This window comes from uncultured Kluyvera sp. (assembly GCF_902485085.1).
In the GTDB taxonomy this organism is placed as follows: domain Bacteria; phylum Pseudomonadota; class Gammaproteobacteria; order Enterobacterales; family Enterobacteriaceae; genus Kluyvera; species Kluyvera ascorbata.
This window is the reverse complement of sequence record NZ_CABTJS010000011.1, coordinates 1-52,414: the sequence shown is the minus strand read 5'-3', so window position 1 is coordinate 52,414 and position 52,414 is coordinate 1. Positions and strand designations below refer to the sequence as shown.

Sequence of the window (52,414 nt, the reverse complement as noted above, 5' to 3'; positions counted from 1 at the left end):
CCTTCATCGCGTCGCTGGGATGGAAAGGTCCCTGAATATGAGTGGCCTGAGGGGGCACGGCTGTACAGGGTGATGTCGAAAGGAGTAATACACATCGGTAAGGAAGTGTTCCTGAGCGAGGCGCTGCTGGGAGAATACATCATGCTGGAAGAAAAAGATGATGGCGTTGAGGCCATCATCTTTAACGGAATAACGCTTGCTTACTATGACCGGAAAAGCCGTAGTATTATCCGGATAGACTAGGAAAGTGTTACCTATGTTCCCGGTCTGAAGTGTTACCTATGTATCCGGTCGTACACCCTCTCCCCTGTGGGGAGAGGGTTAGGGTGAGGGGGTTAATCGCGCTACTTAACAAGCTGTTTCGTGATTTCCAGCAGTTGACGCACATCCGCCGGACGCGTATTCCCGCTCGCCTTATCAATAATCGAGCTATAGATATGGGGGATAATTTTGCTAACTCCAGCATCCAGCGCAATTTTCAGGATTTCGCCGTAGTTGTCGAGGTCAATACCGCCGGTTGGCTCCAGCCAGAAATCATGGCGTGCGCAGGCTTCAGCTACCGCAACAAACTCATCGCGATGCTTCAGACCGCCCATCGGGAAGTATTTAATCGAGCTGCCACCCATATCTTTCAGCAGAGCAATCGCCGTTTCCAGCGGCACAATGCCGTCTGGCGCGTTGCTGGAGAGCGGACCGGTGGAGATTTTGACCATGCCGACGGTGCCGGTTGGCGACACCAGGCCGTTGACCACGGTTTCGTTCTGACCCAGCAGCGCGCGGCTGGTTGCCACGCCGGTGAAGACCTGGTTAACGTGCTGCGGCTGCACCTGGCGGGAGATTTCGCTGACCATCGCCGACTGGTTCGGGTCGCCCGCGCCCAGGCCTACAGACAGTGCGTTATCAATCAGTTTCGCGTATTCACGCATATCGGCCACCGCGCTGGCGATGTCCGGATAGTTTTTGGAGAGCACACCCACCAGCACATGACCTTCCGCCGCTTCGTAAATCTCGCTGGCGTTCTGCTTGCTGCCTGCCAGAACGTTCAGGCAAACGCGGTCACGGTAAAAGTTTGGGGTCAGTTTCATGCTTTTTTCTCCTGGTTTAAGACTTCAGCAATACGGCGGGAGACAATCTCCAGCTGCTGTGCATCCACGCTGCGGACATCGGCTTCAATAATGCCTTCGTTGGCCTTGTAACCGCGGAAGTAAATGGCGTATTCGCCCTGCTTCAGCGCCGCCACCAGGTCACCGGTGTGCACGCCGGTCACGGCTTCATCAAATTTAATCTCGGCGCGTGCAATGTCACGGCCTGCGCTGTCCCACACCACGCGAGCGGTCACACCGTTGAGCGTATTCAGCGCTTCGATGAACGGTGTCATCTTCGCCACCATCTCTTCGCCGCTCTCTTTGGTCGCCGTCAGGTAATGTTCAATGGCGCAGGTGAGGCCAAGAATGCCCTCTTTGCCCACCTTCATAGCGCGGCCAATACCGTTCGACTGACGCTTAACCCACTCAACGTACTGGGTTTTACCGATAACCAGCCCGCTGGTTGGCCCTTCAATGGCCTTCGCACCGCTGTAGATAACCAGATCCGCGCCCGCACGGTAGTAGGCCTGTAGATCCTCTTCCGCCGCCGCATCGACGATCAGCGGCAGATTATGACTGCGTGCCACCGCCGCGGCCTGTGCCACGTCGAGCATGCTTTTCTGCACGCAGTGGTGAGATTTGATGTAAAGAATCGCTGCGGTACACGGAGTAATCGCCGCCGCTAGCTGATCGGCAGAACATTCGTTGGCGTAGCCTGCTTCCACCAGCTTACCGCCGCCCAACGCTACCATGGTGCCGACCGGAGCGCCGAAGTTGACGTTGTGGCCTTTCGGCAGCACGATTTCGTTGTTTTCAATTGGGGTAACGTGCAGGTTTTCCAGTAGCCAGTCGCTGTCTTTTACCAGCACCGCCGCCACCGACTGCGCAATCCCGGCGGAGGCGCAGGAGACGACGGTCGCCCCTTCTACGTCCAGCAGCTTCGCAATGTAGGCGCCGGTTTTATTCACCAGATCTTTCATCTCGAAGTACTGGTTCATACCCGCCATCGCGGCTTCTACCACTTCCGGACGCGGCGTAGAGACGCCAAGAATCGTCATACGGCCTGAGGTGTTAATCACCTGTTTTAAATCGTATTTCTCAAAAATCGAAGGCATTTTCCGCACTCCCTTGTTCGGTCAGATAGCCCTTGCCCGCGCGAATCGCGGCAAGCGGCAGCAAAATTTTGTCAGCCTGAAGGCTCTCTTTTTCGGCATCGACCAGTACCGTTGGGGTCTGGGCCACGGTAAACAGCGTCAGGTCCGCGTCATAGCCCACCGCCAGACGACCTTTGTGCGTCAGGCGTAACCCCTCGGCGGCGTTCGCCGTGACGCAGTCAATGACCTGCGGCAGCGACATACCAATGGCGAGGAATTTCGACATCACCAGCGCCAGCGAGCGCACCGGGCCGTCGATGCGGTTACGACAGTAGATATCGGAGCTGATGGTGTGCGGCAGAATGCCCATCGCAATCGCCCGGCGGGCCACTTCAAAGCTAAAGCTCGCGGTGCCGTGGCCGACGTCGAGACGTACGCCGCGTTTTAAGGCCCGCACGATGGAGCCGCGCAGTTCGCCTTCCGGCGTCAGAATACGGTTCGGTTTACCGTTGTAGCAGTGGGTGATGATGTCGCCAGAGCTCAACAGCTCGGCAATTTCATCAAGGTTTGGTGGGTTGTTGCCAATGTGCACCATCATCGGCAGGTCGCCGTTTTCTTTCTGAATGGATTTGCCCCGCTCCAGCGGCGTAATGCCGTTTTCGCCGACCACGCTGCTGCTCATGCGCGCTTTCAGACCGACGATAAAGTCCGGATGGCGCGCCACCGCCTGCTTCACCGCTTCCGCATCGATATTGGCCATATTGGCCAGTTCGTTCTGGGCAATCAGTCCGACGCGGGAAATGTTGAGCAGCGCATAGACGTCGGTTGCCGCTTTGCGGGTCAACTGGTAGAAATCATCCACGTCATCGGCACCTGTGCTGCCAGCATCAATCACGGTGGTGACACCGGTGGCGATACCGACGCTATCCGGTTCGTCGTGGTAAATCGGGGAATTCGGGTAGCAGTGGACGTGAGAATCAATCCAGCCCGCGCTGGCGTAGTATTTGCCATCAAGGTCGATGGTTTTAAGGGCAGGCGCGCTAATCTCGCCCAGCGCCGCGATTGAACCGTCCTTCATGGCGATATCAGTCAGGGTATCGTCGACGAGGCGCGCACGGCGCAGGAGTAAATCAAACATATCTCTCTCCTGTTAAGGCGGGCGCTAAAGCGCCCGCAAGGTTTAGCTAATCGCGACCGGGAAGATAGAGCCCAGCAGCATCGCGCCCAGAATGGCGCCGCCGGTAATCGGCTTCTGCCAGACATAGAAAATCAGCGCGCCAATCAGCGAGCCCACGCCGATAGGAATCGAAGCGGTCATGGCGCTGAGGATAATCAACGGGCCAAGGAAGCGGCCGGAGGCGTTACCCGCGCCCATCATCACGTCGGCCCCGTAGGTGGAGTCACTCTGGTTGATGGTGAACTTACGCGCCAGAATGATGATGTAGCCAATCGCCAGACCAATCACCAGCCCGGTAATCAGGGAGGCGATAAAGTTGGTCACCGGGAACATGATGCCCGCGCCCAACAGCAGCGCCGGAACGCCGAGGCCTACGCCCGTTTGAATCGCGCCGCCGATGTCGAGAATCCCCACCAGCGAACCTTCGATGATACGGGCGAACAGGAAGCTCGCGCCGAACGCCGCCACCGCGCCGTAAGCCCCGGTATCAATCCCGGCTTTCAGCATCGCCACGAAGGCCACTTCGTTGAAGGCGCCAATGCCGTAGAGGTAGTACATATGCGTCCCGGCGAACACGCCGGAAGAGAGCAGGCCAACGAAGATCGGGAACGACCAGTCGGCATACCAAAAACCTTTATTTTGTTCCATGTCAGGCTCCCGTTATTTGCCGCTGATTGAGCTGTGGATCAGATCCAGCCAGTTCGGTACGGTCAGGTGGAAGGATTCAATCATCTTCATGTCAAAGCCGCGGAAGAAGGCGCTCAGGACAAACAGCGCAACGATGGCGCCCATCATCACTTTAGTGACGCGATGCCAGCCGCTCTCTTCAACGCCTTTACCAATCAGAATACCCAGCACCAGGCCCGGTACGGCGTTACCCATAATCAGCTGCGCCGCGCCGCCGAAGATGGTGGCCCAGAAGCCTGATTTCTTACCGGCATCAATCGCCGCCAGCCAGAAAATAACCGGCATCACGGTGTTCACCAGCAGGTTGGCTGCCGGAACCAGCACCTTAACGGCAGTCACCTGCAGCGCTTGCGGTACGGAAGATGCCGTCAGGTTAAGGAAGGCCACTACGATCATGCCGATGATGCCGCAGGCAATCGCCATTTTGCGTGGATCATGCAGCGTCTCACCGACGTTGCGATTTTTCACCATCAGTGCCGCCGCGCCCCAGTTCGGGATAATGCGGTGGTCAACGTCCTGGGTGAAGGAACCTGCTGCGACGGAAGAAGCCCAGGCGTTAAAGAAGAAGCCGAGGCCAAAGGAGAAGTGGGAAGCCGGATCGCCTTCACAGGAGTTCAGCTCGCCCAACGTACGAAACGCCCCCATCCCCTGCGTGGTGGGCGCGTGAAACATGCGTGCCGCTCCGGCGCCCACGCCGACGCCAACCAGGCCGCCGATGATGAGCGATTTTATTAAAATTATCAGGAACATAGTCTGACCCTTTGGTGAAAATCAGGTTTGCGTGACGAAATCCACTTTATCGATATCGATGGCAGTCACGTTGACGGTCACGTCCAGCTCCACGCTGTACGCTCGTCGTTCACGGCGCAAAAAGAAGAATAAGAACGCCTCTTTTCGTACCGTTTCGCGCGCATGAACGACCTGCACATCCTGTGGCTCAATACGCAGTAAGATGCGCGATGATGTTTTCATCACCGCTGCCTGCACGTGGTTCAGAGCATCGGCGAACGCCCGTGTTTTGCTTTCGCCTTTGCCCGTGACCCTCACCGTGGTGGTGAATTGCTCTTTCATATCAAGCGCCGTACTTCTTCTTCCAGGCCTCTACCAGGCGTTCGCCCAGCTCTTCTTTGTCCATAAAGCCGAAGCCCAGCACGTTGCAGCCTTCGTTGATGGCGGTGACACCCTCTTCCACTGAACGCATGCCGTATTTCGCTTTGTAGCCATATTTGGTCTGCGCGGTGATAGCACCCGCGCCGCCGCTACCGCAGAAGGAGATACCGAAGGTCGCGTTCTCGGCCTTCATCATGTCGCCCAGCTTCATGTCGGCGGCGACTCCCGGTACCACAACTGCACGAGCACCGGCTTTTTCCGCGCCAGCGGCAACTTTTTGTCCTTTACCCAGGCGGTCGCCAATTACTACGGTGATCTGTTCCATTTGTTGCTCCTTACAGGTTGTCTTTTGCTACTTCGAAGTGAACGGAGAGCAGCCAGGCCTCTTCATCAGGCAGGTTGCCGAACTCCGCGACCACTTCGCGGGCAAGCATCATTGAATCGTCAGAAATCTCTTCAAACAGGCTTTCATCCACTTCCGGCAGCGGCTCGCCGCTGATAGACCGGTGGGCCATGGCCCGCACGTGGGAGGTCAGCATTTGCTCCTGCACGTCGTTAGGGGTGATACCGCGGCGGCGTAACAGTGCGAACACCTGCTGCAACATCTTGTCGGCCAGCCGTTCGGTCTGTAGCGCCTGCTCCCCTGCGTCGTGTATTACCGCTCCGTTATTCACTCGTGTTACCCCGCTAATGTCTCTGGGGATAAACCTAACGCCGGGGGGTGGGAGTTTGTAGCGAGTTGTTTTCCACTTCGAAGTGGAAAGGTAGACGGCTTGAGTGATCGGATTCACACATTCACCACGAAAATAACGATTTCGATATATTCGCGTGATGAATGTCACGTCTGTGGGACAAGGTCATTGGAAATGCGAATGGCAAAACGGAGGTGAAAAATGTGATATCGGTGAAGTTTTTCGGGGGAGAAAGACGGAAGGTGTCAGGCGACACCTTCCGGAGACAGGATTAGCGGAACTTCTTGTGGTTCTCGTTGCGGGTGGCTTTGAAATCTTCTGCAGCGGCCTGGGCTTCTTTAACTTTGCCCTCGTTCGCCAGCTTCATTGCACCGTCAATCTGACCAATCAGCGTATCCAGACCATGGCGATAGTCTTTCATTTCTGCGCTGTCTGCCGCTTTGCCTTCCAGCTTCGGCGGGGTCTCTTTTTTAGCGTCTTCAGCAGCGGTACGCATTTTCGTCAGTGCTGCTTTCAGTTCACCCGCGTCGGTGGTCTTCTGCACCACCTGCAGATTTTCCGCCAGGGTGTCCATATCTTCGCCCAGGTCAGCAAAGGCAGAAGCCGAACCCAGCGCCAGCGCGGAGACCGCCAGCATCGCTACCAGTTTTTTACGCATTGCTCACTTCCTTTTTATTATTTAAGCGAACGGGCGCAGCAGGATGCGCCCAATACGTGATTACTGTCCGGCGATTTTCATCTCCGGAAGCAGTACGGAACCACATTGAATATTACTGCGTGTCTCAATATCGTCGGCGATGGTGACCATATTGCGCCACATGTCTTTCAGATTGCCAGCGATGGTGATTTCACTCACCGGATACTGAATTTCGCCGTTCTCAACCCAGAAGCCGGATGCACCGCGAGAGTAGTCGCCGGTGATGCCGCTAACACCCTGCCCCATCAGTTCAGTCACGACAAGACCCGTGCCCATCTCTTTAAGCAACTTTTCAAAACTTAGGCCGCGACCGGCAATACGCCAGTTGTGGATGCCGCCCGCGTGGCCGGTGCTCTTCAGGCCCAGTTTACGCGCGGAGTAGTTGGTCAGCAGCCACTGAGTCAGCACACCGTCTTTGATGATGTCGCGACGCTCGGTGCGCACGCCTTCGCCGTCAAACGGCGTGGAGGCCAGCCCTTTCAGCAGATGCGGATGCTCTTCAATAGTCAGCCATTCAGGCAGAATTTGCTTGCCGAGAGAGTCCAGCAGGAAGGTCGATTTACGATAAACCGAACCACCAGCAATCGCGTCGACCAGATGGCCGAACAGCCCGGTCGCCACTTCATTAGCGAAAATTACCGGCGCTTTCATGGTGGAGAGCTTGCGCGGCTCCAGGCGAGACAAGGTGCGGCGCGCGCACTCTTCACCGACCCATTCCGGTGACTTCAGGTCACCCAGCGCACGGCCGATGGTATAGGCGTAGTCACGCTCCATGTCGCCGTTCACTTCGGCAATCACGCAGCTTGAAAGGGAGTGACGGGTTGAGCAGTAGCTTTGCAACATACCGTGACTGTTGCCGAAGACTTTAATACCGTAGTGGCTGTTGAAGCTGCCGCCTTCGGTGTTGGTAATACGTTTGTCAGCCTTCAGGGAAGCCTGCTCAGCGCGGGCCGCCATTTCGATGGCTTCATCCGGGGAGACTTCCGCCGGGTGAAACAGGTCAAGATCCGGGGCGTCAAAGGCCAGCAGCTCTTTGTCTGCTACGCCAGCGCAGGGGTCCGGCGAGGTGTAGCGCGCGATGTCCAGCGCCGCCTGCACGGTACGGGCGATAGCATCCGGGCTCAGGTCGGTGGACGATGCGCTGCCTTTACGGTTTTGGTGATAAACGGTGATCCCCAGCGCCCCGTCGCTATTGAATTCGACGTTTTCGACTTCACCATAACGGGTGCTTACGCCGATACCGGTGGTCTTGCTGACCGCCACTTCCGCGCCGTCTGATTGACTGGCTGCCAGCTCCAGCGCCGTAGAGACCGCTTTTTCCAGCGCAATACGTTGTTGTGCAACTTGTGTGATCACTTTCATCGTCTAAGCCATAATCTGAGGTAAAGTTAAATGAAGTCTAACAGAGAACCCTTTCTCAGTATGCGCTCAAGCTGTTAGTATTAGCCTCTTTTTTAAGGAGCCTGAAATGACAAAGCAGCCCGAAGACTGGCTCGACGACGTCCCCGGTGATGATATCGAGGACGAAGATGATGAAATTATCTGGGTCAGCAAGAGTGAAATTAAGCGTGATGCCGAAGAGCTGAAAAAGCTTGGGGCAGAGCTGGTTGACCTAGGTAAAAATGCCCTGGATAAAATCCCGCTGGACGCCGACCTGCGCGCCGCCATTGAGCTGGCGCAGCGTATCAAGATGGAAGGCCGCCGCCGCCAGCTGCAGCTAATTGGTAAAATGCTGCGTCAGCGCGACGTAGAACCTTTCCGTCAGGCGCTGGATAAGCTAAAAAACCGCCACAACCAGCAGGTTGTTGTTTTCCATAAACTGGAGCAACTGCGTGACCGCATGGTTGACGGTAGCGATGAAGCCATCGAAGAAGTGATGAACCTGTGGCCTGACGCCGACCGTCAGCAGCTGCGTTCGCTGGTGCGTAACGCCAGGAAAGAAAAAGCGGGCAACAAGCCGCCAAAATCTTCCCGCCAGATTTTCCAGTATCTGCGCGAACTGACTGAAAACCAGGATTAAGCCTCTGTAAAATGCCCTGTTTTCAGGGCATTTTTATGACGACTAAAATAAATATTTAAAAATCTATTTCCACTATGAATTATCACAGCCTTAATATCATAAAATAATATAGTATTCACTATTCCTTGATCACAGCTAAATTGATCTTATTCATTTTCAATGTTAATCTCGCCAAAAACCAGCAATGAATAAAGGATGATTTATGGCGAATAATGAGTTCAGTGAAAAATGGCGCGATCGATTTAAATTTTTCAATCAACATGGGCTACCCGGAATGGACTCTTACCGAGCGGCGCTCGGCCAACTAAGTTTCTCGAGGAGAACGCGAATTCATTGCAATGGATATGCCTTTATATTTGGATTCTTGTATTTTTGTATTCTTGGTCTTTGGAAAAAAGGGCTCGTGTTATTTATCACAGCTATAGTTGTTAATTTACTGATCAGTCTCATTGAAGGGTTAATGAATGTGAATCTTAACGTTCTCGATAAACTTATGAATTTCGTTTATATGTATATATGCAGCACTTCTGCAAATACCGCATACTATCTTAGGGCGGTGAAAGGTATCGACAGCTGGAATCCCCTGCAAGGGCTGACCAGAAAAAGCATCAATACGTTATCGCGGCGATAACGTTCAAAGAACGTGGTAGGGTATGTGCCGTCATACCCTACCGCATTTTAGCTAAGAGTACGACTGAAGATAAACAGTTCAGCAATAAGGATCGGGGACGACACAATAAATATGAAAAATGATCTCACCCGATAACCAGACGAACATATTCCCGCCAGACTCATAATAGAACTAATTGATAGAAACACAATGGCGAGTAAGAAAAGGATGCTATAAACAGCGCCAATATATACACCTATCCCATATGTATGGGAAATAATTTGCAATATAAATGTAAGAATAGAAAAAATAATAGCCAATAACGTTAAGATAAATGCAATTGCAATCATTTCAAGTTTATTATCTTTAATAGACACTCGTTCAGGATATGAATACATAAAACCTCCATGTAAAAATACAATGTGGCACAAGACCTCTTATATTGTAAAGATGAAATCAGTACGGGAAATTTCATGGAGGATATTAATATAATACCCAATCTGCATTACGGCATGCCTTTATTTCATCTGGATAATCACATCACGCCATCACAACCCGGCACAAATCATGGTTGAAACGCTGGTACTGCGCCTCGTCAATCGGCTGCGGATAGCTCAGCACGATCAGCTCGTGATCGGCGATACCCGCATGATAAGTCGGGTGGGCATGCGGCCACGGGTTGGCGAAGAATCCCATGCTTTCATAGAAGCGCAGACGCTTGTGGGCAATGTCGGTGGTCAGCGGGTCGATTTCCAGAATGGTTTTCGGCGCACGTTCGAGGATCTGTCCTAGCAGACGTTTACCGTAGCCCTGGGAGCGTAGGCTACTGTCGACCGCCAGATGTTCAATGTAGACGTAGCCGTCAAACGCCCAGCATCCGCTCATGCCAATAAACTGCTCACCGTCGAACCACGCTTCCAGCGCGTAGTGCGGGGAGTTGAGTGCTCGCTGTTTAGCGGGGAGTTCGCGCTGTTCGTGCCAGGGGAAGGCTTGAGTGTATAGGGTGTCCAGCGGGGGGAATAGAACGGAGTCGGTTGAGGTGATTTTTTTGGCGGTGAGCATTTTGGGGTTCCGGGAAAAGGACTAGATCTAGCGGGTACCCCCTCACCCCGGCCCTCTCCCCAAAGGGGCGAGGGAGAAAACCAACCGTGCTAGCTGCTCGATCGGTCCCCTCTCCCCCGCGGGGAGAGGGTTAGGGTGAGGGGGGAAAACCCGCTCAGCGCAACATCAGCGAATTACTCCTGCTGCGCTTTCTTCGCCAGCCCATCGAGCAGCTTCTGATGAATGCCGCCGAAGCCGCCATTACTCATCACCAGAATATGGTCGCCAGGCTCGGCGCTCTTCACAATCATATCGGCCAGCGCGTCAACGTCAGCGCTCCAGTGTGCAGGCTGCACGCAGGCTTCCGCCACTTCCGCGACCTGCCACGGAATGTGCTGCGGCTGCAACAGGAACACTTCATCCGCGCGGCCCAGAGACGGCGCCAGGTCGTCTTTGCAGACGCCCATTTTCATGGTGTTCGAGCGTGGTTCCAGCACGGCAATAATTTTCGCGGTACCGCCGACTTTGCCGCGCAGCGCTTGCAGCGTCGCGAGGATAGCCGTTGGGTGATGCGCGAAGTCGTCGTAAACGCAAACGCCGTTAGCTTCGCCACGAAGCTCCAGGCGGCGACGGGCGTTGATAAAGCTGCCCAGCGCGTTGGCAGCATCGGCTGGGGTGACACCGACATGACGCGCGGCGGCAATCGCCATCAGCCCGTTATGCATATTGTGTTCGCCGACCAGGCCCCACTTCACTTCGCCGACTTTTTCACCGTCGAGCAGCACTTCCCACTCGGAGGCATCGGTATTGAGTTTCTTCGCCTGCCAATGGCCCTGTTCGCCCACCAGCTCCTGCTCGCTCCAGCAGCCCATCGCCATCACCTGTTTCAGGTTCGCGTCGTTTTCCGGCAGGATAATGCGACCCTGACCCGGAACGATGCGTACCAGGTGGTGGAACTGTTTCTGGATAGCTTTCAGATCGTCGAAGATGTCCGCGTGATCGAACTCAAGGTTGTTGAGGATCAGCGTACGCGGGCAGTAATGCACGAATTTAGAACGCTTATCGAAGAACGCGCAGTCGTATTCATCGGCTTCAATCACGAAGAACGAGCTGTCGCCCAGACGCGCGGAAACCTCGAAGTTACCCGGCACGCCGCCGATGACGAAGCCCGGCTTGTAGCCGCACTCTTCGAGGATCCAGGTCGCCATACCGGCGGTGGTGGTTTTGCCGTGGGTACCGGCAACCGCCACAACCCAGCGGTCGCGCAGCACGAAGTCGTGCAGCCACTGCGGGCCGGACATGTACGGAATGTTCTTCTCCAGCACCGCTTCTACGCACGGATTACCGCGCGTCATGGCGTTGCCGATGATCACCAGATCCGGCTGCGGGTCGAGCTGACTTGCGTCATATCCCTGAATTAAATCAATGCCTTGCTTTTCAAGCAGCGTGCTCATCGGGGGATACACATTGGCATCCGAACCCGTGACTTCATGACCCAGCGAACGAGCCAGCATCGCCAGACCGCCCATGAAGGTGCCACAAATACCCAAAATATGAATGCGCATACGTCACTATCCTTTTTTTATCTACCTCACATTTTACCCATATGTTTGCCGTCATAGAAATGCATTTAAGGATATTCCGTAGTTTGCTGGCGCGATTCACCTGTGCGAATTTTTTTTATTCTTTGTTAAGATTGTTGCAGTCGTTTTACTCAACATCCACTGTCAGGGAAAGTGTTATGAAAACGTTAGGTGAATTTATTGTCGAAAAGCAGCACGAGTTCTCTCATGCTACCGGTGAGCTCACTGCTTTGTTGTCGGCAATAAAGTTAGGTGCCAAGATCATCCACCGCGATATCAACAAGGCCGGCCTGGTCGATATCCTGGGTGCCAGCGGCGCAGAAAACGTACAGGGAGAAGTACAACAAAAGCTCGATTTGTTCGCAAACGAGAAGCTGAAAGCCGCGCTGCGCGCCCGTGACATCGTCGCTGGTATCGCCTCCGAAGAAGAAGACGAAATTGTCGTATTCGACGGCTGCGAACATGCGAAGTATGTAGTCCTGATGGACCCGCTGGATGGCTCATCTAATATCGACGTTAACGTCTCTGTCGGTACTATCTTCTCTATCTACCGCCGCGTTACCCCAGTAGGCACGCCTGTCACCGAAGAAGATTTCCTACAGCCGGGTAACCGTCAGGTGGCTGCGGGTTACGTGGTTTACGGTTCCTCCACCATGCTGGTGTACACCACCGGCTGCGGTGTGCATGCCTTTACCTACGACCCGTCGCTGGGCGTGTTCTGTCTGTGCCAGGAGCGTATGCGCTTCCCTCAGCGCGGTAGCACCTACTCCATCAACGAAGGTAACTACATCAAGTTCCCGAACGGGGTGAAGAAGTACATCAAGTTCTGCCAGGAAGAAGATAAGTCCACGCAGCGCCCGTACACCTCACGCTACATCGGTTCTCTGGTTGCCGATTTCCACCGCAACCTGCTGAAAGGCGGGATCTACCTGTACCCAAGCACCGCCAGCCACCCGGAAGGGAAGCTGCGTCTGCTGTATGAGTGCAACCCGATGGCGTTCCTCGCGGAACAGGCAGGCGGTAAAGCCAGCGATGGGAAAGAGCGTATTCTGGATATCGTGCCGGAAACGCTGCACCAGCGTCGTTCGTTCTTCGTGGGTAACGACCATATGGTGGAAGACGTTGAGCGTTTGATTCGCGAGTTCCCGGACGCGTAATTCGTCAGAAGTTGGGTGGCCCCTCACCCCGGCCCTCTCCCCAAAGGGGCGAGGGAGAAAACCGGACGGTCCCCTCTCCCCTATGGGGAGAGGGTTAGGGTGAGGGGAAACCTCGCTACGACACCTGCAACCGGAACGACGACATCGCGGCCACCAGAGCCTGCGACTGTTCTTCCAGCGAGCGGGTTGCCGCCGACGATTGCTGCACCAGCGCGGCGTTCTGCTGCGCCGTCTCATCCATCTGGCTCACCGCAATATTCACCTGCTCAATGCCGCGACTCTGCTCCTGCGACGCGCTGGCAATCTCGCGCATCAGCTTGGTCATGCGCATCACTTCGCTGGCAATCTCATCCATGGTTTCCCCCGCCTGCTGCGCAAGGTCACTGCCTTCGCTGACGTGGGTTTGTGAGGCAGAAATCAGCTGACGAATCTCTTTGGCGGCATCCGCACTGCGGCTTGCCAGATTACGCACTTCGCCAGCCACCACCGCGAACCCGCGCCCCTGCTCGCCCGCACGCGCCGCTTCCACCGAGGCGTTCAGTGCCAGAATGTTAGTCTGGAAGGCAATTCCGTCAATCACGCTGAGGATATCGGCGATGCGGTTGGCGCTGCCGGCAATATCCTGCATTTTTTCAATCACATAGCAGACCATTTCGCTGCCGCGATCGGCGGTATCGGACACCTCCTGCGCCAGCTTGTGCGCCTGGTCGGCGTTATCGGCGTTCTGCTTCACGGTGGCGGTGATCTCTTCCATGCTGGCGGCAGTTTGTTCAAGCGACGTCGCCGTCGACTCGGTGCGCTGCGCCAGATGGTTGTTGCCTGCCGTCAGTTCACGGCTGCCAACGTCAATCTGCGAGCTGGCATCGCGCACGCGCATCACCGAATTCATCATCGATTCACGCATGCCGGTAATCGCCACGTTCAGGCGCTTAATCTCCGCACTGCTCGCCTTCAGCGGTGAATGGGTTAAGTCCCCCGCCGCTACTTGCTCCAATTGACCAATCGCCGCCGCCAGCGGTTTAAGCAGCAGGTGGCGCAGTTGCAGCCAGCCCAGCGCCATCACGCCTGCGGTCAGGAGAATGGCGATAACCATCAGTACCAGCACGCGGTTTTTGGTGCTGTGCACCGCCGAGATTTCAATCTGGCCGCGAGACTCGCCCCAGTCCTGGAACGCGCGGATCGCATCGTCAAACTGGCGAGAGACCGGGATCATGGTCTTTTCCAGCAGATCGTAATAGCCGTCGACGTTTTGCTGATTCAGCGCCGCCAGCATTGGCACAATCCCCTGAGTATTGTAGGTCTCAAAGCTTTTCATTACGTTCGCCAACAGCTGCGCGCCGTCGGCGTCATCCATCGAGGAGTGACCCACGTCGGTAATAATCTTCTGCCCCTGGACAACTTCACCGTTGAGGACTTTTACCGCCCTGGTGGCATCATCGAGCATCCCGATTTCCATCAGGCGGACCGCCTGGCTGGCTTCATTACGCGCGCGTAATAACAGCGTGTAACCTTCGTTTAGCTGGGTTATCTGGTCGCTTTGCAGATGGTCAATGCGTTGCAGAGAAGTGGAGCTTTTGGTGAGGGCATAAATGCCGATGCCGCTGACTAAAACCAGCAGCAGGGTCATCACGGCGAGCAGGGACAGCAAGCCGGTACGGATAGAGAGCGTTTTTAGCATCATAGTGTTGTCCGGTAGCAGGGGTACTGTTTGGCGTAAAAATTTAGTATCGGCTGCTACCGGAAAAACATTAGTGTTTCAGGGTGTTAGTCCTTTGTTACTGCCGCGCTTACGCGGGTCACCGCCGCGTTCTGGCGGTTCTCCCACAGCACCGTCAGCGCGCGCTGGAGCGCAATGAAAATAAACAGCAGAATGCCGATGGCGATTTTCGTCCACCAGGAGCTCAGCGTGCCGTCGAAATTGATGTAGGTCTGAATCAGCCCCTGAATGCCAACACCGAACAGCGTGCCGAGCACTGTCCCGACGCCGCCGCTCAGCAGCGTACCGCCAATCACCACCGAAGCAATGGCATCCAGTTCTACCCCAACGCCTGCCAGCGCGTAGCCCGCCTGGGTATAGATGGAGAAGACGATACCGGCGAGCGTCGCCAGCCCGGTCGACAGCATATAGATGCGTACGATGGTGCTGCGGGTCGGAATCCCCATCAGGTTCGCCGAGGTGGCGTTACCGCCGATGGCATACACCTGATTGCCAAAGCGCGTGCGGTGAGCCAGAAAGATCCCCAGAATCACTACCAGCAGCATCAACAGCCCCATCGCGCTCAGGCGACCGCCGCCAGGAATGGTCCACGCCAGCCCGGAGAGGGTATCGTAGAGCGGATGATCGATAGGAATCGACTCCTCGGAAACCAGATAGCTGACGCCGCGCAGGAAGAACATCCCGGCCAGAGTGATGATAAACGCCGGGATCTTCAGAGCATCAATCAGCCAGCCCATAAAGGCGCCGAAGGCGCAGCCCATCGCCAACACCAGCGGGAATGCCACCAGCGGCGACAGCCCCCAGAAGCCAATCGCTTTCGCTAAGAAAACGCCGGTAAAGGCGATCACCGAACCGACGGAGAGATCGATACCGCCGGAGAGGATCACACAGGTCATCCCCACCGCCACAATGCCCAAAAAGGCGTTGTCGGTCAGAATGTTGCAAATCACCCGCGTCGAAGCGAAGCCGGGAAACTGGGTCAGGCAATAGAGATAGCCGAGGATGAACACGCCCAGGGTGATCATCAACGGTAAATTACGTTTTATCATCGCGGCGTACCCTTTTCAGCATCTGAATAAAGCGCGGCGACTGGACGATCAGCACGCACATCACCACCACCGCTTTCACTACCTGATTCAGTTCAGGCGGGAACCCGGAGAGCAAAATACCGGTGTTCATACCCTGAATAATCAGCGCGCCGACCACCGACAGCAGCAGGTTGAAGCGTCCGCCCATCAGCGAGCCGCCACCGATCACCACCGCCAGAATGGCGTCCAGCTCCAGCCATAGCCCGGCGTTGTTGGCATCGGCACCACGAATGTCTGCCGCCACAATGGTACCAGCAATGGCCGCGCAGACACCGCTCAGCACGTAGGCCAGCATCACGACGATGCGGGTATTTACCCCGGCGTTTTTCGCCGCGCGGATGTTAATCCCTACTGCTTCGATAAACATGCCGAGGGCGGTTTTACGCGCCAGCAGCCAAAAAATCACCAGCGTTACCAGCGCGATCATCACCGGCGTCGGGAACAGCAGAAACTTGCCGCTGCCAATCCACGCCAGCGACGGCGAGTCGAAGGTGACTATCTGCCCTGAGGTGATGAGCTGCGCCACGCCGCGTCCGGCCACCATCAAAATTAGCGTCGCCACAAAGGGCTGAATTTTGAGGATGGCGACCAGGATGCCGTTCCACAGCCCGGCCAGCACGCCGGAACCTAGCGCCGCCAGCAGTACCACCGACAGGCTATGCCCGGCCACGGTCATTGAAGCCGCGGTCGCCCCGGCAATCGCCATTACCGCACCCACAGAAAGATCGATCCCGCCGGTGGCAATCACCAGCGTCATGCCAATCGCCAGCAGCGCCACGGGCGCCGCGCGGTTGAGGATATCAATCGGGCTGCCGAACAGGCGGCCATCCTGTAGCGTTATCTGGAAAAAGTGCGGTGCGACAAGACTGTCGACCAGCAGCACCAGAATCAGCGCCGCAATTTGCGGCATGCCCGGCGGCCAGCGAAAACGTCGCGCGGGCTGGCCGGGTTGAGGAACGGATCGAGGCATCACGGTGTACTCCTTAGGCCGCAATAGCGTTCATGATGGCAGGGACGGAGAGCTTATCAAGCGGGATCTCCGCCACCTGTTGGCGATCGCGCATGATGATCACCCGGTCGGCGTAGCCCACCAGCTCTTCCAGTTCAGATGAGATAACCAGCAGCGCCAAACCATCCGCGCAGAGCGTTTCGATCAGGCGAATGATCTCCGCGTGGGCGCCCACGTCGATCCCACGGGTCGGTTCGTCGAGGATCAGGAACTGCGGGCGCGTCAGCAGCCAGCGGGAGAGCAGCACTTTCTGCTGGTTGCCGCCGGAGAGAAACTCCACCGGCTGCTCGGCGCTAGGGGTGCGGATCGCCAGCTGGCGGATAAAACGTTCGGCAATGTCGTTCTGCTCTTTACGCGGAATCGGCCGCAGCCAGCCGCGCTGCGCCTGCAGCGCGAGGATGATATTTTCCCGTACCGACGCGGCGGCAATAATGCCGTCAGTTTTGCGATCCTCCGGGCAGAAACCGATCCCAAGACAAGAGGCCTGATGCGGCGAGCGCAGGGTTTGCGGTTTGCCTTTGATCGTCGCCTGCCCGCTGTCGGCAGGATGAATACCGAAGATCACTTCGGCGGTTTCGGTACGACCCGATCCCAGGAGTCCTGCCAGGCCGACGATCTCGCCAGGGCGAATGTGCAGATCGAACGGGGCGATGGTGCCTTTTTTGCCGTAACCCTCAAACGAGGCGACCGGTTTATCGCTGAGTAACGTACGCCCGGCGCGCTGAAGCGCCTGATGCTCCAGCTCACGGCCGAGCATCATTTTGACCAGTTCTATCTGCGGCAGCTCGCGGGTTTCCCGGCAGCCAACGAACGATCCGTTGCGCAGTACGGTGATCCTGTCGCTGACCGCATAGACCTGATCGAGGAAGTGGGTGACGAAGATCAGGCTGACGCCCTGATCGCGCAGCTGGCGCATCAGGGTGAAGAGCATCTCCACTTCTTTGGTGTCGAGGCTGGCGGTAGGTTCGTCGAGGATCAGCACTTTTGCCGAGAGATCGATAGCCCGGCAGATAGCGACGATTTGCTGCATCGCGACAGAGAAGCGGTTTAACGGCTCGCGCACGTCGAGAGAGAAGCCATAAGAGGCCATCAGCGCGGTGGCGCGCTTTTCCATCTCTTTGCGCTGGATAAAACCAAAGCGTTTGGGTTCACGGCCAATAAACAGGTTATCCGCCACCGACATGTTCGGCAGCAGGTTCACTTCCTGGTAGACGGTACCAATGCCCAACTGCTGGGCATGGGCGGTATTTTTGGGATTGATTTGCTGGCCTTCCAGCCAGATGCTGCCGCTGTTGGCATGGTAGACGCCGGTCAGCGCTTTGATGAGCGTGGATTTTCCCGCGCCGTTTTCGCCGAGCAGCGCCATGATTTCACCGCGCCGCAGGCTGAAGTTGACGTTATCCAGCGCTTTCACGCCGGGAAAGTACTGGCAGAGCCCCTCGGTGCGGAGGATTTCCGGGTTGGTTTCAGTGGTCATGGTGCGCTCCCCCTCACCCAATACATTGTGCCTGACTTGCAACCCGCACCGCTCAGCTCCCTCTCCCTTTCAGGGAGAGGGTTGGGGTGAGGGTACCCGCCGCTTAATAGCCCATATTTTTCTTCTTCTCTAACTCTTCTTTCGCCGTATCCGGCAGATACAGCGTCGATTTGGTCAGCGTCACTTTTTCCGGCATGGTGCCGTCTTTCTTGAATTTCTCCAGCGCATCAAACGCCGGGCCGGCCATATTCGGGGTCAGTTCGACGCTGGCGTTCGCTTCACCGGCGATCATCGCTTTATAAATATCCGGTACGCCGTCAATCGAACCGGTCAGAATGTCTTTGCCCGGCTTCAGCCCAGCCTCTTTAATGGCCTGGATAGCACCGATCACCATGTCATCGTTATGGGCGTAAACCATGCAGATGTTCTTGCCGTTGTTCTCCGCCTTGATAAAGCTTTCCATGACCTCTTTGCCCTTACTGCGCGTAAAGTCGCCGGACTGGGAGCGGATAATTTTGATGTTGGACGCTTTAGAAATCGCGTCGGCGAAGCCTTTCTTACGGTCAATCGCCACGCTCGCCCCCACCGTCCCTTGCAGCTCAACGACGTTACACGGTTTGCCGTCGACGGTTTTAATCAGCCATTCACCAATCAGCTGGCCTTCCAGCACGTTGTTAGCGGTGACCGTGGTCATGTAGAGAGATTTGTCTTTGACATCAATGGAGCGGTCGAGCAGGAAGACCGGGATCTTGGCCTCTTTGGCTTCCTTCAGCACCGGTTCCCAGCCTGTCGCCACAACCGGTGCGATAAAGATGGCATCCACACCCTGAGCGATAAACGAACGCACCGCTTTAATCTGGTTTTCCTGCTTTTGCTGGCCGTCGGCAATCTTCAGGGTGATACCGCGTTTTTCCGCTTCCTGCTTCGCAACGTTGGTTTCCGCCGCGCGCCAGCCGGATTCAGATCCGACCTGCGAAAATCCCACCGTTAATGGAGCAGCCATGACCATAGACGACATGGCTGCGGAAACTGCTGTGACAAGAAGTAAGCGCTTCCACATAGAGATATCCTCGTAGGGTTATTGTTGGTCAAATATTCATCTGCGGAAAAACTATAGACAATAGGGTATGTAACGGAATGCGTTACATCACACTTCAAAAAAGTAAATTATTTGTTAATTAGCAGCGGGCGTCAGAGCACAGGAAGGAGTAGGTGTCGCGCACCCATTGATGGCAATCGATTTTGTGTTTTTTTTAACCGCATCACCGTCATTTTTTATCGTGATGTAAACGCTTTCATGATTTTATTCATGATGCGGCTGTGTTTATGGATTTTTCTGCTTTAAGAAGGCGCTGAAAAGGCCAGGTTCCAGGGAGAGAGACGTAAAACAGGTCAAGACTTTCCCGACGAGTTGGCTATAATACCGGGCACTAGTTTGCCATACATTCTAAAGGAAACAGACATGAGCTTACTCAACGTCCCTGCGGGTAAAGATCTGCCGGAAGATATCTACGTTGTCATCGAAATCCCAGCTAACGCAGATCCTATCAAATACGAAGTCGACAAAGAGAGCGGCGCGCTGTTCGTTGACCGTTTCATGTCCACCGCGATGTTCTATCCGTGCAACTACGGTTACATCAACCACACCCTGTCTCTGGACGGTGACCCGGTAGACGTTCTGGTCCCAACCCCGTACCCACTGGAGCCAGGTTCCGTCATTCGCTGCCGTCCAGTTGGCGTGCTGAAAATGACCGACGAATCCGGTGAAGATGCGAAACTGGTTGCGGTACCGCACACCAAGCTGAGCAAAGAATACGATCACATCAAAGATGTGAACGACCTGCCAGACCTGCTGAAAGCGCAGATCACCCACTTCTTCGAGCACTACAAAGACCTCGAAGCAGGCAAATGGGTTAAAGTTGACGGTTGGGACAATGCTGAAGCGGCTAAAGCTGAAATCATTGCTTCCTTCGAACGCGCGAAGAAATAATATTTTTCGAGCGTGACAAAACACCGCCTTCGGGCGGTGTTTTTGTTTGTGCGAGTCCCGGCGGCGCTTCGCTTGGCCGGGCTACCTGGTTCACGCAGCTCCGGAATAAAAAAACAACGCCACCCCCAGGGTGGCGTTGCCGTATTCAATACTGGTCTTTATCCAACCAGTTACCGCTTTCTATCAGCTTCAGCCCGTCGACCGGGCGCTGATAGACATACATCCAGGCACTACCGTAAGGCGTCTGGATGAGATGACGTGCATATTCACCCGCTTTGGTGCGCAGCGCATCCAGTTCGGCCAGCGTCGATGCGTCAATTCGATAAACTTCACCGTGTACCGTGCCTTCACCTGGCACCGCGCCTGGATAGTGGCCCAGGCTGTACAGTTGATAATCGAAAACGCTGTGATCGCCCAGCCACTGGGCGTTCGTCATCCAGTGGCTGTTGCCTTGTTTGCGCCGTAAACTGCCGTACACAAATATTCGCATTGCTAAAACTCAAACTGATAGAGCAAATCGAGCGCCTGGTCTACGCCAGACACCGCTTCCAGATACAGCTTAGGCATCAGGCGATAGCGTAACGTGAGCGTCGCTAACGAGTCAAAGATCCCAACGCCATATTTCACCTGCAGACCCGGCAATACGTAACCACTGACCACCACCTGGGAGGAATCACCCACCCCTTGTGTATCGAGAGCCAGATTACTTACGCCAAACGTCTCGCCGATTTTACCCACAAGCTGACCACTTTGTGCAACCCCCATACCAATAAGCATAGATGTCATTGCCGCACTGTCACTCTGACCGCTATCCAGCCCCTGTCCACGAACCAGGTAAGAGAGCGCTTCCTGCTGTGACATCGCCGGGTCGGAGAAGACTTCTGCCTTAGGCTGATCGGCGCTGCCGGTGACGCGAACGCCAGCGATAACATCGTTTTCTGTCGATTCCGGGTTACGAATCGCTTCGATGTTGAGCAGCGGCTGATCCGGCGGACCGGAGAACAGCAGTTCGCCTTTACGCACGATCAAGTCCTGGCCATAGGCGTGGAAACGCCCTTCCGGAATATTAATCTGGCCGTTCAGGCCCAGCCCCTGTTTATCCTGCGCTACCTTCAGGTCGCCGGTCAGGCGCGCTTTCAGCCCGAAGGCATCAAGACGGACGTTGTTGCCAACGTGGATATTCAGGTTGCTGTTGATAGGAATCGACGCAGACTGCGTTTTCTCCGGCTTGAGGTCGCTGTTGAGCATCACCTCGTCGCTGGAAACGCCCACAGCGCTTTCCGGCACCTCTTTCACCACAATACGCGCCCATGGGATATCGACGTTGCCATCCAACGTAAACAAGCTTGGCGTGGCGTTAAAGGCGATATCCGGCGACACATCAAGGCGCACCATCGGCGGCACGGTAATACGCACCCGGCTGCCTTTTGCGGCGATGCGCGCCCGCCAGTAGTCGATTTGCCGCCAGTCCGCATCGCCGTTCAGGCTGATTTGCCCCTGCTGGGTGCGAATATCGCCCTGCAACGTCGAGCTGGCACCGTTGAAGTTCATGGTTATCTGGCTTGGCTGCATATCAAACGGCATAAAGTTGCCGTCGACGTCGATACCGTTCAACTGCATCTGCCCGAAGAGCAGCGGGCTCATCGCATTACCGCCGAGACGCAGGTTCGCGTTGAGCTTACCTTCCGCCTTTTCACCGCGGGAGAAGATAGGGTTAATCATCGCCAGCGAGAAGTTACGAATATTGACGTTGCCGCCAAGGTTGCGACGCCCCTGCGGGTCGGTCACCTGCACCTGACCGTCAAGTTGGCCGTTATTGGTCAGACGGATAAGCCAGCCTAGCTCCGCGCGGTTGTTATGCAGGTCTGCGTTCAGGTTCAGCGTGTCAAAGGCCACCGGCAGCGGCGCATTGTTGACGATTTGCGTCACCTTCACGTTGCGCCCGGAGAGCGTCACTTTACCCTGTGGAAGCCCCTCTTTGGTGGTGTCCCAGGTGACGTCCGCATTACCGCTGAACACGCCGCTCGCCTGCGTCTCTTCCGGCATAAACGGTTTGAGCATCGCGAGATCGAAGCGGTTGAGGTTTACTATCGCATGGCCTGCGGCACCGGCATCAATCGTCTGCGGTACGCACAGTTCGGCGTTCGGGTTCACCCAGCAATGCGGCCCGATGCTGATTTTCTGCTCGAGGTTGCGGTAGTCCAGCGCGATATCGCGGTTAACCGACCACGGGCCAACCGGGGTCTGGAAGCGCGTATTGCTGAGCGCGCCCTTCCAGCGTTCTTCTTTGCGGTCAAAACTGCCCGACAGCGCCAGCTGGCCGGAGACCGGCTCGCCCTGAATCTGCAACTGCAAGGCGTGCTGCTTCTCGTTGCCTTTGGCCGCCAGGTGCACCAGGCCGATATTCACGCCCGGCTGCGCAATGCGTTCCACGCGCACATCGAGGTTCCCGGCAATCTGATCGGTCGATTTGACCTCGCCGTCCACGCGCACCTGAGCAATCGACAGCTCCTGCCAGCGTAGGCCGCGCGCGGTGATATCCGCCAGTAACTGCGGCGCGTCGACGGTGCCACGAATTTTCACCAGCCCTTTCGCTGTGCCGCCAAGACCCGGCAGCATGTTGTCGAGCTTCGGCGCATCAATGTTGGCGTCCAGGTTGAGGTCTTTTACCCCCAGTTCGCCTTTCACGTCGGCGGTGTTATTGCCCAGCGCCACGTGCAGGCCGGGAATGGTCCACTGCATGTAGCTGTTACCGCGTACGGAACCCTCGACGTTCACCTTGTTCTGCTTCACGTTGCCGGTGATTTTCACCTCCGGCACGTTCATCTGCCAGGTGCCGCCGTACAGGCTGCCGTTGGTTTTAATCAGGCCGTCCAGCTTCGACGGCCAGTCCGGTGCCACCTTAGCGGTGTTGATGCCGCGAAGCGCCAGTTCGCCGCGCCAGCTTATCGCCTGCTGCCAGTCAAGCAGCGCGGTCAGTTCGGTTTTGCCTTCCAGCGCCGCTACGGTGAGCTTGTCGAGGCTCACCTGCCGCTCGTTGCCTTTCGCGTCGATGGTGATATCCGCTGGCGGCACGCCCTGCCCTTTCACCGCGGTGCGGAATGACAGCGTATAGTCAGTCATCTTGCCGCCGAGCTTCATTTTCAGGTCATCGGCCTGGAACTGCTTCTCGCCGGTAAACGGCCAGTAGAGCTGTTTACTGTTCACTTCAAGATTAAACGGCAACCCGGCTTCCGCCAGCTGCGCCTGGGCACGAAGGGAAACATCTACCGGGCCGGAGAGATTAACCCCGACCTCAAGCTGTTTACGCACCTCACCGCCCACTTTCAGCTTCACTTTCTCGCCCTTCAGCGGGTCCATGTTCAGCGTACTGTTGAGCGTGATGTCTACCGGCCAGTCATTAATCAACTGCGCGGTACCGCTGGCGTTCACCGTGCCCTGGCTGGAATCAACGTCCAGCGCGTCGAGCTTCATGTTGCCGTCGATGCTGCTTACCTTCAGCAGCATTTTGTAGACCGTCAGGTCGGTGTCGCCGGTAATGCGCAGCTGTTCGCCGCTAAAGGATTCAACGTTCAGGTTCAGCGGCAGATGCACATCGGCCATTTCCGGCAGCACCGGCTTGGAGAACAGCTCGGTCATGGTTTCGCCGAGCGGTTTTTCCTGCGGCTGCGGGTTGTCGATTTTCGGCTCAACCACCTCTTTTTGCGCCACGTCGGCTACTTTCGGTAGGGCAATCAGCAGCCCTTGCAGCGTGGTCGGCGTGAGGGTCAGGTTTTTCTCCTGCCACTGAAGGCCGCTGGTGAAATCCATCACCGACACCGTGGTGTCATCAATCTTGATATTGACGTTGTTAAGCGCGAAACGCTTGAGGCTAATCGGGTACGGCGTGGAGAGGTTCAGCGGGCCGCTGTCCTCCTCTTTGACCGGCGCGGCGGGCGGCATTTTGCTACTGTCGATAGCCACGTTGATGTTGCTGAGCGCAATATCATTCACGCACACGCTGCTGTGCCACAGGCATTTCAGATCCACCGCCAGGTGAAACTCCCCGGCGTCTACCGCTACGCCCGGCTGGGTGTAGCGGACGTTTTTCAGCGTCAGATCGCGCCAGCCGCCGGTGACTTTGCCAATTTCCAGCCCCGGCACCCAGCGGTTTGCCGCGTTAAACAGCAGATGTAACCCTGTCGTCGTGCCAACCAGGAATCCGACGATCCCCACCAGCAATACGAGAAAAATCAGCACACCGAGGCTTATTTTCTTCCATAACGTCATAGTTCAGGCCCCAGTCCAATGTAAAACTGCAATCCATGTTCATCTTTGTCGCCCACCGGAACGGCGAAATCGAGCTTGATTGGCCCCACTGGCGACTGCCAGCGTACGCCGACGCCCGCGCCTTTTTTCCAGTCGCTCTGGCGAATATCGCTGACCGCTTCACCGCCATCGACAAACACCGCGCCCCACCACTTCCCGGTCACGTTGTACTGATACTCGAGCGAGCCGGTAGCCAGTTTCGATGCACCGATCAGCTTGCCTTTATCGTCGCGCGGGGCGATCGATTTGTATTTATAGCCGCGAATACTGCGGTCGCCGCCGGCGAAGAAGCGCAGATCCGGCGGTACGCGATCAAAGTCACCGGTTTCAATCCAGCCGAGGTTGCCGCGCATCACGAAGCGATGGCGGTCGTAGAGCGTACGGATCCAGACGTTTTGCGCCTGAATAACGGAGAAGTCGACGTCCGAACCCCAGGCGGTGTTGGAGTAGTCGATCGAGTAGCGCTGGGAATCGCCCCAGGTCGGCATCAAACCGCCGCGCGAGCGGGTTCGGCTGATTGAGACGCCTGGATAGAACAGCATGGTGGTGTTGGTGACATCCGCCTGGGTAAAGTGGTCGAGGCTCCAGCGCAGGTTAATGGCGCGCTGCCAGCCGCTCGACAGGTCCCAGAAACGCGAGACCGCAAGCGTGGTGGAATCGGCTTTGGTGTCGTTGAGGTCGGTGCTTTTGAAACCGCCCTGCACCAGATAATACTGTTCCAGCGGGTTCTTCAGCAGCGGAATTTTATAGCTGAAATCCAGCTGCTGTTCCGGCGCCGACACGCTGACGCTGGTCGTCAGGCTGTGGCCGTAGGAGTTCACCCACGGTTTTCGCCACGAGGCTTTCACTCGTGGCCCGACGTCGGTGGAGTAGCCGCCACCCAGTTCAACGGTGTTTTCGCTGCGCGGCGAGACGACGCCATGCAGCGGTAGCACCTTCGTTTTCCGGGATTTAGCGAACTCCGGCGCGACCACCACCGAGTTAAACCAGCCGGTGGCGGAAAGACGGCGGTTAAGTTCAGCCAGGTCGCTGGACTGGTAGTAATCCCCCTTTTTGAACGGCACCAGACGCTGCAGGTACTCTTCGCGGATCTGCGAGCCTTCAAAGGTGACATCACCAAAGCGGTAGCGCTCGCCGCTATCGTAGTCGATATCCCAGAATGCCTGATGACGGTCGAGCGACACGCCGAGCTGGCTCTTGTTAAACTCGCTATCAAAGTAGCCTTTGCGCAGCGCCACGCTGGTTAACGAACTTTTAAAATGGTCATAGTCGCTGTGATTCAGGACAGTGCCAATTTTAGGCCGGTTTTGCAGCAGCGCCAGATAGTCGCTGTCGGTTCGCGCACCGCCGCGCAGAATCACATCGGTGCCGCCGATAAGTACCGGCTCGCCTGGCGTCACTTTTGCCAGCAGCACCTGACGGCCTTTGGCTGGCGGTGGCTTAAGTTCGAAATCGATGGTCGGCTCATAGTAGCCGAGGGCCTTCAGCCCTTCACGAATAGCATCATCTACGCGCGCGCGAAAGCGACGATCGGGCGTCACCTCATCGCTGTCGATCGTGGAAAGCTGCGCACGTACGTTTTTTTGTAACTCGCCTGAGAGCCCTTCAACCTGCAGACGGATGTTTGCTGCACTGGCAACACCGCTGGTCAGCAGCAAGCTCACCAAACATAACTGGCGGATTTGTCGCACATTTTCTCCTGAATATCCTTGTTCCCACCCCAACGGGAAACGAAAGTCCGCTCCGCGGCCACGACTGCGTTTTCGCCAAAATTACGCTCTAAGAACGCACGGCATTCAACGTCAGCTTAAAAAACCCACTCTTTGTCGGGTTGAAATAAAGACAGAGCCCCAAATTATTCTTATGTTTAAACTTAGACGTATTCGGCGCGTTTATTGTGTTAAAAGACACGCCCGGTTACAACCTTAACGGAAATTACCGTTCACCGGAGGCCTATCCCATGAGTCTAGCTGATAAAAAACACCTTGTATCTCAATCGGATGCATTGCCAGGAAGAAATACGCCGATGCCGGTCGCCACGCTCAATGTCGTGACAGAACACTCAATGACCAACGTTCCGGAGGGGATGGAGGTCGCATTATTCGCCATGGGCTGCTTCTGGGGCGTCGAACGTCTGTACTGGCAGACACCCGGTGTGTACAGCACCGCAGCAGGCTATACCGGCGGCTTTACGCCTAATCCCACCTACCGCGAAGTGTGCAGCGGGCAGACCGGGCATGCCGAAGCCGTGCGCGTGGTTTATGACCCGACGGTGGTCAGCTATAGCGACCTGCTGAAAATTTTCTGGGAGAACCACGACCCGGCGCAGGGGATGAGACAAGGAAACGATCAGGGTACGCAGTATCGTTCGGCGATTTACCCCCTCACGCCGGAGCAAGAGCAGGAGGCGCATGCCAGCCTGAAACAGTTCCAGGACGCGATGAAGAGCTCAGGAGATGCGCGAACCATCACCACCGAAATCGCCAACGCCAAGCCATTCTACTATGCCGAGGATGAGCACCAGCAGTACCTGTACAAAAATCCGCACGGCTACTGCGGCATCGGCGGGATTGGCGTATGCCTGCCTCCACAGTTGCAGGGTTAATCGTCCAACGCCACGCGCGCCGCATGTCGCGTGGCATTTGCCACCGTCCCGAAGTCCATGACTTTCCCCTGTAGTAACAGGTTGTAGACCGGCGACTGAGGTCGGTTAAGCCGCGTTTGCAGCAGATGCACGGCCTCAATGCCCAGGTCACGGCAAGGGACGCGAATACCGGTCACCGGCGCGGTCAGGCTATTTTCCAGATTCCACGTAAAATCGGTGGTGATAAGAGAGATATCCTCCGGTACGCGCAGCCCGTGGTGCTGCAACGCCTTCATCACCCCCTCGGTCATACTCGTGCTGTTGGGGAAAATAACATCCGGCCACTGCGCACGATCGTGCGTCTCCAGCCACGTATTCAGCGCCCGCTCCGCTTCCTCCGCCGTGAACCACTCGGTGACCAGCAGGTCGTGCTGAGGGTTGAAAGGAACGTGGTGATAGCGATAGGCCTCTTTAATCCCATCCAGCCGGGCATAGAGCGTCTCCCTGCGCAGGCAGGTCATCGTCAGCACGCGCCGATGCCCTTGTTCAAAGAGATAACGCATCGCGGTAAAGCCGATAGCCCGGTGGTCAGGCGAGACGCAATCCAATGCCATTTCCCGGTCAATTGAGTTAATCAACACGCAGGGCTTATTCAGCGTACTGGCCAGCTTGAGGATCGTGGGGTCATCCGTGCCGATGATCACCACGGCATTGATGCTCTTCTGACCGGCTTTTTCGAGGAATAATTTTACGTCTGCGTGCTGCTCTTCCAGCGCGCAGTGGGTGATCCAGACATCATGCGGCGCACTGGCTTCGGCAATCCCTTTAGTGACTTCCAGATAAAAGGTATCGCCTCGCCCCTGAAACGTGCGCTCTGGGGCAAACACGGCGATGCCGTTAATCAGCAGCCGCCCGTTGGCCAGCGAGTCCAGCACTCCTAGCTGGCGAGCGCATTGCACAATCGCCTCTCGCGCCTTTTCGCTGGTATAGGATTTGCCGCTCAGCACCCGGGAAACGGTGCTAATGGAGTAGCCGGTTCGGGCGGCAATTTCATCCATTTTTAGCTTGCCTGGCATTGTGTGACCTCGCTCGCAATCATATTTTGCAAATTTTTGCAGATGCAGTTCGCTGATTTTAAAACCCATTTTCACTTTCCCGCCCATATTCCTGTTCGGCCTGCGAGCATTCTCACAAATTCCGTTTGTCCGCGTTATCCGCCTTCCCTATTTTCAGACTTCAGTCATTCCTATCACGGTTAAGGTGCAACATGGATAAGGTGCGTTTCGGCATTATTGGCGTGGGTAACATTGGTACCCTTCACGCCCGTTACCTGATGGCAGGTACGGTGAAAGAGGCCTGCCTGACGGCAGTGTGCGATAACGATCTCAGCAAGCATCCGGCTATTCGCCAGCTTGTTGGCGACGGCATAACCCTATTCGACGATGCCGAAACCATGCTGAAAAGCGGGCTGATAGACGCGGTTATCGTCTCCACCCCGCATTACGATCATCCGGGCCTGTCGATGATGGCGATGCGCCACGGCATCCATACCCTTTGCGAAAAACCGGCCGGGGTTTACACCGCCCAGGTGCGTGAAATGAACGAATACGCCCGCGGCTGCAACGTGGTGTTCGGCATGATGTTCAACCAGCGCCCTAACCCGCTGTATCAGAAAGTGAAAGATCTGATCGACAGCGGCGAGCTGGGCGAACTGCGCCGCTCTAACTGGATTATCACCAACTGGTATCGCTCACAGAGCTACTACAACTCCGGCGGCTGGCGTGCCACCTGGAAGGGTGAAGGCGGCGGCGTGCTGCTCAATCAGGACCCGCATCAGCTCGACCTCTGGCAATGGCTGGTCGGCATGCCGGTGCGCATGCGCGCGTTCTGCCAGTTCGGTAAGCATCGCGATATTGAAGTGGAAAACGACGTCACCGCCTACGCCGAGTACGCCAACGGCGCCACCGGGGTCTTTATTACCACCACGGCGGAAGCGCCGGGTACCAACCGCCTGGAAATCACCGGCGATCGCGGCAAGGTGGTAGTAGAAGAAGGTCGCCTGCGCTTCTGGCGTCTGCGCGAGTCCGAACCAGAATTCAACGCCCGCTGGCAGAACGGCTTTGGCGAGCCGGAATGCTGGGAGGTGGTAATCCCCACCCCGCCGGAAAGCAGCGAACACCACGTGGTTACCGCCAACTTCTGCGACGCCGTGCTGCACGGTAAACCGCTGATTGCCCCGGGTACCGACGGCATTCGCGGCCTGACGCTCTCCAACGCCATGCACCTCTCCACCTGGACCGACGACTGGGTCAACCTGCCGTTTGACGAGGCGCTGTTTAAAAAGCTGCTGGACGAGCGCATCGCCACCTCCGTTGAAAAACAGGTCGAAAGTAAAACGCTGGATGCCTCCGGCACCTGGTAATCCGCATCAGGAGAGACACATGTTACGCATTGCTATCGTGGGAACCGGGAACATCTCCCACAACCATATTCAGGGCTATCAGGAATTTGCCGACCGCTGCCAGATAGTCGCGCTGGTCGATATCTACCCGGAGAAGGCGCAGGAGAAGAAAGAGCGCTACGGGCTGACCAACGCCACGGTGTTCAGCAGCCACCAGGCGCTGCTGGAGTCTGGTCTTGAGGTAGATATTGTCGATGTCTGCACGCCGCCGTACGTCCATGCGGAAATCAGCATCGATGCTTTAAACGCCGGTAAGCACGTGCTGTGCGAGAAGCCGATGGCCGCCTCGCTGGAAGAGTGCGACGCGATGATCGCGGCCCAGAAGGCCAGCGGTAAAATCCTCTCGATCATCGCCCAGAACCGCTTTACCGACGCCTTCTGGCGTTTAAAGCAGGTGGTCGATTCCGGAGAACTCGGGAAAATCTGCCACGCACAGGTGGACTCATTCTGGTGGCGCGGCCACTGCTACTACGACTTGTGGTGGCGCGGCACCTGGGAAAAAGAGGGCGGCGGCTGCACCCTGAACCATGCGGTGCACCATATCGATGCCATCCAGTGGATGCTCGGCTTCCCAACCGAGGTGGTGGCGATGATGACCAACGTCGCCCACGATAACGCCGAAGTTGAAGACCTTTCCGCCGCCATTTTCCGCTACAGCAGCGGCGCGCTGACGCAGTTAACCGCCTCGGTGGTGCATCACGGCGAAGACCAGAAGATCGTGATTCAGGGCGACAAAGCGCGTATTTCCGCGCCGTGGGACGTGTGGGCCAGCGTGTCCGCCGATAATGGCTTCCCACAGGAGCAGCATAACGGCGAGCTGGAAGCGCGGCTCGACGCCCTCTTCCGCAATACGCCGAAGCTCAAATACACGCTGCATACCGGGCAGATTAACGATCTGCTGAATGCGGTGGAGCAGCGCGGCGAACCGCTGATTGACGGCGTGCAGGGTAAACGCTCGCTCGAGCTGATTACCGCTATCTATCAATCTTCCATTACCGGGCGCGTGGTGACGCTGCCCGTCAGCCCGGATGAGCCCTGGTATAAAACCGGTGGTCTGGTCTCCCTCGCCCCGCACTTCTACGAGAAGGCGGCATCGGTCGAGAACTTCAGCGAAGTGGGCGCAATTCCGTTGGGTAAAGATTTGGACAAAGGAGCATAAACATGAGCATCAAAGACGGTATGAACTACGCCCCGGTGGGCAAACCACAGCCAGTTGTTGGCCAGGGTGAGTTTATTATTGCGGCGGCGGCGTTAGACCACGGTCATATCTACGGGATGTGTAATGGCCTGATAGAAGCCGGTGCGACGCTGAAATGGGTTTATGACCCAGACCCAGCGAAGGTCGACAAGTTTGTGCAGCAGTATCCGCAGGCGCAGGTTGCGCCAACGCTGGAAACGATTTTAAACGACGGCAGCGTCCAGCTTGTTGCCGGGGCGGCGATTCCGTCCGAGCGCTGCGCGCTGGGGCTGAAAGTGATGGATGCCGGGAAAGACTACTTCACCGATAAAGCCCCGCTGACCACGCTGGCGCAGCTTGAAGCCGCGAAGCGCAAAGTGGCGGAAACCGGCCGCAAATATGCGGTGTACTACAGCGAGCGCCTGCACGTGGAAAGCGCGGTCTTTGCCGGGCAGTTAGTTGCCGAGGGCGCAATTGGCCGCGTTATGCAGACGCTGGGAGTCGGCCCGCACCGCGAAGGTACCGGTCGCCCTGACTGGTTCTACGAGAAAGAATTCTTCGGCGGCATTCTGTGCGACATCGGCAGCCACCAGATTGAGCAGTTCCTGTTTTATACCGGCAACAGCGATGCGCGCATCGTGGCAAGCCAGGTTCGCAACGTAAACCATCCGCAGTATCCGCAGTTTGAAGATTTCGGCGATGCCATGCTGGCGGGCGACAACGGCGCCACCGGCTATTTCCGCTGCGACTGGTTTACGCCAGATGGCCTCTCCAGTTGGGGCGACGGCCGCTTAACCCTGCTCGGCACCGACGGCTATATCGAAATCCGTAAATACGTCGACATCACCCACGGCGAGCAGGACGTGGTGTATCTGGTCAACAAAGAGGGCGAGTTCCGCTATCCGGTGGCGGGCAAAGTGGGCTTCCCTTATTTCGGTGAGCTTATCCGGGACTGCCTGAACCGCACCGAAAACGCCATGACCCAGGCGCACACCTTTAAAGCGGCCGAGCTATGCGTCAAAGCGCAGATGCTGGCGAACGCGGTGGAATAACGGGAGGCACCAATGAACACACGTCATGTCGCCATTATCGGCTGCGGTGCTATCCATACCTGCCACGTAGACGCGCTGCGCCATGTGCCGGGCGTTGTCCTGCGGGCGATTGTGGATAGTGATAGTGCCAAAGGAAGCCAGCTTGCGGCCAACTACGGCTGTCATTTTTATCAGGACTACCGCGAGATGCTGCTGGATGACGCCATTGACGTGGTACATATCTGCACGCCGCACTACCTGCATAAACCAATGATCCTTGCCGCGCTGGCGGCCGGAAAACAGGTTTTCTGCGAGAAACCGGTGGTGATGAACCCGCAGGAGGTGATTGAGATACAGGCAGCGGCTGAACGCCACCAGCGCCGCGTCGGCGTCTGCTACCAGAATCGCCTGAACCCCACTAGCCTGGCCATTGAGCGCTGCATTGCCGACGGCACGCTGGGCCGCCTGCGTGCCATCAAGGCGGTGCTCACCTGGTCACGATCCGGGGATTACTATGCCGCCAGCCCGTGGCGCGGGAGCTTTGCCACCGAAGGCGGCAGTTTGTTGATTAATCAGGCGATTCATACGCTGGATCTGATGCAGTGGTTTGGCGAAGGGGTCAAGAGCCTGAAAGGGGTCGTCGACAGCGCACTGTTGGCCGACGAGATTGAAACCGAAGACAGCGCCATGGTCACTCTGCGTTTCAACAATGGCGCGCGCGGGCTGTTTTACGCCAGCAACTGCCATATCAGCGACTCGCCGCTGCTGCTGGAGCTGGAGTTTGAACAGGGAATGCTGCGCTTGACGGACAACGTGCTGTGGCAGGTCTGCGGCGATGAACGCACGCAGCTTGCCAGCGACGCTGCGCCCGACGGCATCGGCAAAAGCTACTGGGGAATCGGCCATCGGCTGGCCATTCTCCACTTTTACCAGGCATTAAACGATCCCGCTAGCGCAGACTACTGCGATATTGCTGAGGCGGCCAAATCATTACAGATGGTTAATGCCATTTACCAATCGTCACTATTGAGGAAATGGGTGAATATAGAGTAGCGATCGTCATCCGATTTTTCCTGCTGTCAATAATATACAGTGCGGGGGTAACTCTGCACTGAAACCCTACCAGTACAGGAATAATAATATTATGGTTAAACCAACTGAACGTCGCGTTGGCTATGGCACTGCCATTGGCTACGGCGTCACTGATTTATTTGGCGGCGGCGCATTTGCCGTTATAGGAACCTGGCTTTTATTTTTTTACACCACCTATTGTGGCCTGAGCGTTTTAGAAGCGGGGTCAATCTTTGCTATCGCTCGTATTATTGACGCTATTCTGAGTCCAGTGATGGGCTATATCACGGATAACTTTGGTAATACCTGGCTTGGCCGCAAGTTTGGCCGTCGTCGCTTTTTCCTGTTGATAAGCTCCCCGCTGATGTTTCTCTACGCGCTGTTGTGGATTACCGACATGAACTATTGGTACTACCTGGGCACCTATCTTTCCATCGAACTGCTCTCTGCAATGGTGCTGGTGCCGTGGGAAACCTTGTCCGCCGAAATGACCAACCGCTTTAGCGAGCGTACGCGCCTTTCAGGCGTGCGTATGATGTGCTCCGCGCTCGGCGGTTTTCTGGCGGTTTCCGTGCCGGGTATTATTATGCAGTACACCGGTAAAGATAATTCGTTCACCTACACCTTAACCGGGATTGTTTTTGCGACCATTTATTGCGTCGCGGTATTTACCACCTGGGCTTGTACCTGGGAAGCAAAAGACGTTCGTGAAGAATATGAATTCCAGCCGGATAATCAGCGCGGCGGCGGCCTTTTTAGCCATTTAAAATATCTGGTTATTGACCTTATATCTTCATTCAAAATCAGAATATTTCGTCAGCACATTCTGATCTATATTTGTTCATTTACCGCCATGGATGTTTTTGGTTCGGTATTTACCTATTACGTGGTTTACGCATTACATCACGATACCGAAATGGTTTCCGGGCTATTAAGTATTGCCGCTTTTGTTTCGATTCCCGGCACCTTCGGCTTTATGATGCTGATGAATAAATTTAACCTCACCCCTTCCGCGGCGCTGAGGCTTTCGTACGGCAGCATTATGGTGGTGCTGGCGTTCCTGTTTATCATCTATATCGGTAATTTGCAGGTGCCGACGCTGCTGTTCTCCGCCGTGTTTGTGCTGCTGGGTCTGGCGAAGGCCGGGCTGTACTACATTCCCTGGAATATCTACAGCTTTATCCCTGATGTGGATGAGATTGTTACCCGCCAGCGCCGTGAGGGGATTTTCGCGGGCGTAATGGTGCTGACGCGCAAAAGCACCGTCGCGCTGGCGATTATGCTGATTGGTATCGTGCTGGAGGAGAGCGGTTTCGTAAAAGGCGGCGGCGCACAGCCTGCCAGCGCCCTGCATGCAATCATCGGCCTGATGGTGTTTGCCACCGCCGGGATGCTGGCCGTGAGCTTCTACATGACCTATCGCTTTAAGCTGACGCAAAAAACGCACAGCCTGCTGATTAAAGAGGTGGCACGGCGGAAGCTCGGGGGAAACGCGGAGGACTGTGACCCAGAGACGCGTCAGGTGATTATGGCATTGACGGGATATGCGTATAACGAGGTCTGGGACGCGAAGCCGCGGGGGCACGAGAAAGGCAAATCGCTCGCCACCAGTGGATAACCTCAGGTAACAAATGTCACACCGTAGGCCGGGTAAGTGAAGCACCATCCGGCCTACCGCTCCCCCATCTAAACAAAATGTGACCTCTGGCGGCTTTACAGTGCTTTACGCTATACTAACCGCTGAAATTGTCGCCCCATCACCTACGGGGCGGTTTTCAATGTGTATTCCACACGGATTTATAAACTTCCCCTTCCGAGGATCTGGCCCGACGGGCTGGATAAGATATGTTAAACAGTATATTAATCATACTCTGTCTGATCGCTGTAAGTGCGTTCTTCTCTATCTCTGAGATCTCACTTGCGGCATCACGCAAGATCAAACTGAAACTGCTTTCTGATGAAGGCAATATCAACGCCCTACGTGTTCTAAAAATGCAAGAAAACCCCGGTATGTTCTTTACCGTGGTGCAAATCGGCCTTAACGCCGTTGCCATCCTCGGCGGTATCGTCGGCGACGCAGCTTTCTCTCCCGCGTTCAACTCCTTGTTCTCCCAATATATGTCAGCGGAACTCTCCGAGCAGTTGAGCTTTATTCTCTCCTTCTCGCTGGTGACCGGGATGTTTATCCTGTTCGCGGATTTAACCCCGAAACGCATCGGTATGATTGCGCCTGAAGCCGTGGCTCTGCGTATCATCAACCCGATGCGCTTCTGCCTGGCGGTCTTCCGGCCGCTGGTGTGGTTCTTCAACGGCATGGCCAACATTATCTTCCGCATCTTCAAACTGCCGATGGTGCGTAAAGACGACATTACCTCCGACGATATCTACGCGGTAGTGGAAGCCGGTGCGCTGGCTGGCGTGCTGCGTAAGCAGGAACATGAGCTGATTGAAAACGTCTTCGAGCTGGAATCCCGTACCGTGCCGTCATCCATGACCCCGCGCGAGAACGTTATCTGGTTCGATCTGCACGAAGACGAACAAAGTCTGAAAAACAAAGTCGCCGAACACCCGCACTCCAAGTTCCTGGTGTGTAACGAAGACATTGACCACATCATTGGCTACGTCGACTCCAAAGACCTGCTGAACCGCGTACTGGCTAACCAGAGCATGGCGCTAAACAGCGGCGTGCAGATCCGCAACACGCTGATTGTGCCGGACACCCTCACCCTTTCAGAGGCGCTGGAAAGCTTCAAAACCGCCGGAGAAGACTTCGCGGTTATCATGAACGAATACGCGCTGGTCGTGGGGATCATCACCCTCAACGACGTGATGACCACGCTGATGGGCGACCTGGTTGGTCAGGGGCTGGAAGAGCAAATCGTTGCACGCGACGAGAACTCCTGGCTGATTGACGGCGGTACACCAATCGATGACGTCATGCGCGTGCTGGATATCGACGATTTCCCGCAGTCGGACAACTACGAAACCATCGGCGGCTTCATGATGTTTATGCTGCGCAAAATCCCGAAACGTACCGATGCGGTGAAGTTCTCCGGCTACAAGTTTGAAGTAGTGGATATCGATAACTACCGTATCGACCAGTTGCTGGTAACGCGCATTGATAACAAGCCAACGGTACTGGTACCGAAGCAGTCTGATATCGCAGAAAGCGAACAGCACGGCGCGTAAAACGCCGGTGCCAGAAACATCAACGGCTCCCATTGGGAGCCGTTTTTAATTCTGCCGCATCGTGTTCTGATTACGCCATATCAGTCTGTAGGCGTAACACGTGGCGGTTAACTTCAGACATCACAGAAAGGTGCTGAATGTCTCTGACTTTTGGGATAAGAATTTTGCCCTTATCAAATTCAAAAGCGCCAACGTCCTTGATGTACAACCGTCCACGGAACAGGGTTTTAACGTATTTTGCTACCTGAAACGGGTTGTAGCGTTGGAAAATTTTCATTCTAATCTCCTGCAAGTACTACGCCCTTGTTGTCCACATTTGGCTCAACGCTCCGGGGCGCAAAGTGAAGTACTTGTTAACTATAGTCCATAACAACAGAGGTCCTCTATCATAGAGGACCTTATTTACCTTTTTATTACAATAATTCAGAACTTTCTTTTCAGCCATACGATGAACACAGTATAAGGCTTCGATTTCTTGAGATTGTGTGCGTTCCTCCACAAACTGGCACCGCCTTTGCGGGAAAAAAACATAGATCGCACATATGATTAAAGCTATCGGCCAAGTGGTCGGATCACCTGCATATAAAAAGGAAAAACCATGACCCTACGTACCCTTCTGGCGGTTTCATGCCTGTTAATGCCGTTAATGGCAGCCGCACATAACTTTACAAACGGACAGCGCGTTTCCCCGGTTGGCGTGGCGGATCGCGGCGAACTCATTCTCGATAATGATAAGTTTAGCTATAAAAACTGGAACAGCGCGCAGCTGCCTGGAAAAGTGAGAGTGGTGCAACATATTGCCGGTCGTACGTCGGCAAAAGAGAAAAATGCCACGCTGGTCGAGGCGATAAAAGCCGCTCAGTTGCCGCATGACCGCTACCAGACCACCACGATTGTTAACACCGATGATGCGATTCCAGGTTCCTCTATTTTCGTGCGTAGCAGCATTGAGAGTAATAAGAAGCTCTACCCGTGGTCACAGTTTATTGTCGACAGCGATGGTCTGGTGCGCAAAGCCTGGCAGTTGGATGAAGGCAGCTCGGCGATTGTGGTTCTGGATAAAGAGGGACGGGTTCAGTGGGCCAAAGACGGCGCACTGACGCAGGCAGAAGTGCAGCAGGTGGTTGCCCTGCTGCATAAGCTACTGAATTAAAAAATAGACACCCGGAAGCCAGGGTTCAGGAACGATTCACGCGGGGTGTAATCCAGCGTTTTGCCCTGCCAGTCGTTGACGTGTGCACCGGCAGCCGCAGCCACCGCGTGCCCTGCGGCGGTATCCCAGATATTGGTTGGCCCGAAGCGCGGGTAAAGCTGCGCTTCGCCTTCCGCTACCAGGCAGAACTTCAGCGATGAGCCGATAGACGCGGTATCGTGCTCGCCCAACTGCTGCAGATACTCTTTCAACTCATCATCGTTAGCATAGTGGGAGCGGCTCACCACCACCTTCGGCGGGTTCGCGTCGCGCACCTGAATCGGCTTACGCACGCCACACTCTTCTTTCCACGCTTTGCCGTTTTCCGCGCTGTACATCACCTTGAGTACTGGCGCGAACACCACGCCCAGCACCGCTTTACCGTTTTCAATCAGCGCGATATTAACCGTGAACTCACCGTTGCGTTTGATGAACTCTTTGGTCCCGTCGAGCGGGTCCACCAGCCAGTAGCGCTGCCAGTGCTGGCGTACATCCCAGCCCGGCGGGTCCTCTTCTGAAAGAATCGGCACGTCCGGCGTCAGCGCCTTCAGCCCTTTGATGATGACATGATGTGCCGCGATATCGGCCGCCGTCACCGGGGAATCATCTTTCTTGCTGGTGACGTCCAGCGGCAGCTTTCCATCGTATACCTGCATAATGGCATCGCCTGCGTCGCGCGCAAGCTGACAGACTTGTTCTAACATTCTCCACCTCGTTAAGATTACAGTGGCGTTAACTTATTGTTTTATTTATATCGCATCGCCGTTAATTCTGCTATTCCCATCATCGTCCCGGATATCTGTGAACCGCTGCCGATTTCCTGTCACGCTTTTCTGGCATGATTCACATCCTCGTAAGTAACAGAATACAAATACATTTAAATCTGTGTGTCAGTTCTAAAAAAAGGATGCCTCTGATGATCAAGTTTAGCGCAACGCTTCTGGCGACGCTGATTGCCGCCAGCGTGAATGCCGCCACGGTGGATCTCCGCATTATGGAAACCACTGATTTACATAGCAACATGATGGATTTTGATTACTACAAAGATACCGCCACCGAGAAGTTCGGCCTGGTGCGCACCGCGAGCCTGATTAATGCCGCTCGCGACGAAGTGAAAAACAGCGTACTGGTCGATAACGGTGACGTTATCCAGGGCAGCCCAATGGGCGATTACATGGCGGCCAAAGGGCTGAAACAGGGCGATGTACACCCGGTTTATAAAGCCATGAATCTGCTCGATTACAGCGTCGGCAACCTCGGTAACCACGAATTCAACTACGGGCTGGATTATCTGCATAAAGCGCTGGCTGGTGCCAAATTCCCGTACATTAACGCCAATATCATCGATGTTAAGACCAAAAAGCCGCTGTTTACGCCCTATCTGATTAGAGAAACTGAGGTTGTCGATAAAGACGGTCATAAGCAAACGCTGAAAATTGGCTATATCGGCTTTGTGCCTCCGCAGATCATGACCTGGGATAAGGCCAATCTGAGCGGTAAAGTGACGGTGAACGATATCACCGAAACCGCGCGTCACTACGTGCCGGAGATGCGTGCCAATGGTGCCGACGTGGTGGTGGTGATTGCCCACTCAGGCCTTTCCGCTGATCCGTATCAAGCCATGGCGGAGAACTCCGTTTATTACTTAAGCCAGGTGCCGGGCGTCGATGCCATTATGTTTGGTCATGCGCACGCGGTTTTCCCGAGCAAAGACTTCGCCAGCATCAAAGGCGCGGATATCGAAAAAGGGACGCTTAACGGTATTCCAGCGGTGATGCCGGGGATGTGGGGCGACCATCTTGGCGTGGTTGACCTGGTGCTGAACAACGACAGCGGCAAATGGCAGGTGACCTCCGCGCAGGCCCAGGCTCGCCCAATCTACGACGCCGTCGCCAAAAAATCACTGGCGGCAGAAGACCACAAGCTGGTTGATGCGCTGAAGACCGACCACGACGCCACCCGCGAATTCGTCAGCAAGCCGATTGGCAAGTCCTCCGACAATATGTACAGCTACCTTGCGCTGGTGCAGGACGACCCAACCGTGCAGGTGGTCAACATGGCGCAGAAAGCCTACGTTGAGCACTTTATTCAGGGCGACCCGGATCTGGCGAAACTGCCGGTGCTCTCCGCTGCCGCGCCGTTTAAAGTTGGCGGGCGTAAGAACGACCCAGCAAGCTACGTTGAGGTGGAAAAAGGTCAACTGACCTTCCGCAACGCCGCCGACCTCTATCTCTATCCAAACACCCTGGTGGTGGTGAAAGCCAGCGGTAAAGAGGTGAAAGAATGGCTGGAGTGCTCTGCCGGGCAGTTCAATCAAATTGACCCGCACAGCAGCAAGCCGCAGTCGCTGATTAACTGGGACGGTTTCCGCACCTATAACTTCGACATTATCGACGGCGTGGATTATCAGGTCGACGTGACCCAACCGGCGCGCTACGACGGCGAATGCCAGAGCATTAACCCGAAATCCGAGCGCATCAAGAATCTGACCTTTAACGGCAAGCCTATCGACCCGAACGCCACGTTCCTCGTTGCCACCAACAACTATCGCGCTTACGGCGGTAAGTTCGCGGGCACCGGCGATGCGCACATTGCCTTTGCTTCACCGGATGAAAACCGTTCGGTACTGGCAGCGTGGATTGGCGAGCAGTCGAAGAAAGCCGGAGAAATTCACCCGGCGGCGGACAACAACTGGCGCCTGGCACCGATTCACAGCGATACCAAACTGGATATCCGCTTTGAAACCTCGCCGTCAGAAAAAGCCGCGGCGTTTATCAAAGAGAAAGCGCAGTATCCGATGAAGCAGGTGGCGACGGATGATATTGGGTTTGCGATTTATCAGCTGGATTTGAGTAAGTAAGTTCTGCGCGCTTCCCGGCGTCGCTTTGCTCGGCCGGGCTACGATAGCATGTAGCCCGGCGGAGGCGTTTACGCCGACGCCGGGAGCTGCTGCGCCATCACTACCGGCAAATTCACCTCAATCCAATCCGCCAGCGCCGCTACCTTTTCGCTCACCTCTTCCCCCAGCGGCGTCAGGCTATACTCAACGTGCGGCGGTACCACCGGGTAGGAAATACGGTTGATAAAACCGTCCTGCTCCAGCGCCTGTAGCGACTGGGCGAGCATTTTTTCGCTGACCCCGCCCATCTTGCGGCGCAGGTCGCTAAAGCGATGCGTCCCTTCACGCAGCGCCACCAGAATCAGTACGCCCCAACGGCTGGTCACGTGTTTGAGCACGTCCCGCGAAGGGCAACTTTCGGCAAACAGGTTGCCGTTGCGCAGCTTTTGCGTCAGCGTCGGATTTATTTCTTTCATACTTACCTTTTTGTACGTACTTACTAAAAGTTAGTTATGGTGATAGCTTACCACAACACCATACGAACACGAAGGAGAAGACCCATGATCGCGATTACCGGAGCCACCGGCCAGCTTGGCCAGCACGTCATTGCTAACCTGCTCAACACGACTGCCGCCAACCAACTGGTTGCCGTTGTCCGCAACCCGGCGAAAGCCGAAGCGCTGAGCCAGAAGGGCGTCGTTGTTCGTCAGGCCGATTACGGCGACGAAGCGGCGCTGACCAAAGCGCTGCAGGGCGTGGACAAGCTGCTGATTATCTCCTCCAGCGAAGTCGGCCAGCGCGCGCCGCAGCACCGTAATATCATCAATGCCGCCAAAGCCGCGGGCGTGAAATTTATCGCCTACACCAGCCTGCTGCACGCCGATAAATCCCCGCTGGGCCTGCACGTTGAACACGTTGAAACCGAGAAGATGCTGGCCGACTCTGGCATTCCTTACGCGCTGCTGCGTAACGGCTGGTACACCGAAAACTATCTGGCGAGCGCACCAGCTGCGCTGGAGCATGGCGTGTTTATTGGCGCAGCCGGTGAAGGCAAAATCGCCTCGGCAACCCGCGCAGACTACGCCGCTGCCGCAGCGCGCGTCATCGCTGAAGAGGGTCACGCTGGGAAAGTTTACGAACTGGCGGGCGACCACGGCTGGACGCTCGGTGAACTGGCCGCTGAACTGGCAAAACAGAGCGGTAAAAAGGTGGTTTATCAGAACCTGAGCCAGGCCGATTTTGCCGCCGCGCTCAAAAGCGTCGGCCTGCCTGCCGGGCTGGCTGACATGCTGGCGGACTCTGACGTTGGTGCCTCAAAAGGCGGTCTGTTCGACGACAGTCACACGCTGAGCAAACTGATTGGCCGTCCAACTACGCCGCTGGCTGAGAGCGTCAAAGGCATTCTGTAATCGTTAAAAATCGGTTAAATGTGGTAGCGCCCCCGCGGGCCATCTCTGATAATAAAAGAATGGTCCAGGGGGAAATATCACGTGCAAGGCGTACCAGAACAGTTCAGCGATGAGAAAGACAGCGCCCGCTTTCGCCATCTGGCACAGGTGCCGGGCGTTGAGCTTTATCATGCCCATATCTCCCGCTACGCCTTTGAACCTCACACCCACGAAGCGTTTGGCATCGGCGTAATTGAAGCCGGAGCCGAGCGTTTTCGCTATCGCGGAACCCAGCACGTTGCACCGGTTCACTCGGTTGTCACCATGAACCCCGACGAACTGCACACCGGCGAGGCGGAAACCGCCGACGGCTGGCGCTACCGGATGATTTACCTTCAGCCCGACCTGCTCGAAGACGTGACCGGCATTCGCCACTGGTGGTTTGACGACGTCACCCGCCACGACCCGCAGCGTTCGTTGTTGATTGGCCGTCAGATCCACGCCCTGTGGCATACCGACGACCCGCTCGCCCAGAAAGGGCTGCTGCTGGATATGATAGACACCTTCCAGCCGCTGGCCTGTCATGCGCCGGTGCTGGCGGAAGGCGCGCACCGCTTTGCCCACGTGCGCGACTATCTCTACGATAACTACATGCACCCCATTACCCTCGACGAGCTGGCGAACGTCGCGGCGCTGAGCCCGTGGCACTTCCAGCGCCAGTTCAAGGCCCATTTCCACGTCACGCCGCATCAGATGCTGATGGCCGTACGCCTTTGGCGTGCCAAAGAATTTCTCACCCACGGTATGCCAGCCGCCGAAGTCGCCGCCGCGACCGGGCTGACCGACCAGTCACACCTCACCCGCGCCTTTACCCAGCGCTACGGCATTACCCCAGTGCGCTACCAAAAACAGGTTGTCCGTCGCTAATCAGCAATCTCATACAATACTGCACGCTTTTCCCCTCCTACACTTTTCAGCATGTTTAACAGAAGTGGAAATCATAATGATTAGCGGTGTGCTGTATGCCCTGTTAGCGGGTTTGATGTGGGGGCTGATTTTTGTCGGGCCGTTAATCGTGCCGGATTACCCGGCGGTGCTGCAGTCGATGGGGCGCTATCTGGCGCTAGGGCTGATTGCCCTGCCGCTGGCGTGGCTGGGCCGCGCGCGTCTGCGTCAGCTTACGCGTCAGGACTGGTGGACGGCGCTGGGGCTGACCATGGTCGGCAACCTTATCTATTACGTCTGCCTTGCCAGCGCTATTCAGCGCACCGGTGCGCCGGTTTCAACGATGATTATCGCCACGCTGCCGGTAGTGATCCCGATTTTCGCTAACCTGCTCTATAGCCAGCGCGACGGCAAACTGTCGTGGATGCGGCTGATGCCGCCACTGGTGCTGATTGGCATTGGCCTGCTGTGCGTGAATATCGCCGAGCTGCGTCAGGGGCTGCCGGACTTTAGCGGCTGGCGCTACGGTTCCGGGATTGCGCTGGCGAGCGTTTCGGTCGTGTGCTGGGCATGGTATGCCCTGCGTAACGCCCACTGGCTGCGAGAAAACCCGCACCAGCCGCCGCTGATGTGGGCCACCGCGCAGGCGTTGGTGACGCTGCCGGTTTCCGTCATCGGCTACATCGCGGCCTGCCTGTGGCTGCACGCCCAGACGCCGGATTTCCCACTGCCATTCGGCCCGCGACCGACGGTGTTTATTGGGTTGATGATCGCCATTGCCGTGCTCTGTTCGTGGGTCGGCGCGCTGTGCTGGAACGTGGCGAGCCAGCGGCTGCCGACGGTGATCCTTGGACCATTGATTGTCTTTGAAACGCTGGCGGGGCTGCTGTACACCTTCCTGCTGCGCCAGGAAATGCCGCCGATGTTGACGCTAAGTGGGATTACGCTGCTGGTGATAGGCGTGGTGATTGCGGTGCGGTCAAAACCGCAGAAACCGGCGGTGGTGCCGGTTTCTGAGGCCTGAGGCTTAGAACGTTTCCCAGTTCGCTTCGTTGAGCGGCGCGGCTTTCGCCGTTGGCACGAAGGCTTTCTTCATTGGTGCTTTCTGCATGGACTGCTGGCGGGAGATTTTAAAGACCGCCACCGTCTCGTTCAGACGTGCAGCCTGTTCTTCCAGCGCTGACGCGGCGCTGGCGGACTCTTCCACCAGCGAGGCGTTCTGCTGGGTGACGCGGTCCATCTCGGCAACCGCCTGGCCCACCTGGTCAATGCCGCGGCTTTGCTCATCGGAGGCGGAAGCGATTTCGCCCATGATGTCGCTGACGCGAGTAACGGCGTTGACGATCTCAGCCATCGTTTCACCGGCTTCGTGCACCAGCGCGGAACCGGCGCTGACGCGGTTGCCCGAATCATCAATCAGCCCTTTAATCTCTTTCGCAGCCTGCGCGCTGCGCTGCGCCAGCGTGCGAACTTCACCGGCAACCACGGCAAAGCCGCGTCCCTGTTCACCGGCTCGCGCCGCTTCTACCGCCGCGTTCAGCGCCAGAATATTGGTCTGGAAGGCGATGCCGTCAATGACGTTGGTGATCTGGGCAATTTTGCTGGAACTCGCGGCAATTTCGTCCATGGTACGCACCACGCCGTCGACGACGTTTCCGCCCTTCTGCGCGGTTTCAGACGCGTTCTGCGCCAGTTGAGTGGCCTGACGCGCGTTATCGGCGTTCTGTTTCACCGTCGCGGTTAACTGCTCCATGCTGGCGGCGGTCTGTTCCAGCGAGGCAGCCTGCTGCTCGGTGCGCGAGGAAAGATCGTTACTGCCAGCAGAAATTTCGCCCGCACCGGTGTAGATGGTGTCTGCGCCTTCGCGAACCACGCCGACCGTCTTCGCCAGCGACTGCTGCATGTCGTTGACGTTACGTGCCAGCAGTGCCATTTCGTTGCTGCCTTCGGTATTGATATTGTTGGTCAGGTCGCCTTCGGCAATATGACGAATGTGGTCCATCACTTGATGCAGCGGCTTGAGCAGCACGCGCTGCATCGCCACCCAGCTCACCACAATAACCGCCAGCGCCAGCGCCAGCATCACCCCAAGGCTCCACAAAATTCGAATGTAGTCACTCTCATTTTGTTTAACCCCTGCGCTGGTCAGCGATGCCTGCGCCGCACGCCAGTCCTGGTAAACCGCCTGCATCGCCTGCTGTTTCTGCTCGGCGTTTTGCTTGAACATGTCTTCCAGCTTGCCTTCCGCCAGTAGCTCATTCATGCGCGCAAGCGTCGCAGAGTAGATGCCGTACTGTTTCTCGAGGCTGTCTGAGAGATGGCCGTCCAGCCCAGGCGTTTCCGGCAGCGCGTAATAGGTGTCGTAGTGACGTTTCGCCTCAGCCAACAGATTGTTGGCCGTATCCACCAGCGTTTTCAGCTCGCCGCCGTTGACGCTGCTTGCCATGGTCCCCTGCAAACGCAGCATGCCGCGGTTGAGGGTGACACGAGCCTGATTGAGGCTAATCCACGCGTCGGTAAACTCCGCCACGTTCTGGCTGGAGAGTTGAGAGACGGTAAAATTCTGCTTGTCGTTATTCAGCGCACGAACGAATACGCCCGCCGAAATCAGCTGCATCGCGCCCAGCGCGACCAGTACGACAATCAGTACGGTAATCACTTTTATTCTTTTAAACATCTTTTGCCTTTAAGTGCAGGTGGTCTGAAGTCTCACTATCGGCAGCGCCACGCGCTTGTTTAATCGATTCAGGTCTTACCAGAGGCATTCTTAATAAGATTCAGCACGTTAAAGCGTAATAATTTTTTGTGACAAACATCACTGAATTCCCCTGCCTATAAAGGGGTATATCTTCGATTTAAAGATGCATTTAAAATACATCTTATATTATTGATGACGAGGTAACTGCTATGGCCTTTCGCGACCAACCATTAGGCGAGCTGGCGCTCTCCATCCCACGCGCATCCGCGCTGTTCCGTAAATATGATATGGATTACTGCTGCGGCGGTAAGCAGACGCTGGCCCGTGCGGCGGACCGCAAAGAGCTCGACGTTGCCGTGATTGAAGCTGAACTGGCAAAACTGGCCGAGCAGCCGGTGGAAAAAGACTGGCGCGTAGCACCGCTGGCCGAAATCATCGACCACATCATCGTGCGTTACCACGACCGTCACCGCGAACAGCTGCCAGAGCTGATTCTGCAGGCCACCAAAGTTGAACGTGTACACGCCGACAAACCGAACGTGCCAAGAGGCCTGGCGAAATACCTGACCATGCTGCATCAGGAGCTTTCCAGCCACATGATGAAAGAGGAGCAGATTCTGTTCCCGATGATCAAACAAGGCATGGGCAGCCAGGCGATGGGGCCAATCAGCGTGATGGAAAGCGAGCATGACGAAGCAGGTGAACTGCTGGAAGTGATTAAGCACACCACTCAGAACGTCACTATTCCGCCAGAAGCCTGCACCACCTGGAAGGCGATGTATAACGGCATCAACGAAATGATCGACGACCTGATGGAGCACATCAGTCTCGAGAATAACGTGCTGTTCCCACGCGCGCTCAAAGGCGAATAAGATGACTAAGCGCCTCCTCTTGCGGGAGGCGTTTTTTTACAGCAGACCTTTCTGGCGGAAGGTTTCTCGCGTCGCGACGTTGAGGTCCATATCGGCCAGCGCTTCGGGTTTCACCCAGGCGACCTCCTGAAACTCCTCGTTGAAAGTAATATCCCGGTTGGCGCTCACGCAGTCAAAGATGAGATAAATCATGTAGATCTGCTCGGTCGTCCCGTCGGCGTAGGTTTTCACCCGTACGTCATCGCGAAAGGTCCACGGCTTCACTTCGGTAATATCCAGCGCATCACCCAGCTCTTCACCTATCTCGCGTCTCAGCGCTTCTTCCATGGTTTCGCCCGGCTCCATACCGCCGCCGGAAATCGCCCATTGCCCAGGGAAAACGCCGCGGTCATCGGCCATTTTACACAGCAGGTATTCGCCCTCGTTTTGAATCACCGGGCAGACAATCGTTCTCTGACGCATTTCATCTCCATACGCTTTTCGTTTGTGGCGGGGAAAGTAGCACGTTAAGAATGGGGGGACTACGAGGTGAGGCTCAAAAACGAAGAAAGCGCCACGATGGGCGCTTTGTGTCGTTTCCTCCTCACCCTCTCCTCAGCGAAGAGAGTGAGGAGCGAAATTCTCTTACTTAGCCAGCTTGTTCTTACGCAGGAACATCCAACCCAGCCCCAGCACGATGAACCAGATTGGCGTCACCATCAGCGCTTCACGGGTATCCGCTTCCAGAGTCAGCAGCACCAGAACGAAGGCGAAGAACGCCATGCAGACCCAGCACATCACTTTGCCCAGCGGCATTTTGTAGATGGATTTTTCATGCAGGTGTGGACGCTTCTTACGGTATACCAGGTAAGAGCACAGGATAATCGTCCAGACGAACATAAACAGAATCGCCGATACGGTGGTGATCATGGTGAAGGCTGCGATCACGCTTGGGTTCACCATCAGCATCACCACGCCGCCCAGCAGGCAGATACAGGAGAAGGTCAGCCCTTTCGCCGGTACCGCACGCTTGGAGAGCTTAGCGAACAGGCTTGGCGCTACGCCGTCCTGCGCCAGACCGAACAGCATACGGCTAGTTGAGAACACGCCGCTGTTGGCGGAAGAGGTTGCCGAGGTCAGCACCACGAAGTTAATGATGCTCGCCGCCGCCGGCAGACCGACCAGCATGAACAGTTCAACGAACGGGCTCTTGTTCGGTACCACCGAGCTCCACGGGGTCACGGACATAATCACAATCAGCGCGAACACGTAGAACATGATGATACGGATTGGAATCGAGTTAATCGCACGCGGCAGTGATTTCTCAGGATCTTTGGTTTCCGCCGCGGTAGTGCCCACCAGCTCAATCCCCACGAAGGCGAAGACCGCTATCTGGAAGCCCGCAAAGAAGCCGCTGATGCCTTTCGGGAACCAGCCGCCGTCGTTCCACAGATGAGCAAACGAGGCTTCTACGCCGGTTGGTGATTTGAAGTGCATCAGCACCATCACCAGGCCGACAACGATCAGCGCGACGATAGCGACGATTTTGATCATCGCAAACCAGAACTCCATCTCACCGAACATCTTCACGGTGGCAAGGTTGAGGCTCAGCAGCAGGACCACGACCGCCAGCGAAGCCACCCAGTCAGAGAGTCCGGGGAACCAGAACTGCGCGTAGGCGGTAATAGCGACGACGTCCGCCATCCCGGTCACCACCCAACAGAACCAGTAGGTCCAGCCGGTAAAATACCCGGCCCATGGGCCAAGCAGGTCGGCCGCAAAGTCACTAAACGATTTGTACTCGAGGTTGGAGAGCAGCAGCTCGCCCATCGCGCGCATCACGAAGAAAAGCATAAAACCGATGATCATATAAACGAAGATGATCGAAGGCCCAGCGAGACTGATAGTTTTGCCCGATCCCATAAACAGCCCGGTGCCAATGGCGCCGCCGATGGCAATAAGCTGAATATGACGGTTTGTAAGGTTTCGCCGTAGCGATTGTTCAGCCGGCTCCTGCTCTTCGGCAGCAGCGACTTTAATCTGATCAACCATGTGATTTTCTTCCTGTTGTTTCTGTCTGTGTTGTGCGGGCTCTACTGGCCCTTTATGTCGTCATGCAAGACGATCCTATCTATAGGATGTCTCGATATTAGGTAAGAATCGGAGGGATGAATACTATGATTTAAATATAATGTTAATTTTATGTTTAAAGTGAGTGTTATATCACCTCACCTATGGGAAACAGCTCACAAAAATACACGCAATTGCTGTATTTGCAAGATTAAATCCCAACATATATCTAACTTCAGGAGTTTGTATCCTCTCCCCGGACGGAGAGAGGATAAGTGCGAGGATTACAGGATTTCCAGTAACTCGACTTCGAAGACCAGTGTGCTGAACGGAGGGATGGAAGCACCCGCACCGCGCTCGCCGTAGGCCAGGCTATGAGGGATAGTCAGTTCCCACTTAGAGCCAACCGGCATCAGGGTCAGTGCTTCAATCCAGCCAGCAATAACGCCGTTAACCGGGAATTCAGCAGGTTCGCCGCGTGCGACGGAGCTATCGAACACGGTGCCGTCAATCAGTTTGCCGGTGTAGTGTACGCGAACGTGATCGGTACGCGCTGGGATTGCGCCTTCGCCCTGGGTCAGAACGCGGAACTGCAGACCGGATTCGGTGCTGTTTACGCCTTCTTTCTCACGGTTTTCTTCCAGATATTTCACGCCGTCTTCGGCCATCGCCGCAAAACGCTCACGACGTACTGCATCAGCACGTTCGTGGATTTCACGCAGCGCGCGATGAACAACGTCTACCGGCACAGCAGGCTGCTTGCCTTCCAGCGCATCGGCGATACCGGCAACCAGTGCTTCCGGCAGTAAACCCTGCAAACCGGACTCGCTCAGCTGCTGCCCTACCTGCAGGCCGATACCGTAGCTTGCCTGTGCTTCAATAGTGTCAAAAGTCGGGGTGGCCATCGTCTTTCCTTTCTTCGGGTATAAAGTAGCGGGCAGCATAGCAGCCACGCCGCACAGGGTAAAACTTTGTGTCAGGAAAGATGACAAATTACCGGGAAAAAGAAACAATACCTTTTGCCTATAGGATATGATGAAAGTGCGCTTTGCCACGTTCATCAGGCAGTTAGCCATCTATACTGGATAGCATCGACACGGAGCAGGAGGAGAGCCATGCCCGGGAGATTTGAAATAAAACCTTTGCTGGTGAAAATCTGGCATGCGCCGGACGATCTTCGCATCATGGACCCGCTGCCGCCTGCCCACCGTCGCGGCGTGATTGTTGCTGCGCTGGCCATTATCGTCGGCTTCCTGCTGCCTTCCGCTGACGACAGCCCGCCGCCTCAGGTGACTCGCTCCGCGCAGCTGGACTTCCAGTCACAGTCGCAAACGCCGCAGCCAGACGCTCAGCCGTTGCACGCTCAGCTGGTCACACCGTCTAACGATTTAGATCAGGTTGCCCCCGTTGCGCCGGAACCGGTGCAGGAAGAACAGCCGAGCGAGCAGCAGGCCGCTCCGTCGCGAACGCAGCCCTATCAGGAGAGCCGCAGCAGCAGCGACTGGCATACCTATCAGGTTGAAGCCGGTAAAACGTTGGCGCAGCTTTTCCGCGACAATAACCTGCCGCCAACCGATGTCTATGCTATGGCGCAGGTTGAGGGGGCGGGTAAGCCGCTGAGTAACCTGAAAAACGGCCAGAAAGTGCAGATTCGTAAGAACGCCAACGGTGTGGTTACCGGGTTAACCATCGAATCGGATAACGGTCAGGTGCTGTTCACCCGCCAGCAGGACGGTAGTTTTATTCGCGCGCGTTAAACTTGCAGACTGCCGGATGGCGGCTTTGCCTTATCCGGCCTACAAAACCGTGAACGTAGGCCTGATAAGCGCAGCGCCATCAGGCATTACCGCTTCACCTTGTTCACCCACCAAATCCCCGAACAGACCAGCGCCAGCGCCAGCGCGTATTTCCACTCGAAAATATTTTCCCCGAGAAAAATCGCCGACAGCACCGAACCGGATACCGGGATCAGGAAGTTAAACGGCGCAATCATCCCCACGCGGTTGTACTTGAGCAAAATGCTCCACAGCGCAAAGGCCACCGATGACAGTAGCGTCAGATAACCGAGAATCGCCACCGATGAGAAGCCGTGGAAGGTCAGCGTGCCGCCGCTCAGATAGCCGCCGACCACCAGCGCCAGGCCACCGAAAGCCAGCTGGTAACCCGTCATCACCGTAGGATCGACCGTTTGAGAGATACGCTTACCGTAGAGTGACGCCGCTGACAGAATAAACGCCGCCAGCACCACCGAGCCATCTCCCAGGCTAAAGCTAAAATCCAGCAGCCCACTGTTGAAGTTCACCACCATCACCCCGACAAAGCCGAGAATACAGCCCAGCGTCTTGTTATAGCTCAGCCGATCGTTCTGGTAGATAAAGTGCGCCAGCAGCACGCTAAAGAAGGTACCCGTGGCGTTCATAATTGACCCCTTCACCCCGGTGGTGAAAGCAAGGCCGATGTAGAAGAAGATGTACTGTAGCGAGGTCTGCGTGAGTCCCAACAGGGTTAGCTGGCCAAACTGACGCGCGCTCAGACGAGCAATTGGCTTACGCTGTGCCATCGCCAGCAGGAGCAGCAGTGCCCCGGCAAACAGGAAGCGGTAGCCCGCAAAGACGATTTTGCTCGGAATATCATCAGTGGCAATCTGAAACAGTTCATACCCGCTCTTAATCGCCGGGTAAGCACTTCCCCACAGCAGACAGCAGAATGCGGCACAGAGATAAACGATATTTTTACGGGAAAACAGAGGGTGCTGGCGCAGAGTTTCCATTCTTTTACCAAAAATTAAAATATTGTTTTAATTTTTTGATTATCGCGAAAAGGATGAAAGATAGCCAGTCGAAAAGTGGTGGGCCTAAAAAGCAAAACGCCGGCACAAGGCCGGCGGTTTGTTGTTATCAAAACGTGGGTTGCTGATTAAGCAGCAACAACGTTGATGATAACTTTAGCGAATACTTCGCTGTGAACCTGGAAGTCCACTTCGTGCTCGCCAACAGTACGCAGAACGCCGTTCGGCAGACGAACTTCGCTCTTAGCAACTTTAACGCCAGCTGCAGTAACTGCATCAGCGATGTCGCGAGTACCGATGGAACCGAACAGTTTACCTTCGTCGCCTGCTTTAGACGCGATGGTTACTGATTCCAGTGCTACGATCTGTGCAGCACGAGCTTCTGCAGCGCCCAGAACGTCAGCCAGTTTGGCTTCCAGTTCTGCACGACGTGCTTCGAAGAATTCAACGTTTTTCTTGGTAGCAGGAACAGCTTTGCCCTGTGGTACCAGGAAGTTACGAGCGTAGCCCGCTTTAACGTTAACTTGATCACCCAGGGTGCCCAGGTTTGCTACTTTATCAAGCAGAATAACTTGCATTACCTTATCCTCTTAAAGTCGTTAATAGACGGCGGCCGATTACTGATGACGATCGGTATACGGCAGCAGGGACAGGTAGCGAGCGCGCTTGATGCAGCGAGCCAGCTGACGCTGGTATTTTGCACGAGTACCGGTGATACGGCTCGGGACAATTTTACCGCTTTCGGTAATGTAGTTTTTCAACGTTGCGATGTCTTTGTAATCGATCTCAACAACGCCTTCCGCGGTGAAACGGCAGAACTTGCGACGACGGAAATAACGTGCCATATGGCTAGTCTCCAGAATCTATCAATTCAATCTGCTCGGCATGCAGAACCATTTTGCTCAGGCCATTCTTTGCTTTGTGGCAACAGATAAAACCCTGAACGGTGACTGCACTACCGACCGTTATACTGTGAGTAATGGCTTGGTTCTCTTGTCCGCTAATAATAACGGGCATTTGACACCACGCCTGCCGGTGAAAGCCGGCTTCCTCCTGCACAGAACGATGCTCAAGCACGAACTGGCAATGAGGAATTCCTGATGGGCTGACCTTGCGAAGCGGTGTTCTGCACACTGTGCCGGATAACACCAGACGATTGGTCATCAGAAATTACTCTTCAGAATCCCCAGCTTCAGCATCATCTGAGGTTTCGTTTGCGAAATCATCGCGACGTTCACGACGCTCGTCTTTCGCTTTAACCATCGGAGACGCTTCGGTAACAGCGTGCTTAGTACGCATAACCATGCTGCGGATAACGGCATCGTTGAAGCGGAAGTTAGTTTCCAGCTCATCGATCACTTCCTGCGGTGCTTCAACGTTCAGCAGAACGTAGTGAGCTTTGTGCAGTTTGTTGATCGGGTAAGCCAGCTGACGACGGCCCCAGTCTTCCAGACGGTGGATCGTGCCTTCTGCTGCAGTGATTGCACCAGTGTAGCGCTCGATCATACCCGGAACCTGTTCGCTCTGGTCAGGATGGACCATAAAAACGATTTCGTAATGACGCATCGAATTGCTCCTTACGGATTAT

At 55.8% G+C, this 52,414-nt stretch carries 51 protein-coding genes and 1 pseudogene; 19 read left to right on the top strand and 33 right to left on the bottom strand.

Features of this window, described 5'->3' with window-relative positions:
• A pseudogene (locus tag RDN66_RS02095) lies at positions 1 to 243 on the top strand (hypothetical protein); the annotation flags it as partial.
• Between the two features lie 101 nt (positions 244 to 344).
• On the opposite strand, the gene RDN66_RS02090 reads toward RDN66_RS02095, so the two are convergent.
• The 10 genes from RDN66_RS02090 to pmbA form a co-directional block, all read right to left on the bottom strand.
• Entirely contained in the window at positions 345 to 1,085 is a 741-nt protein-coding gene (locus RDN66_RS02090; RefSeq protein WP_202216675.1) for a KDGP aldolase family protein, read from the bottom strand.
• Entirely contained in the window at positions 1,082 to 2,200 is a 1,119-nt protein-coding gene (locus RDN66_RS02085) for a DgaE family pyridoxal phosphate-dependent ammonia lyase (RefSeq protein ID WP_202216676.1), read from the bottom strand. The genes RDN66_RS02090 and RDN66_RS02085 overlap by 4 nt, the downstream gene beginning before the upstream one ends.
• A complete protein-coding gene (locus tag RDN66_RS02080) occupies positions 2,184 to 3,317 on the bottom strand; it encodes an amidohydrolase/deacetylase family metallohydrolase (RefSeq protein ID WP_202216677.1) in 1,134 nt (377 codons plus the stop codon). Before RDN66_RS02080 ends, RDN66_RS02085 begins: the two co-directional genes overlap by 17 nt.
• Before the next feature lie 42 nt (positions 3,318 to 3,359).
• Positions 3,360 to 4,004 (bottom strand): DUF4310 family protein, encoded by a 645-nt coding sequence (locus RDN66_RS02075; RefSeq protein WP_035892755.1) that lies wholly within the window; start codon positions 4,002 to 4,004, stop codon positions 3,360 to 3,362.
• A gap of 12 nt (positions 4,005 to 4,016) precedes the next feature.
• Entirely contained in the window at positions 4,017 to 4,793 is a 777-nt protein-coding gene (locus RDN66_RS02070; RefSeq protein WP_123651112.1) for a DUF4311 domain-containing protein, read from the bottom strand.
• Positions 4,794 to 4,814: 21 nt separating this feature from the next.
• On the bottom strand, positions 4,815 to 5,114 hold the full coding sequence (locus RDN66_RS02065) for a DUF4312 family protein (RefSeq protein WP_202216678.1): 300 nt from the start codon (positions 5,112 to 5,114) through the stop codon (positions 4,815 to 4,817).
• A 1-nt stretch (position 5,115) separates the two neighbouring features.
• Positions 5,116 to 5,478, bottom strand: a complete 363-nt coding sequence (locus RDN66_RS02060; RefSeq protein ID WP_004206501.1) for an SFCGS family glycine-rich protein — start codon at positions 5,476 to 5,478, stop codon at positions 5,116 to 5,118.
• 10 nt (positions 5,479 to 5,488) lie between these two features.
• A complete protein-coding gene (locus RDN66_RS02055) occupies positions 5,489 to 5,827 on the bottom strand; it encodes a glycine dehydrogenase (protein WP_035892751.1) in 339 nt (112 codons plus the stop codon).
• 289 nt (positions 5,828 to 6,116) lie between these two features.
• Positions 6,117 to 6,503, bottom strand: a complete 387-nt coding sequence (gene cybC, locus RDN66_RS02050) for a cytochrome b562 (protein WP_202216679.1) — start codon at positions 6,501 to 6,503, stop codon at positions 6,117 to 6,119.
• Between the two features lie 60 nt (positions 6,504 to 6,563).
• Positions 6,564 to 7,904 carry a metalloprotease PmbA gene (gene pmbA / locus RDN66_RS02045; protein WP_308537491.1) on the bottom strand — a complete coding sequence of 447 codons (1,341 nt, stop codon included), beginning with the start codon at positions 7,902 to 7,904 and terminating at the stop codon, positions 6,564 to 6,566.
• Positions 7,905 to 8,010: 106 nt separating this feature from the next.
• On the opposite strand from pmbA, the gene yjgA reads away from it, so the two are divergent.
• Entirely contained in the window at positions 8,011 to 8,562 is a 552-nt protein-coding gene (gene yjgA, locus RDN66_RS02040) for a ribosome biogenesis factor YjgA (RefSeq protein WP_035892747.1), read from the top strand.
• 202 nt (positions 8,563 to 8,764) lie between these two features.
• Complete coding sequence (locus RDN66_RS02035; protein ID WP_202216680.1) at positions 8,765 to 9,193, top strand: DUF2628 domain-containing protein; 429 nt, start codon at positions 8,765 to 8,767, stop codon at positions 9,191 to 9,193.
• Between the two features lie 519 nt (positions 9,194 to 9,712).
• Here RDN66_RS02035 and RDN66_RS02030 read toward each other — a convergent pair.
• Together RDN66_RS02030 and mpl are read right to left on the bottom strand one after the other, a co-directional pair.
• Positions 9,713 to 10,234 (bottom strand): GNAT family N-acetyltransferase, encoded by a 522-nt coding sequence (locus RDN66_RS02030; protein ID WP_035892745.1) that lies wholly within the window; start codon positions 10,232 to 10,234, stop codon positions 9,713 to 9,715.
• A gap of 173 nt (positions 10,235 to 10,407) precedes the next feature.
• A complete protein-coding gene (gene mpl / locus RDN66_RS02025) occupies positions 10,408 to 11,778 on the bottom strand; it encodes a UDP-N-acetylmuramate:L-alanyl-gamma-D-glutamyl-meso-diaminopimelate ligase (protein WP_202216681.1) in 1,371 nt (456 codons plus the stop codon).
• Between the two features lie 176 nt (positions 11,779 to 11,954).
• On the opposite strand from mpl, the gene fbp reads away from it, so the two are divergent.
• On the top strand, positions 11,955 to 12,953 hold the full coding sequence (gene fbp / locus RDN66_RS02020; protein ID WP_035892743.1) for a class 1 fructose-bisphosphatase: 999 nt from the start codon (positions 11,955 to 11,957) through the stop codon (positions 12,951 to 12,953).
• 115 nt (positions 12,954 to 13,068) lie between these two features.
• Here fbp and RDN66_RS02015 read toward each other — a convergent pair whose 3' ends face one another.
• The 5 genes from RDN66_RS02015 to ytfQ form a co-directional block, all read right to left on the bottom strand.
• Positions 13,069 to 14,631 carry a methyl-accepting chemotaxis protein gene (locus RDN66_RS02015; protein ID WP_035896269.1) on the bottom strand — a complete coding sequence of 521 codons (1,563 nt, stop codon included), beginning with the start codon at positions 14,629 to 14,631 and terminating at the stop codon, positions 13,069 to 13,071.
• Positions 14,632 to 14,717: 86 nt separating this feature from the next.
• Positions 14,718 to 15,719, bottom strand: coding sequence for a galactofuranose ABC transporter, permease protein YjfF (gene yjfF, locus RDN66_RS02010; protein WP_308537490.1), 1,002 nt, complete (start codon positions 15,717 to 15,719; stop codon positions 14,718 to 14,720).
• Entirely contained in the window at positions 15,706 to 16,731 is a 1,026-nt protein-coding gene (ytfT, locus tag RDN66_RS02005) for a galactofuranose ABC transporter, ATP-binding protein YtfT (protein ID WP_202216683.1), read from the bottom strand. Before ytfT ends, yjfF begins: the two co-directional genes overlap by 14 nt.
• A 10-nt stretch (positions 16,732 to 16,741) precedes the next feature.
• Complete coding sequence (ytfR, locus tag RDN66_RS02000; RefSeq protein ID WP_202216684.1) at positions 16,742 to 18,244, bottom strand: galactofuranose ABC transporter, ATP-binding protein YtfR; 1,503 nt, start codon at positions 18,242 to 18,244, stop codon at positions 16,742 to 16,744.
• A 103-nt stretch (positions 18,245 to 18,347) separates the two neighbouring features.
• A complete protein-coding gene (gene ytfQ / locus RDN66_RS01995; protein ID WP_123651118.1) occupies positions 18,348 to 19,304 on the bottom strand; it encodes a galactofuranose ABC transporter, galactofuranose-binding protein YtfQ in 957 nt (318 codons plus the stop codon).
• Positions 19,305 to 19,706: 402 nt separating this feature from the next.
• Between ytfQ and ppa the strand changes: the two genes are divergently transcribed.
• Entirely contained in the window at positions 19,707 to 20,234 is a 528-nt protein-coding gene (gene ppa / locus RDN66_RS01990) for an inorganic diphosphatase (RefSeq protein WP_123651119.1), read from the top strand.
• A 145-nt stretch (positions 20,235 to 20,379) separates the two neighbouring features.
• Here the strand turns inward: ppa and RDN66_RS01985 are convergent, their stop codons facing one another.
• From RDN66_RS01985 to tamA, 3 genes are read right to left on the bottom strand one after another with little or no spacing between them, the layout of a single operon-like run.
• Positions 20,380 to 20,724, bottom strand: a complete 345-nt coding sequence (locus RDN66_RS01985; protein ID WP_035896263.1) for a gamma-glutamylcyclotransferase — start codon at positions 20,722 to 20,724, stop codon at positions 20,380 to 20,382.
• 2 nt (positions 20,725 to 20,726) lie between these two features.
• On the bottom strand, positions 20,727 to 24,503 hold the full coding sequence (gene tamB, locus RDN66_RS01980) for an autotransporter assembly complex protein TamB (RefSeq protein ID WP_202216685.1): 3,777 nt from the start codon (positions 24,501 to 24,503) through the stop codon (positions 20,727 to 20,729).
• A complete protein-coding gene (gene tamA / locus RDN66_RS01975; RefSeq protein WP_035896265.1) occupies positions 24,500 to 26,233 on the bottom strand; it encodes an autotransporter assembly complex protein TamA in 1,734 nt (577 codons plus the stop codon). Before tamA ends, tamB begins: the two co-directional genes overlap by 4 nt.
• A 269-nt stretch (positions 26,234 to 26,502) precedes the next feature.
• On the opposite strand from tamA, the gene msrA reads away from it, so the two are divergent.
• Positions 26,503 to 27,147, top strand: coding sequence for a peptide-methionine (S)-S-oxide reductase MsrA (gene msrA, locus RDN66_RS01970; RefSeq protein ID WP_123651122.1), 645 nt, complete (start codon positions 26,503 to 26,505; stop codon positions 27,145 to 27,147).
• On the opposite strand, the gene RDN66_RS01965 is transcribed toward msrA, so the two are convergent.
• Positions 27,144 to 28,202 (bottom strand): LacI family DNA-binding transcriptional regulator, encoded by a 1,059-nt coding sequence (locus RDN66_RS01965; RefSeq protein ID WP_202216687.1) that lies wholly within the window; start codon positions 28,200 to 28,202, stop codon positions 27,144 to 27,146. The two genes, msrA and RDN66_RS01965, sit on opposite strands and share 4 nt — an antisense overlap.
• A 191-nt stretch (positions 28,203 to 28,393) precedes the next feature.
• Between RDN66_RS01965 and RDN66_RS01960 the strand changes: the two genes are divergently transcribed.
• The 6 genes from RDN66_RS01960 (at position 28,394) to RDN66_RS01935 (ending at position 36,055) form a co-directional block, all read left to right on the top strand.
• Positions 28,394 to 29,548, top strand: a complete 1,155-nt coding sequence (locus RDN66_RS01960) for a Gfo/Idh/MocA family protein (RefSeq protein ID WP_202216688.1) — start codon at positions 28,394 to 28,396, stop codon at positions 29,546 to 29,548.
• Positions 29,549 to 29,567: 19 nt separating this feature from the next.
• Positions 29,568 to 30,746 (top strand): Gfo/Idh/MocA family protein, encoded by a 1,179-nt coding sequence (locus RDN66_RS01955; protein WP_035896268.1) that lies wholly within the window; start codon positions 29,568 to 29,570, stop codon positions 30,744 to 30,746.
• A 2-nt stretch (positions 30,747 to 30,748) separates the two neighbouring features.
• Positions 30,749 to 31,816, top strand: coding sequence for a Gfo/Idh/MocA family protein (locus RDN66_RS01950; RefSeq protein ID WP_202216689.1), 1,068 nt, complete (start codon positions 30,749 to 30,751; stop codon positions 31,814 to 31,816).
• A gap of 12 nt (positions 31,817 to 31,828) precedes the next feature.
• Complete coding sequence (locus tag RDN66_RS01945) at positions 31,829 to 32,848, top strand: Gfo/Idh/MocA family protein (RefSeq protein WP_202216690.1); 1,020 nt, start codon at positions 31,829 to 31,831, stop codon at positions 32,846 to 32,848.
• A 91-nt stretch (positions 32,849 to 32,939) separates the two neighbouring features.
• Complete coding sequence (locus RDN66_RS01940) at positions 32,940 to 34,484, top strand: MFS transporter (protein ID WP_308537488.1); 1,545 nt, start codon at positions 32,940 to 32,942, stop codon at positions 34,482 to 34,484.
• Positions 34,485 to 34,711: 227 nt separating this feature from the next.
• The gene (locus RDN66_RS01935) at positions 34,712 to 36,055 is read left to right on the top strand and encodes a hemolysin family protein (protein ID WP_035893244.1); all 1,344 of its coding nucleotides are present in this window, start codon (positions 34,712 to 34,714) and stop codon (positions 36,053 to 36,055) included.
• A gap of 70 nt (positions 36,056 to 36,125) precedes the next feature.
• On the opposite strand, the gene RDN66_RS01930 is transcribed toward RDN66_RS01935, so the two are convergent.
• Entirely contained in the window at positions 36,126 to 36,332 is a 207-nt protein-coding gene (locus RDN66_RS01930) for a DUF1107 domain-containing protein (protein WP_035893246.1), read from the bottom strand.
• A gap of 321 nt (positions 36,333 to 36,653) precedes the next feature.
• Here RDN66_RS01930 and RDN66_RS01925 point away from each other — a divergent pair, with 321 nt between their 5' ends.
• Positions 36,654 to 37,208 carry a YtfJ family protein gene (locus tag RDN66_RS01925; RefSeq protein ID WP_123651128.1) on the top strand — a complete coding sequence of 185 codons (555 nt, stop codon included), beginning with the start codon at positions 36,654 to 36,656 and terminating at the stop codon, positions 37,206 to 37,208.
• Here the strand turns inward: RDN66_RS01925 and cysQ are convergent.
• Positions 37,205 to 37,951 (bottom strand): 3'(2'),5'-bisphosphate nucleotidase CysQ, encoded by a 747-nt coding sequence (gene cysQ / locus RDN66_RS01920; RefSeq protein ID WP_035893252.1) that lies wholly within the window; start codon positions 37,949 to 37,951, stop codon positions 37,205 to 37,207. The genes RDN66_RS01925 and cysQ overlap by 4 nt on opposite strands.
• A gap of 212 nt (positions 37,952 to 38,163) precedes the next feature.
• On the opposite strand from cysQ, the gene RDN66_RS01915 reads away from it, so the two are divergent.
• The gene (locus RDN66_RS01915) at positions 38,164 to 40,107 is read left to right on the top strand and encodes a bifunctional 2',3'-cyclic-nucleotide 2'-phosphodiesterase/3'-nucleotidase (protein ID WP_308537487.1); all 1,944 of its coding nucleotides are present in this window, start codon (positions 38,164 to 38,166) and stop codon (positions 40,105 to 40,107) included.
• A gap of 68 nt (positions 40,108 to 40,175) precedes the next feature.
• Here RDN66_RS01915 and RDN66_RS01910 read toward each other — a convergent pair whose 3' ends face one another.
• Entirely contained in the window at positions 40,176 to 40,562 is a 387-nt protein-coding gene (locus tag RDN66_RS01910) for a helix-turn-helix domain-containing protein (protein WP_035893256.1), read from the bottom strand.
• An 84-nt stretch (positions 40,563 to 40,646) separates the two neighbouring features.
• Here RDN66_RS01910 and RDN66_RS01905 point away from each other — a divergent pair, with 84 nt between their 5' ends.
• From RDN66_RS01905 to RDN66_RS01895, 3 genes are all read left to right on the top strand, one after another.
• Positions 40,647 to 41,495, top strand: coding sequence for an SDR family oxidoreductase (locus RDN66_RS01905; RefSeq protein ID WP_202216693.1), 849 nt, complete (start codon positions 40,647 to 40,649; stop codon positions 41,493 to 41,495).
• Between the two features lie 81 nt (positions 41,496 to 41,576).
• Complete coding sequence (locus tag RDN66_RS01900; RefSeq protein ID WP_035893259.1) at positions 41,577 to 42,401, top strand: AraC family transcriptional regulator; 825 nt, start codon at positions 41,577 to 41,579, stop codon at positions 42,399 to 42,401.
• Between the two features lie 76 nt (positions 42,402 to 42,477).
• Positions 42,478 to 43,443 carry a DMT family transporter gene (locus tag RDN66_RS01895; RefSeq protein ID WP_202216694.1) on the top strand — a complete coding sequence of 322 codons (966 nt, stop codon included), beginning with the start codon at positions 42,478 to 42,480 and terminating at the stop codon, positions 43,441 to 43,443.
• Positions 43,444 to 43,446: 3 nt separating this feature from the next.
• On the opposite strand, the gene RDN66_RS01890 is transcribed toward RDN66_RS01895, so the two are convergent.
• A complete protein-coding gene (locus RDN66_RS01890; RefSeq protein WP_035893263.1) occupies positions 43,447 to 45,096 on the bottom strand; it encodes a methyl-accepting chemotaxis protein in 1,650 nt (549 codons plus the stop codon).
• Between the two features lie 230 nt (positions 45,097 to 45,326).
• Between RDN66_RS01890 and ytfE the strand changes: the two genes are divergently transcribed.
• Complete coding sequence (gene ytfE / locus RDN66_RS01885; protein WP_035893265.1) at positions 45,327 to 45,989, top strand: iron-sulfur cluster repair protein YtfE; 663 nt, start codon at positions 45,327 to 45,329, stop codon at positions 45,987 to 45,989.
• A 36-nt stretch (positions 45,990 to 46,025) separates the two neighbouring features.
• Here ytfE and nudI read toward each other — a convergent pair whose 3' ends face one another.
• From nudI to fklB, 3 genes are all read right to left on the bottom strand, one after another.
• Positions 46,026 to 46,451: a nucleoside triphosphatase NudI gene (gene nudI / locus RDN66_RS01880; protein ID WP_202216695.1), complete on the bottom strand. Its 426-nt coding sequence runs from the start codon at positions 46,449 to 46,451 to the stop codon at positions 46,026 to 46,028.
• A 162-nt stretch (positions 46,452 to 46,613) separates the two neighbouring features.
• The gene (gene cycA, locus RDN66_RS01875) at positions 46,614 to 48,020 is read right to left on the bottom strand and encodes a D-serine/D-alanine/glycine transporter (protein ID WP_035893269.1); all 1,407 of its coding nucleotides are present in this window, start codon (positions 48,018 to 48,020) and stop codon (positions 46,614 to 46,616) included.
• A 302-nt stretch (positions 48,021 to 48,322) separates the two neighbouring features.
• Entirely contained in the window at positions 48,323 to 48,943 is a 621-nt protein-coding gene (gene fklB / locus RDN66_RS01870) for an FKBP-type peptidyl-prolyl cis-trans isomerase (RefSeq protein ID WP_035893271.1), read from the bottom strand.
• Between the two features lie 210 nt (positions 48,944 to 49,153).
• On the opposite strand from fklB, the gene RDN66_RS01865 reads away from it, so the two are divergent.
• A complete protein-coding gene (locus RDN66_RS01865) occupies positions 49,154 to 49,795 on the top strand; it encodes an OapA family protein (protein WP_202216696.1) in 642 nt (213 codons plus the stop codon).
• Between the two features lie 86 nt (positions 49,796 to 49,881).
• On the opposite strand, the gene RDN66_RS01860 is transcribed toward RDN66_RS01865, so the two are convergent.
• The 5 genes from RDN66_RS01860 to rpsF form a co-directional block, all read right to left on the bottom strand.
• The gene (locus RDN66_RS01860) at positions 49,882 to 50,808 is read right to left on the bottom strand and encodes a DMT family transporter (RefSeq protein ID WP_270502539.1); all 927 of its coding nucleotides are present in this window, start codon (positions 50,806 to 50,808) and stop codon (positions 49,882 to 49,884) included.
• A 146-nt stretch (positions 50,809 to 50,954) separates the two neighbouring features.
• On the bottom strand, positions 50,955 to 51,404 hold the full coding sequence (gene rplI, locus RDN66_RS01855) for a 50S ribosomal protein L9 (protein ID WP_035893274.1): 450 nt from the start codon (positions 51,402 to 51,404) through the stop codon (positions 50,955 to 50,957).
• Between the two features lie 39 nt (positions 51,405 to 51,443).
• On the bottom strand, positions 51,444 to 51,671 hold the full coding sequence (gene rpsR / locus RDN66_RS01850; protein ID WP_002210155.1) for a 30S ribosomal protein S18: 228 nt from the start codon (positions 51,669 to 51,671) through the stop codon (positions 51,444 to 51,446).
• Between the two features lie 4 nt (positions 51,672 to 51,675).
• Positions 51,676 to 51,990, bottom strand: a complete 315-nt coding sequence (gene priB / locus RDN66_RS01845; RefSeq protein WP_035893276.1) for a primosomal replication protein N — start codon at positions 51,988 to 51,990, stop codon at positions 51,676 to 51,678.
• Positions 51,991 to 51,996: 6 nt separating this feature from the next.
• Positions 51,997 to 52,392: a 30S ribosomal protein S6 gene (rpsF, locus tag RDN66_RS01840; protein WP_035893279.1), complete on the bottom strand. Its 396-nt coding sequence runs from the start codon at positions 52,390 to 52,392 to the stop codon at positions 51,997 to 51,999.
• Positions 52,393 to 52,414 lie beyond the last annotated feature (22 nt).

What these genes read in the sequence shown, in the direction of transcription:
- RDN66_RS02090 (WP_202216675.1), bottom strand. Translation starts at nt 1,085, where the DNA reads ATGAAACTGACCCCAAACTTTTACCGTGACCGCGTTTGCCTGAACGTT.
- RDN66_RS02085 (WP_202216676.1), bottom strand. Translation starts at nt 2,200, where the DNA reads ATGCCTTCGATTTTTGAGAAATACGATTTAAAACAGGTGATTAACACC.
- RDN66_RS02080 (WP_202216677.1), bottom strand. Translation starts at nt 3,317, where the DNA reads ATGTTTGATTTACTCCTGCGCCGTGCGCGCCTCGTCGACGATACCCTG.
- RDN66_RS02075 (WP_035892755.1), bottom strand. Translation starts at nt 4,004, where the DNA reads ATGGAACAAAATAAAGGTTTTTGGTATGCCGACTGGTCGTTCCCGATC.
- RDN66_RS02070 (WP_123651112.1), bottom strand. Translation starts at nt 4,793, where the DNA reads ATGTTCCTGATAATTTTAATAAAATCGCTCATCATCGGCGGCCTGGTT.
- RDN66_RS02065 (WP_202216678.1), bottom strand. Translation starts at nt 5,114, where the DNA reads ATGAAAGAGCAATTCACCACCACGGTGAGGGTCACGGGCAAAGGCGAA.
- RDN66_RS02060 (WP_004206501.1), bottom strand. Translation starts at nt 5,478, where the DNA reads ATGGAACAGATCACCGTAGTAATTGGCGACCGCCTGGGTAAAGGACAA.
- cybC (WP_202216679.1), bottom strand. Translation starts at nt 6,503, where the DNA reads ATGCGTAAAAAACTGGTAGCGATGCTGGCGGTCTCCGCGCTGGCGCTG.
- pmbA (WP_308537491.1), bottom strand. Translation starts at nt 7,904, where the DNA reads ATGAAAGTGATCACACAAGTTGCACAACAACGTATTGCGCTGGAAAAA.
- yjgA (WP_035892747.1), top strand. Translation starts at nt 8,011, where the DNA reads ATGACAAAGCAGCCCGAAGACTGGCTCGACGACGTCCCCGGTGATGAT.
- RDN66_RS02035 (WP_202216680.1), top strand. Translation starts at nt 8,765, where the DNA reads ATGGCGAATAATGAGTTCAGTGAAAAATGGCGCGATCGATTTAAATTT.
- RDN66_RS02030 (WP_035892745.1), bottom strand. Translation starts at nt 10,234, where the DNA reads ATGCTCACCGCCAAAAAAATCACCTCAACCGACTCCGTTCTATTCCCC.
- mpl (WP_202216681.1), bottom strand. Translation starts at nt 11,778, where the DNA reads ATGCGCATTCATATTTTGGGTATTTGTGGCACCTTCATGGGCGGTCTG.
- fbp (WP_035892743.1), top strand. Translation starts at nt 11,955, where the DNA reads ATGAAAACGTTAGGTGAATTTATTGTCGAAAAGCAGCACGAGTTCTCT.
- RDN66_RS02015 (WP_035896269.1), bottom strand. Translation starts at nt 14,631, where the DNA reads ATGCTAAAAACGCTCTCTATCCGTACCGGCTTGCTGTCCCTGCTCGCC.
- yjfF (WP_308537490.1), bottom strand. Translation starts at nt 15,719, where the DNA reads ATGATAAAACGTAATTTACCGTTGATGATCACCCTGGGCGTGTTCATC.
- ytfR (WP_202216684.1), bottom strand. Translation starts at nt 18,244, where the DNA reads ATGACCACTGAAACCAACCCGGAAATCCTCCGCACCGAGGGGCTCTGC.
- ytfQ (WP_123651118.1), bottom strand. Translation starts at nt 19,304, where the DNA reads ATGTGGAAGCGCTTACTTCTTGTCACAGCAGTTTCCGCAGCCATGTCG.
- ppa (WP_123651119.1), top strand. Translation starts at nt 19,707, where the DNA reads ATGAGCTTACTCAACGTCCCTGCGGGTAAAGATCTGCCGGAAGATATC.
- RDN66_RS01985 (WP_035896263.1), bottom strand. Translation starts at nt 20,724, where the DNA reads ATGCGAATATTTGTGTACGGCAGTTTACGGCGCAAACAAGGCAACAGC.
- tamB (WP_202216685.1), bottom strand. Translation starts at nt 24,503, where the DNA reads ATGACGTTATGGAAGAAAATAAGCCTCGGTGTGCTGATTTTTCTCGTA.
- msrA (WP_123651122.1), top strand. Translation starts at nt 26,503, where the DNA reads ATGAGTCTAGCTGATAAAAAACACCTTGTATCTCAATCGGATGCATTG.
- RDN66_RS01965 (WP_202216687.1), bottom strand. Translation starts at nt 28,202, where the DNA reads ATGCCAGGCAAGCTAAAAATGGATGAAATTGCCGCCCGAACCGGCTAC.
- RDN66_RS01960 (WP_202216688.1), top strand. Translation starts at nt 28,394, where the DNA reads ATGGATAAGGTGCGTTTCGGCATTATTGGCGTGGGTAACATTGGTACC.
- RDN66_RS01955 (WP_035896268.1), top strand. Translation starts at nt 29,568, where the DNA reads ATGTTACGCATTGCTATCGTGGGAACCGGGAACATCTCCCACAACCAT.
- RDN66_RS01950 (WP_202216689.1), top strand. Translation starts at nt 30,749, where the DNA reads ATGAGCATCAAAGACGGTATGAACTACGCCCCGGTGGGCAAACCACAG.
- RDN66_RS01945 (WP_202216690.1), top strand. Translation starts at nt 31,829, where the DNA reads ATGAACACACGTCATGTCGCCATTATCGGCTGCGGTGCTATCCATACC.
- RDN66_RS01940 (WP_308537488.1), top strand. Translation starts at nt 32,940, where the DNA reads ATGGTTAAACCAACTGAACGTCGCGTTGGCTATGGCACTGCCATTGGC.
- RDN66_RS01935 (WP_035893244.1), top strand. Translation starts at nt 34,712, where the DNA reads ATGTTAAACAGTATATTAATCATACTCTGTCTGATCGCTGTAAGTGCG.
- RDN66_RS01930 (WP_035893246.1), bottom strand. Translation starts at nt 36,332, where the DNA reads ATGAAAATTTTCCAACGCTACAACCCGTTTCAGGTAGCAAAATACGTT.
- RDN66_RS01925 (WP_123651128.1), top strand. Translation starts at nt 36,654, where the DNA reads ATGACCCTACGTACCCTTCTGGCGGTTTCATGCCTGTTAATGCCGTTA.
- cysQ (WP_035893252.1), bottom strand. Translation starts at nt 37,951, where the DNA reads ATGTTAGAACAAGTCTGTCAGCTTGCGCGCGACGCAGGCGATGCCATT.
- RDN66_RS01915 (WP_308537487.1), top strand. Translation starts at nt 38,164, where the DNA reads ATGATCAAGTTTAGCGCAACGCTTCTGGCGACGCTGATTGCCGCCAGC.
- RDN66_RS01910 (WP_035893256.1), bottom strand. Translation starts at nt 40,562, where the DNA reads ATGAAAGAAATAAATCCGACGCTGACGCAAAAGCTGCGCAACGGCAAC.
- RDN66_RS01905 (WP_202216693.1), top strand. Translation starts at nt 40,647, where the DNA reads ATGATCGCGATTACCGGAGCCACCGGCCAGCTTGGCCAGCACGTCATT.
- RDN66_RS01895 (WP_202216694.1), top strand. Translation starts at nt 42,478, where the DNA reads ATGATTAGCGGTGTGCTGTATGCCCTGTTAGCGGGTTTGATGTGGGGG.
- RDN66_RS01890 (WP_035893263.1), bottom strand. Translation starts at nt 45,096, where the DNA reads ATGTTTAAAAGAATAAAAGTGATTACCGTACTGATTGTCGTACTGGTC.
- ytfE (WP_035893265.1), top strand. Translation starts at nt 45,327, where the DNA reads ATGGCCTTTCGCGACCAACCATTAGGCGAGCTGGCGCTCTCCATCCCA.
- nudI (WP_202216695.1), bottom strand. Translation starts at nt 46,451, where the DNA reads ATGCGTCAGAGAACGATTGTCTGCCCGGTGATTCAAAACGAGGGCGAA.
- cycA (WP_035893269.1), bottom strand. Translation starts at nt 48,020, where the DNA reads ATGGTTGATCAGATTAAAGTCGCTGCTGCCGAAGAGCAGGAGCCGGCT.
- fklB (WP_035893271.1), bottom strand. Translation starts at nt 48,943, where the DNA reads ATGGCCACCCCGACTTTTGACACTATTGAAGCACAGGCAAGCTACGGT.
- RDN66_RS01865 (WP_202216696.1), top strand. Translation starts at nt 49,154, where the DNA reads ATGCCCGGGAGATTTGAAATAAAACCTTTGCTGGTGAAAATCTGGCAT.
- RDN66_RS01860 (WP_270502539.1), bottom strand. Translation starts at nt 50,808, where the DNA reads ATGGAAACTCTGCGCCAGCACCCTCTGTTTTCCCGTAAAAATATCGTT.
- rplI (WP_035893274.1), bottom strand. Translation starts at nt 51,404, where the DNA reads ATGCAAGTTATTCTGCTTGATAAAGTAGCAAACCTGGGCACCCTGGGT.
- rpsR (WP_002210155.1), bottom strand. Translation starts at nt 51,671, where the DNA reads ATGGCACGTTATTTCCGTCGTCGCAAGTTCTGCCGTTTCACCGCGGAA.
- priB (WP_035893276.1), bottom strand. Translation starts at nt 51,990, where the DNA reads ATGACCAATCGTCTGGTGTTATCCGGCACAGTGTGCAGAACACCGCTT.
- rpsF (WP_035893279.1), bottom strand. Translation starts at nt 52,392, where the DNA reads ATGCGTCATTACGAAATCGTTTTTATGGTCCATCCTGACCAGAGCGAA.